This is a genomic window from Ignavibacteria bacterium, assembly GCA_013177855.1.
Classification (GTDB): Bacteria; Bacteroidota; Ignavibacteria; order Ch128b; family Ch128b; genus Ch128b.
In genome coordinates, this window is record JABLYA010000003.1 from 1 (window position 1) to 57671 (window position 57671).

The following is a 57671-nucleotide window of genomic DNA, read 5'->3' on the forward strand; positions in this document are numbered from 1 at the left end:
TTAAAAAAAAAGAAGTATTAAAAATATAACCGCCTGGCACACGGCGGTATATAAATAGTGTGCTTAAGTTATTCATGTTATTCATAGCTGACCCCCTCTTGTAGGGATTACACGAGGGTGGTCTTAAAAATATAACTCCTAACCTGCGGAGTATAAACAAAAAGGTTGCTACTGCTGACCTTCGGCGTAGCGTAAAAAAAGAAGGGATGGTTGCAAGACACACAACCTAAAAGAAAAGGTGTCCAGTGGTGCTATATAGAAATATATAGCCATAACCGTGAGGATTCTAGATTACTCACCACTGAAATTGAGGGAAAGACTTGCTTTCTAGGCACGTTATAATCCAGCCAAGTGTGACCCGCACCGTCAAAGAGCTGGTACGTTATGGGGTGAAGCTACACAGGGAGGTAGCAGGGTTTTTATTTTGACGGAACACAACCGTTCAAGAGGTTTGCAGATACATACTACAATCCAGTTACAAAAAAACTGGAGAAAAAGAAGGAAATTAAAAAATACTTCAAAAAAGTAAAGAAAGTACCAATGGATATAAAATTGACATTGGTACACCCAACACCCGAAATAAAGGAGTTGTTTGGGGAAAAAATATTAAAAAGATTTATAGAAGAAGTTATAATATAAACCCTACACAGTTTAGAGGAGTTCTCGTGTAGGGATGTAACATAACCTCTATTTTTTAATAATATAAAATATCAATGTAAAATCTTTAAAAACAAAATAAATGACAGAAAAAAGAATCATTGAATGTCTTGAAGAACGCATGATATTCCACATTTACAGGTACCAGGAGGACGGGTACCCTACATATGTTATCTCCCCGAAAGGGGAGAATATGTATGAGCTCTGGACTTACCCAGATCTCTTCACTGAATACATAGGCGTAAGCCAGGATTTCATTAGGATATTAGAAAAATTTAAAAAAGAAGGCTTCTTAATTAAGGCCTTCTAAATGCATACCCCCATAAGGGCAGGGGGGAAATCCATGAGGGTGCGCCCAAGAACCTCATAATAAAAAACTTAATAAAAACCTTTAAAAAACTTAATAAATATGAATAACACTAACACTATTTTAAAGGTTAAGCGTATTGTAGACGCTTTAACCTTAGAATTATACACTCCATTGAAAAAGGGAGTGTATATAGTAGAACCTTTCTCTACTGAGGCTGTAGTAGAGGAAGATGGAGGACTTCTAAGTAGAAAATTCTTAGAGGTCTATGATAATAAATACGGCCTAGATCTAAACACAAAAACTCAGATTAGATTAGATCTATCTAAGATAATACTGGAAAATGAAGACAAGATTCTCACAAAATGGATGAGAATTTTTGTTGACGGAAAATGGACGGTAAAAAACCTCCGTGTACTAAAAGTACACAATGAAGGTAGCTTGCTATGGGATAATCCTTTTTATGGGGCAATATCCTCATATGAGGATATCCATGAATGGATTGAGTTAGAAGACGGAAAATTCCTCAGAAAATCCTGGGGAAAATATGAGCCCAACCTATTAGTCATTTCTCCTATCCCATATATGGATTGGGAGAGTGTTGAAGGGGTAACCTTTAACCTGCCATTAAAGAAGGTTGAAATTCTTAGAGGGAGATTCTTTACCTCTAAGAAAGGAAGTAAAGTATTTGAAATTTTATCAGGGGATGCTCCTCACCTCCTGATAAAGGATTCGTGGGGGGGAGCATTTGAGAAGTCCAGAGGTGGAGTACTCCCTACCGATGGACTATACTACAGACAAGCCTCTTCCAATGGAGGGGGCCAAGGGAATGACTATGCAGTTGTTCCCAAAGAATGGAAGAAAAAAGTATCTCTAGATGAATTCTAGGGACACTGTATAGAAGAGGAGCTGTACTAAAATGAGTGCAGCTTCTTCTTTTCTACTACTCTATTTTTACAAACACACACACATTTTTTAAAATTAAAATTTAAAAAATAAAAATAATAACCATATTAAGTAATTACCATGAATTTAACTGCTCTTATAAATTCTTAACAACAGAAGATAATATAGAAGTGTTAAAAATATTTAAAAACAAAAAATCTATACATACCTGTGTAATTAGAATAGGTAGTGGAAAAAATACTGACTATGATTGGTGGAATATACTCCACTTACCTACAATATTTGGTGAAACAACTTTTAATGAAAATGGTTGGATGGAGATTGTAATACTGGAATAAGATTATTACTTATCTCTAAAAAATAAAAAATAAGGTGGAAGCGAGCATACCTTAATCACTTGCAAACACAAAAACACAAAAAACCATGTATACTAGAACTGTAAACTACAACGGAGTAATCCGTAAAGAAGTAGTCTTTGAAGCCAAAGTGCTTTCAATCAATCCAAATCCCAGAGAAAACACAAATGGGAAGTTGTATTATGTTTGTACCCTTGAGTTTGAGGATGTAAACGGAAACCTCCAAAAAACTTTTGGGATAATTTATGACTCCAACATACAATACGGAGTAGAACCTGGAGAATTTAAGATGTGTACAGCCAGGCTGGACGAAAATGAGAATGTATACATACAGGTAAGTCATTTGCCTTATGTAGAAGCAAATCTCATCACTCCTGAAGCATTTGGAGATTTGCTGGAAGCTCCTCAACCTGTGGTACAAAAGAAAGCTCCTACCACAAGGGTTAAAAAGTAATTAATCAAAGAAATACCTTCATTTTTAAGTGAACAGCCACTTATGGAATAATTCCCGCAAGGTAAAACTTACGGAATGAAGGTATTTCATATTTAAAGCAAAACACAAAAAACAACCAAAAACCCAAACATTATGCAAATTATCATAGAAATGGTAGATGGTTCTACCAAAGTTATCAATAATAAATTAAAAAAATTAAAAGATGCTTTAGATTTAATTCCTGAGACAGGGGTAAAAAAGAGCATCATAAAGACAGATAAATGGGAATCTATTAAAGAATATCCCGTAAAGAAAATAATCACCACACGCAAAATGTCCAAGCAAGAAAGGCTTGACATGATAAAACTACATAAAAGGGGACTACTATAGTCCCCTTATATTAAATTTAGGTTTTAAACAAACTTAAAAAAGGGAAACAATGGAAGCAAAAATTAATTTACAAGAAAGAGCAAAAGAAGCATTAATACAAAATAACCTAATAGGTACAGTAGTATTACCCACAGGTTCTGGAAAAAGCAAGATTGTATTAGACTTGATAAAACAATTTGACATCAAAGATGTTTTAGTTGTAGTACCAAGAAAGTTATTAGTAAAAAACTGGGAAAAAGAGATTGAGAAATTTTATCCAGAATTAAAAGAAAGAATAGAAATAGACACAATTCAAAGCAAGTACAAATTAGAAATAAAGAAAGACTTGCTAATATTAGATGAAATACACAAAATAGGGGAGAAATACAGTTTAATTCTATCCAACAATTGTAAGAAGATAGGATTAACTGGAACTCCAGATGAAGAGAATGAATTTAAAAAAGAAGTGTTGTATAAAGAAGTACCTATAATTTTCAGGGAAGAGACAAAAAACATAGAGAAGAAAGTTATAAATAAAACAAATGTAATTGTTTTAAAGTACGATTTAACAGATACACCTTTTAAGATAAAAAACATAAACACTACAGAAAAAAAACAATATCAATATTTAGAAAATTATATTGAAGAGATAAAGAAGGAGATCAAAAACAATTACAAAAACGAAGTCTATAGTAGAATAGATAAGACTATAGAAACGTTTAGTAATGGTATACTAAAATTACCTGATGAAGAGATAAACTACATAAAGAATTTAAAGGCATTAGATTTAGATACTCTATTAGCAGTAATAAACAATGCTTTAAACGATCAAACCATAAGTAAATCTCTTCAATACAGATTAAGAGCTATAAAAGGGGTAAATATAAGCTCTTTAGGGATAAAAGCTATAAATTTGCTAAAAAATCCAACAATAGACACAAACACCAAAATATTATTAGGAAAATACATTTGGGCAATAAAGAAAAGAAAGGAAATGTTGTGGATGTTAACAAGTTCAAAAGTTATAGCCAATTACCTAAAGAGAAAGTTATTAGAATCCCAAAACAATAGAGTTTTATTATTCAGCGAGTTAACGTCAAAAGCTAACGAACTATCTCCATACAGAGTACATTCAAAAGTAGGAGATAATATTAAAAAATCAAAAGAGATAAACAATGAGTTGATAGAAAAATTCAATAATGGCGAAATAAGAGAAATAGCTTCATGTTTAAGCATGACTTTAGGCTTAAACTTAGTAGGAGCTAACAATGCCATTATAGAATCATATTCCAGCAGTAACGTAAACTTTGTGCAAAAGAAAGGAAGATTACATAGATTGTTAGTAAATGAAGAAGCCACAATTTATGTAATAGTACCTAAAAACACACAAGCTGAGGTATGGTTTGAAAAGATGATAGCAGGCATTCCATATAAAGAGATATACATCAACAATGAAAATTATAAAGAAAAGATTGATGAATTAGTGGGTATAGCACCCACAGTTCTGTAGTAAGTTTTAAGACCAAAGGTAGAGAGGGTAAAAGCTCTCTACCTTTTTAAAATTGAGCATTATGGACTTTTTAAGGTTAAAGATAGATACATTAAAAAGAAAAAGAGCTTTAGAGCGATTAAATGATATGTATAAAAAAGGGTATAGAGATGCTTTAAATGATTTAGAAGAAGAATTAAAATATTTAGAACAAGACATATTAAACATATCAATATTAAGATATAGATTATTTGAGATAGATGGAGATTTATATAGATTTGGTGAGACTATAGATGACAAAAGAATATTAGTAATAAAATTAGGAGAGCCAATGGTATATAAAATAGTAGAGATATGATAAAAACCTACAAAGTAAATTTAAAACACTTTAAAGAGACCACATTAGATGAGATACATGAAAAAATAAGCAAGATGTCATTTGTATCAATAGATACTGAGACAGAAGGATTTTTCGATTTTAAGAATAAGATAATTTTATTACAGATAGGTAATAAAGATTATCAATTTGTAATAAACTATAAGAATTTAGATTTTTCAGAGATAAACATTATAAAAGATATATTAAAAGAAAAAGTTTTAATTTTTCATAATTCAAAATTTGATTTAAAGTTTTTGTATAATGAAAAATTTGATATAAGATATAACAACATAATAGACACTTTCATATTAGAATCTTTATTAATAGCTGGTGATGAGAATAAGTATAAATTAAGTTTAAAGGAGGTAGCAAAAAAATATTTAGATATAGATTTAGACAAGACAATAAGGGGTAAAATTCACAAAGGAATAGACAAAAGTGTAATAGAATATGCTGCTAATGACATAAAACATTTAGAAGACATAGCTAAAGCTCAATTAAAAATCATAAGAAAGTACAACATGCATGAATTAAGCAAATTAGAATGTAAGTTATCAGGAGTTTTAGCTAAAATGGAATTAAATGGTATAAAACTAGACACAAACAAATGGTTATCTATTTATGATGAAACTTCAAAAAAAGTAAAAGAATTAGAAGATAAGTTAGATGAAGTATTATTAAAGCAAAAATTAAAAGAATTAGATATTTATAAAGCAGTTCAATTAGATTTATTTGATAATAATAGAAATACAATAGTCAACTGGTCATCGAATCCAATAAAATTAGACATATTAAATAAATTAGGATTAAAAGTATCAAATGTAAGCAATAGTACATTAGTAAAGATAAAAAACGAACATGAAATAATTCCATTATTATTAGAGTACAATAAACAAAAGAAAATAGCGACAACATACGGTTTAAATTTCATAAGTTACATTAATCCTATAACAAATAGAGTACATACAAATTTTTGGCAAATATTATCAACAGGTAGGATGAGTAGTAGTGATCCATCTTTATTAAATATACCTACACATGGTGAATTAGCTACTAAAATAAAAAACAGTTTTATAGCTGAGGAAGGGTATACATTAATAGACACGGACTATTCTTCAATGGAATTAAGGATATTAGCTGATTTATCAAAAGATCCACTATGGTTAGATATTTATAAAAAAGATTTAGATTTACATTCCATTTTATGTAGTGAAACCTTTGGTATACCAATAGAAAATGTAAAGGATCCATATCCAAACAAACCAGAATTTAATTATAGACATATTCAAAAAACATTAAATTTTGGGTTAGCTTATGGAATGTCAAAGTACAAACTATCTGAGATATTAGATATAAGTGTAGAAGAAGCTGAAGAGATTATAAATAAGTTTTTCAGTAAAGTACCAAAAGTAAAAGAATTCATAGAAAAATCTGGTGAATTTGGTAAGATACATGGATATTCAAAAACACCTCCACCATATAATAGGAGAAGGTTTTTTGATAATTTTTATAATCAGATAGAAGATGTTTCAAAGTTATCAGAGATTGAGAGAGCATCTAAGAATCATCCAATTCAAGGAGCTAATGCTGATATAACAAAGACAGCATTAATAATGATACAAGAAGAGATAGATAAGAAAGATTTACCAATGAAACTATTATTATCTATTCATGATGCTACATTAGTAGAAGCAAAAGACGAATATTTAGATGAATGTATAGAGATAGTACAAAGAAATATGATAGTTTCTGCTAAGATGGTATTAAAAAATGTAGAGCCAAAAGTAGAAACAGTTACTGGAAAATACTGGAAACATTAACTAAAATAAACTACTATGGAAATAACAATTCCTTTAGAAAAAAAATTAAAGTATAATTTAGATTTAGAGCACTTAGTATTGTTATCTATATTAGTAGATAATAATAAACTAAATTTAAAATTGTTTGACAATTATTTAACTTACCATTATAATAGGGCAAAATACATAAATTTAGTAATGGATTTAGAAAGTTTAAATTTAGTGAAGATTATAGGAGACTTATATGATGATGATTTAAATCCATTATTAAGCTCGATCTTAGTAAGAGCAGAAGGTTTAAAAATATTTCAAGATCAATTAGAAGCTACAAAGATTGAAGAATTAGCTAAAGAGTTAAGAGATTTATTTCCAAGTGGAATAAAATCTGGAGGTTATTATGTTAAAGGAAATTTAAAAGATATAAAATATAAGTTAGTTAAATTTATAAAGAAATATCCAAAGTACGATAAAGATATAATAATAAAGGCCACAAAAAATTATATAGATAGGAAAAGAGCTGAAAATTGGAATATGATAAAAACCATAGAAAATTTCATATTAAAAGATAATACGTCTGTTTTAGCTTCAGAATGTGAAAATTTATTAGAAAACGGGGATGAACCTGATGATTTATGGATGAGAAACATAGTTTAATCTTTGACAGTGTTTATAGAAATTTAGTTACAAACAAAAAACTAAAAGAGGAAGGCAAAGATTTAGTAATACCATGTCCATTCAGTAGATTAAGTAAAGAATGGCCAGGTATTCAACAGGGCAAATATTACTTAATAAGTAGTACACAAAAAGTAGGTAAAACACAAATAACAGATTTTGTATTTGTGTTTAATCCTATAAATTTTGTACTAGATAATGAAACCAACATAAAGTTAAAAATATTTGACTTCAATTTAGAAATGAATAAAGAAGCCAAATATAAACAATTGATGGTACATAGGTATTATTTAAAAACGGGAAACATTTTAAATGTAAGACAATTAGAAAGTATTTACAAAGATTACATTTTACCTGATAAAGTATTAAGATTTATAGAAAAAGAAAGAGATTGGTTTGAAAAATTTGAAAACATAGTAGAGTATATTGATGACATAAGAAATGTTTTTGGTATTTACAAAAGAATAAAAAACTTTTTTGAATCCAATGGTAGATATGAATATAAGACTATTACAATAACAGAAGACAATAAAACTAAAGAAATAAAAGTAATAGATAGATATATACCTAATGATCCAAATTTATTTGTGATCATCAAAGTAGATAATATTAATTTAATAACACCAGAAAGGGGGAGTACGTTATATGAAGACATAGGCAAATTCAGTAGTGAATACATGGTACATGCAAGAAACAGATGGAATGCTATTCCAGTAATAATCCAACAACAAGCCTTACAAAAAGAAGGTAATGATTCAATAAGAATGGGAAGAACTAGACCTTCAGCAGATGGATTAGCTGATAATAAATCCACATCAAAAGATTGTGATGTATTTATGGGAATTTATTCTCCATATAGAGTTGGAGAAAGGTCTTATTTAAATTATGATATAACAAAGTTAAAGGATCACTATAGGAATTTTTATATTGATTTTGATAGAAATGGTAATTCATGTGAAACAAGTTTGTATTTTCATGGAGCTGTTAATTATTTTAGAGAGCTTCCAAGTGCAAGTAAGTTAACTCCAGAAATGTATAATAATATTCACAATTTAGCAAAACCCAAACAAAACTTTTAAAAACAAAAACTATGAGAACTATTAAAGTTAAAACTCAAGAAGTAAGACAAGTGCTTACAGTTAACACAACAGCTATGACTGTTGAAGAATTAAAGAAAGAGTTAGAAAGTCAGTTCAATTTAAATTTAAACAATGCAGGATTTATAGATTACGAAACAGAGACGATGTTTGTAACTAATAACAGTAGATTGCCAAACAAAGATTGTATTTTATTGGTAGTACCTTTGAAGACAAGTTTAGGAGCGAAGAGTTTTAAACTAAAATGTGTAGAAAATAAGAATGGTGTACAAATCAAATACAGTATAGAAGAAGACACTTTAGATGATGCTTATGCCAAACTAAAATCAACAATGTATGAATCATCACAAATAAAAGAAAACACAAATGATTATGTAATGACTGTGACTGTAAAAGACTTAGAAGATAAAGTGAATAAAATAATGGATGAATTAAAAAATAACGTCACTACTACAGTAAACACATATTCAGATTGTGATAGTAATCAACCTAATGAACCTAGTTACAGCAAAGCTGATTATAATGAGGATGTTGATGATCTTGAAGATGATATTGATGATGATGATGATTCTTATTTATGATCGTGATGATTATGAATATAATCCAGACCATAAATTAAATATAGATTAAATATAGGTTAAATAGTAAAGGAGGGATGTAATTAATCCCTCCTTTTTTGTTTATTTTAAAAAATAATTAGCTATGAACATTAAAATATTAAAAGAAAACAAAGAGGATCTTTATGTAAAAACTATATTTTTTAAAACTGACGATATAATAAGAGGATTAGTTGATAAAAGTTTATTTAAAGATGCAGATTCAGATGAATACATAAATAATTTCATTAATAATAATGAATTTACTACTACATTAAAAAATATTATTAGTGATTTATTTATGGATGAATTTGATAAAACTATATCCAATATAAATAGAGATACTAAATCTATACAATTTCTAAAATTAATAACAACATTAAATGCGTTTAAAAAGATTATGTATTTATGCATTAAAAATGTAGTAGATTATGACTTTAATATAATAATAAATTTAGAAGAATATTTAATTAAACAAAATAGTGATGAAGATATTACATTATATGATGAAGAATTTAAAGAATTAGAATCAAGGTATAATACTTTATTTCCTATCCCTATATTAGGGGGTAACTTATGGTTAAGTTTATTGGATGATATTTCACATTATATAAGACACAAGAATTTAATATTTAATTCATTAATTAAAAGCGATAAATTAGTAATACAAGAATTAAAAAAAGTTTTAGATTCTAAATTAGGAAAAGAAGCTTTAGTTTTTGCATCTGAAGATGAAAAAGTTTTAATTTATAAAATAGATACTTTAACTATAGTAGATGTAGATTCAAATAGTATAGATTTAAATAAATTCAATGATTTTAAAGATTTAAATTCTATAAAAGAAGGTAATTTTATTAGAATAAAGGATATATATATATTAGTATACACAGATATATTTAGCAATTTATATTATGACATTAAAGCGAGAGAAACAAATAAATTTAGTTCAGTAGAAATTGTATTCTTTAAAAATAATAAAGGTATTGAATTATTTACTGGTTTAGAGTCACATACCTATATACACCCTCACATGTCTAATTGTGTTTATAAAGTATTTAATAATCTAAGTGGATTTTGTTTAAATAAGTATAACTATATAAAAAATTTAAATATCTTCATAAATAACATAGATGAATTAAAACGAAGGATGCATACTATACTAAACTTTTTACATGTAGAAAGTTATTCAGGAGGACAATATATAAAAACAGAAAATCAGATAAATGAATATAAAAATTCAATCAAAAAGAAAATTGAAGAGAATTTAAATCAGATCTTAAATGATGGTAATTTCAGTTCTATACAAGATATCTATTCAAATAATGAAACACTTATAATAGATTATCTTTTAAATAACATATCTGAAATTGATGAAAATTTGCTTAATATTTTAAATGACAAGTATAACCTTATTTTAAAATCTATAGCAAATTATACAAATGAACTAATATCTATATCAACTTATATAGATATTAATAAAAATGTAAATGAATTAAAATCTAATTTAAATTTATTATACTATTTTTTAATATATATTTTATATAAGCATAAATTAATACCGTTAAATTTAAAATGGATTCCAAATAAAGATGATAACCCAGATAATTTAACTTATTTTAATGAAACAGTTTTAATAAATAATGTATATGATGCACATAATGATAAGTATATAGATTTAGAACAATTAATTAATACAGCAAATGCTATTATAGAAGAGGAATCCAATAAAATGGGTCAAGATTTTATAAATACGGTAAAAAATGAAGTACTTAATGAAATTATTACTCCAGTAATTACCAGTATGAACACATTTATATATAATTTAATATGGAGGTATATAATAAATAATTCAATAAAAAGTATAGATAATGAGATAGAGGTTGATTTTGACAGTTATAAAAGTAAGTTTTGGGCTAAACCAGTAAATTGGTCAAAAGCTATAGATGTATTAAACTCTATAATGGATGAAAGCTATATTACTTCTTTAAGTGACTTTCTAAGTTACAATGATTACATATGTAATAAATCTAATGCTGAAAACGTAAGCTTATTTTTATTAGAATCATTACATTCTTATGCTTACAAAAATAGATATTTTATAAGTTTAAAAAAGCAAAATATTTCTAACAAAGAATTTATTAAATTTAATCCAAAAGAACAATTATTAAAAGCTATTTTACAAGAAAAATTATTAAACATTAAAATTTAAAACTATGAAAAAGCCAGTAATTAAACTAAACAAAAAAGTAGTAAATAAAATTTACATGTTAAACACCGAGTTTCATAATGTAGAATGGTGTGGGATTGTGATTTATAAAATAACAAATGAAAAAAGTATAAATCCATTTAATAACATTACAATAGACGTAATTGACATATATCCAACAAGTAAAGGAACATCAGTTACAGTAAATAGAGATGATACTGTATTACCAAAAGTGTATAAAATTTTTGGTATGGAATGCCTTATAGGTACTATTCATAGTCATAATAATATGGATAGTTTCTTTTCAGAAACTGATGTAAATGATATAAAAACAAATGTTGGTTTATATAGTCAATACTTAAGTATTGTAGTAAATAATAAAATGGATATAAAAGCTAAAATAGCTTTCAATACTATAAAAAGAATAAAAATTAAAGAGTTTATAAAGGATTTAAACGGTAAAATACATAAACAATACAAAAATGAATTAAAAAAGGATGCACATATTATTGATTTAGAAGTAAAAATGGAAACTACACCCGTAGAAGATTGGTTTATCAATGCTATAAATGAAATCAAAACTAAAAGCAATAAAAAAGAAAAAGCATATAAATATAATTATAAAGACTTTTATGATAGAACACAAAAAGAAGAAGATAAGGTAAATCCTGCAAATGATTCAACATTTTCAGAGTATTTTAAAACTATAGATCCATATTTTGATAATAACAGTTATGATTATCCATATCACAATTATGATTTTGATAATGATTTGTGAACTACCCACCCACGCCAGAGGCGATGGGTTGGGCTTCAGGAGTCATCACTCCAACTAATGTTGGCAGTTCGTCCTGATTTTTTAGTCTGTGTTCCCCAGACAAATTAAGAGCAAATGATTTTATGTTACAAGCAGCTAAAATTTCTCTATCGTGTGTAGTTCCACAAGACTTACAAGTCCACTTTCTGTCGGATAGTTTTAAGCCCTTGTTGATTACTCCACAAGAGCAAGTCTTGGAAGATGGTGCAAATTGTCCTATACGTAGGATGTTTTTACCATACCATTCGGCTTTATATTCTAACATAGAGACAAAAGTTGACCAACTTACATCACTAATAGATTGTGCTAAGTTGTGGTTTTTAACCATATTTTTAACTGCTAAAGTTTCAAGTGCTATCGTTTGGTTCTCACGAATTAGTTTAGTTGAAACTTTGTGTAAAAAATCCTTACGTTGGTTAGTCACTTTTTCGTGTAGTAATGCTAACTTTTGTTTAGTACGCTTACCTTTGTGTTTTGAATATTTACGTTGTATATATTTTAATTTACTTTGTGCTTTACGAAGGAATTTAGGATTTTCAAAAACCTCACCTTCTGATGTAACTGCGAAGTCTTTAATTCCTAAGTCGATGCCAATAGTCGTACTTTCGGTTATTGGTGCTTTAGTTGGTATTTCTTCTTTAGTGTCACAAAGTATAGAAACAAAGTATTTACCAGTAGGTGTAACACTTATGGTTGCACTCTTAATTGTACCCTTAATAGGTCGATGTAAAGACATCTTAATACCCTCTTTGAACTTAGGTATTATTAATAAGTTATTCTCAACTTTTACATTCTGTGGAATTGAAAAAGATTGCTTACCTTTATGTTTTGATTTGAACTTAGGAAAACCAGCACCCTTAAAAAACTTCTTAAAGGCAATGTCCATATTATGTATAGCTTGCTGTAAACTTTGTGAGTTTACTTCTTTGAGCCAAGGAAGTTCTTTTTTAAGTTCTGGTAATTGTTTAATTAAATCAAAAGCAGAATAGTTATGTTTAGAACCTAAATATGCAGTTGTTTTTGTTTCTAAGGCTAAATTATACACAAAACGACTACTACCAATATGTTTGGCAATAAGTTCTTTTTGTGGCTCTGTTGGATACAGACGATATTTAAACGCTCGAAACATTAATGCAAATTTATACAAATTTATTGAATTGTCAAAATATTATTTAACATTTCAAAATGTAAGCGTAAAGGAGTGTCGCTTACATCCCATCCACGTAACTTTGTTTTAATGTGTTCACTATTTTAGTACAAATTTCTAATAATTCTTCTTGTGTACACGCTCTTTTAAACCAATTTGCTCTACTTGTTACCCATTGCACATTAGACAACTCATCTTTACCTTTTCTATATTTAGGCAAAATATGGTCAAGTTCTATATCATCATTGAAAGAAATATTATCACCTGTTAAAGCACATTTATAATTTTGTTTTTCAATTAATGATTTTAACTCTTTCCAATATTTAGAAGAACCTAATCGTGTATGAGATATTTTCATTAGATAATGTTTCTCGCAGTAGTTTTTGTTGTTTAGTGTTTCTTTTCCACATTGACAACACAAACTTTTTTCTTTCCATTCGTTGTATTTTTTCTTTCTGTTTTCTGCACGTCTTCTATTACAAGAATTACATCTTAATCCAGTTGCAGGATTAGAACACTCAATACAAAGCCCTTTTGATTTTTGTTCTTCTTGCCACTTACGAACACGCTCTATGTTTTTTACATCTTTTATACTGCAAATATACAATAAAATAATTAAACCACAAAATATATTTTTATAGATGTACGCTAAAACGATGGATGGGTTTTGTGCTCCATATTATAAAAATAATAAACTATGGAATTAAAATTAGAAGATATAAACAAAAATTTCAGAGGTTTAGCTTATTATAACAGTAATAAAATGGAAAATATCCTAATAGGTGGATGTGGTGGTATAGGTAGTAATACAGCATTTAATATTTCAAGAAGTATTAACTGTAATTTATTTTTGGTAGATTTTGATACAGTAGAACCACATAACATAGGATCACAATTTTATACATTAAATAGTGTAGGTAAAACTAAAACTGAAGAACTAAGTTCAATATTAAAAGATTTTACCTTATCACAAATAATTCCTATCACTACTGATATTAAATTTCTACTTACAGTACCACCAATAGTTATAGCTGCTTTTGATAATATTAAAGCTAGAAGAATATTATTTAAAAAGTGGAGGGAAGTAAAAGATAGAGAAATATTTATAGATGGAAGATTACAAGCTACTTATTATGAAATGTACTGTGTAATGCCAGAACAGGAAGATTTCTATGAAGAAACACTATATGATGATTCAAAAGATGCAAAAATAGCTTGTACAGTAAAACAAACAAGTCATTTTGGACAATTATTAGGAGCTAGAATTACACAAGCTTTAACTAATTACCTAACCAATAAAAATTTAGGTATTGATATTAATAAAATTCCTTTTTGTGTAAAAGAATATGGAGATTTATTTAAAATTGATGTTACATGGAAACCTACCAAATAGTAAATTACAAATTAGAAAACTTAAATAAGTATAAAGAACTGCATTCAGAATTTATGAATAATTTACATTTATCACTTGATAAACATTTTATATTTTCACACAATAAGGTATATTTTCTTATGTCTTTATTAATTACAGTATTACACTTAAAAATAAAAAAAGATGATTACATAAAAAAACTTTTGGTAAGAATTAATCTTCAAGAAGATATATCATATAAAAGTATACCATCAAATTTAATTAATCAAGTATTAAGAGTAAACTTTAAAGATAAAAATGATATTGTAATAGCTATAAACGATGTAATAGTTTGTAATATTTTCAGTCCGATAATACCAATTTACTCAATTATTAATGCATATTTATATAATGTTAAAAATAAAAATATAGATATGAATACTAATTTAAATAATTTAGTATTTGGTATAAAGTATATATTAAACTATTACAATGACAGATACAACAATGAAGTAAAAGAACTAAAAACACAGTCATCTGTAGAAATAGCTATAAATAGTCTTAATAAAGAGATTATTAGTAATAGACCATTAATATCTATGTTTTATGCAATTAAAAAATATGTAAATAATAACACAAGTAAAAATATAATAGTAAATGCTACACTTTATGATGTAATAGGTATATTTAATTATATACCAGATAAAGGCACCAATGTTATTTACATAGATATTGATGATAAAATATTAATAAATGAACCTATTTTTAAACAATACATAGCTTACAATAATTTACATATAGATGATGACACAATTGAACTAATGAAAACTTTATTAGTAAAACTTTCACCTAAAAAGCTTACCTTTGTGAACAAAATAAACAAAGCCCAATTTATTAAAGTTAAACCAAAAAACTAAAACTTATGATTTTACCAACAACAAAAGTCCCTCCTAAAATGAAAAGCCCAAGGAGGTTATTTATTTATGCTGCTCCAAAAGTAGGTAAAACTACTGCTGTATCTTTATTAGAAAATAATCTAATATTAGATTTTGAAGGAGGTACAAACTTTATTGAAGCTTTAAAGGTAGAGATTGAATCTCTAAACGACCTTAAAAAAGTATTAGAGGAAGTAAAAAAACAAAAAATAAACTATAAATATGTAACAGTAGACACAGTAACTAAGCTTGAGGAACTATTGATTCCAATGGCAACAAAACTTTACAAAGAATCTCCAGTTGGAATAAATTATACAGGAGATAATGTATTGACTTTACCAAGAGGAGCTGGTTATCTTTATCTAAGAAAAGCTTTTGATATTATTACATCAGCTATAGAATCTACATTTGAAAGAATTATATATGTAGGACATATAAAAGATAAATTCTTAGAAAAAGATGATAAAGAGATAGCTGCTGTAGATATTAACTTAACAGGAAAGTTAAAAGCAAAAGCTTGTGCTGATAGTGATGCTATAGGATTTCTCTATAGAGAAGATAAAAAAGTTATGATCAGCTTTATACCTTCTAACGATCTATCTTATAATAGTGTTATATGTGGAGCAAGACAACCACATTTAGCTAATAAAAGTTTTCCATTAGTAGAAATGGATGAAACTGGGAATTTAATAAGTCATTGGGATAAAATTTTTATTGATTAACTTAAAAATTAAAATTTATGATTACAATTGGAAATGAAAGTTCAAAAATTTACACAGGTTTAGCAGAGTGCAAAGTTGTAACTATTAACCCAACTAAACAAGAATTAAAAGAATTAGGAATTAATTACACTAATGACCCAGAATATCTATCTGCATCTCCAGATGGTAATAAACTCCTTAGATTAGATATTTGGTTGAAAATCTTAAAAACTGGAACACTTACCAAATTATCTATATTTTTGGAAGATGTTACTGCAACATCAAGTAATGAAAAGATTCAATTTATTGATAAAAGGGGAAATGCTATCTATGTAAGTAAAAGAGAAGAATTATCTAATTATGAATGGATAGATTTAAAATCAGCTAGGCCTGCTATTAAGGGTGAAACTAAATTGATTAATTTCCTAAAATCTTGGCTTAAAGTGCCAAAAGATGGAGTAGCTACTATAGATAATATGGATAGTCTTCTAAGAGGTAATGTTAGTGAATTGAAAAAATATGTGGAATTAGCTAAAGACTATAAGATTGTAGTATTGTTAACAGTTAAAAACGGATATCAATCTGTATGGACAGACATGTTTGGTAAATCTGTAGCTAGTGCTCCATTGTTTATTAAAGCTTTGGAAAAATCTGTTAATAAACCAGAATTCCAAAATTCATTTGAATTCAAAGAATTTACTGGTGTACAATATGAAACTAATATGAATGAATCAGAAGCTTCTGAAGATGATGCTAATGAAGAAGATAGCTTAGAAAACATCTGGTAATATGTTTAATACAAAAGCTTTAGAAAGTTATATACTTTCTTTAACAGATGAAGAAACATTGTTTAGAAAGTATATTCCACAATTTAAAGCAATAAATAAGAAGTTTAAAGCAGTTGGGAGAGAGGAATCTCTCCCTTCTGCTGTTATAACTTCATATAACAACAGATTATACTATAAAGATTTTGGAAGTAGTTTAAAAGCTATGGATGTATTTTCTTTTTTAAAATTTTTCTTCAATTTAGATTATGTAGATATATTAAATGAAGTAAATGATTATGAGCCAAAATATGTGCAAAGTAAAAATAAAATAAGTATATATGAAGAAACAAAATCTAATATAGTATTTAAATTACGTCCATTTAAAATTAAAGATAAACACTATTGGGAAGAATATAAAGTAATAACAAAAGAAGTATTAAGAAAATATAATGTATATCCAGTAGAATATGCAGATATAATAAAAGAGAGAGAAACATTTAGAATAATGCCAAAATTATTGTATGTATATGTATTGAATGATTTAAGATTAAAGTTTTATAACCCATTAAATAAAAGATATAAGTTTTTTGGCAATTCTAATAAGTATAGTATTCAAGGATATGATAATATTCCTACTATTGGAGAGTTATTAATAATTACAAAAAGTTTAAAGGATGTAATGGTATTAAATCAATTAGGCTATAATAGTATAGCTCCTAATTCAGAAACAGTTTTATTACCAGAAATGGTAATGAAAGATTTAAATATAAGATTTAAAAACATATTAGTATTATTCGATAATGATCAAACAGGAGTAAAAAATGCAGAACTGTATAAATGTATATATAACATAAAATATTTTACAATACCAGACTATAAATATAAAGATATATCAGACTATATAAAATTTAATACGGTAGATAGTACAAAAAGATTATTAGAAGACCTAATAAAAACTACTCTATATGCCTAATAGAGAGCTAATAACAGAAGCAATTAATATTACTAATAAAAACAATCTTATATTTTTACCGTATAATGTACCATCATTAAAGAACAGTAAGATTGTTACTAATAATGGAGTATTTCCATCAAGGACTGTATCAAAATATTTAAAAAGTTTAAATATACAAAGCTATTCTTCTAAAAATAAATATGTCAAAATAAAAAATAATTCTGAAGACATATTTTATAACACTATAAAACCATTTTTTAAATTACAACATTTAACAGAACCTCCTTACATATATGGGTTTCACTTTGTAAGGAATTCTAAACATAAGTTTGACTTTATTAATGCTTGTCAAATATTAGCAGATTTATTTGTTGCTTACGATTTAATAAAAGATGATGATATGGATAATTTTATTCCAATACCATTAATTATAAATGGTAATTACTACTCTTACTCAAAAACTAAACCAGGTGTTTACATATACTTGTTTGTATGAGTTACTGTTCAATAGCAACAATAATAGACATTTTAAATGGAGAAATAGTAATAACTCCATTAAATGCAAGAGATCTAAGACTGACTATTGTTAACCCTTATATAGATGAAATTTATGTAGATGATGAATTAGTTAAAGTAATAACTAATTCTTTCACTATAGAAAAAAATTCTATATTAAATGTTTGGTTAACAGATTCTATACAATCAAAATATGTAGTAAAATATATACATAAACAAAGTGTTCTATCTAATCAAAATAGAACGTATTTAATTAACACTGTTGATGTTAATGAAAGTGTTATATTCATATTGCCTAATATGAATTTGAATATAAAAAAATTAAAATTAAGTAGTTTGTTCTATAATATGTATATAGTTAATGATGACTACATTGGTTTAATGTATAGAGTTATAAATAATGAAGAGTATTTAGAATTAGAAAATTATTTAAAAAGTTGTGATAATTTTTATAATATCTATAACTACAATAAGTTTTTCGATTTATTTCTATTTAAAGCTACAGATGAATTAAAAGTATGTATAGATTTTTACTTAAATGGTAAATATTCTAAATTGTATGACATTTGGAAAAATAATATAGTTGAAATTTATTACTATATACAAAATATATTCAAATTTGAGTATGACATAGATTATATACATAGAGTATTAGAAAAAGATATTGGATTAAAAAAAGCATTAGAAAACTTTTTCAATATAAAACTTAACGAGAATATAGATTTGCATAAGATACCAGATACAAATAAAGAAGTTATTAACTTAAACTTAATTAAAAATGAATGATCTATTATTAAATAAACATATTATAACAAAAGAAGAGTATGACAATTTAGTAGTACCTTCATATAGTTTATTAAAAGAATTGGAGAAACATCCTATAAATCTTAGATTAGCATTAGAAGGGCATGCAAAACCAGAAACTGATTCAATGCTATTGGGAAATGTGTTTGATGCTATAATAAGTTACAACATGGATAAATACCTTGTATATGAAGGTACACTCCCAAAAAACAAAATGCTGGATGTAGCTAATAAATATATAGAAATGAAAAAAACAGACTTTACAACTGGTGAATCAGATGATGAATTATGTTTATTAGCAAGAAGTGTTGTAGGTTATAATGAAAATTTAAAACCAGAAACTTTTATAAGAAAATTTAATGAGGAATGTAAAGCCTATGTAGATACAGCATTAAGGAATAAAAATAAAGTAATTATACATAAAAACTTATATGAAACAGCTAATAATTTAGTTAAATTATTACATTTAGATTATTCTTATCGTCAACTTGAATATAATGCTACAAGAATTTTAAGACAAATTCATCTTGTAGCTAATATAAAAATTGCATCTGAAGTAAAATCTATGAGTAAAAACAAAACTAATAATTATAAAGAGAATTATAAGGAAAGTTACAAAGAATATACTGTTAAAGGAACTCCAGATGTTGTATTTATTGATGACATAAGAAAGACTGTTACTATTATAGACTATAAAACAACTCAAGGAAGACAATTTGAAAGCAATTACATCAATTATAGATATTTTATACAAGAAGTTTTGTATATAGAAATTCTAAAAAGTATCTTCCCTGATTATGAAGTTACCTTCTTTTTTATTGTTTTAGATACTAACTTTGTTTATCCAATAGAATGGTTTGCTAGTTCTTTAAGTGTTAAATACATAGCAATGTATGGTGGAACCTCCTCAATTATTTCTTTAGGAACTCATATCTATGATTTAAATACTAAAGGTATTTATAGGTTAATTGAGGATTTCTATTGGCATGTTAATAACTCAATGTTTGATCATCCCACTGATTATTATTTAAGAAATTTTAACCTAATTTAAATTAAATAGTTATGAAAAATTTAGATTTATTAAACAAAATAAATAATGAAATAAAAGATACTTTTGATTTAGATCTAAAGAAAATTAAGAAAGTATCTTATACTAAAAATGATTACTACTACTATTGTTGTTTAAAAAGCTTTATAATTTTAGCTAAAAAAACAACATACCTACAAGAGAAATATCCAAATTTTTAAATTTGGCTAATAATACTGTTAATTATCACTATAATACTAGAACTCTATTACCAAGAGAAGTTAAAAACTATCTAAAATTGATTAAACCTTTTAGATATGAAAAATAATATTTAACAAAATTTAAATGATATGCATATTAATAATCCAAATTATGAAAATAAAAACACAGATGTAACAATAAAATCAATTTTATTATTTAAAAATGGAGATGAAGAATTAGAGCTAATCAATGTTCTTCATATTGAAAAAAAGATGAAATTAGAAAATGTTAACAACTTTCAGGAAAAATTACAAAAGTTTTATACAAAGAAATTTAAAATTCCTGTATTAGTACTGTTAATTTATATATAATCTTTGTTGGGGATACTACTATTTAGTGGGTTGTGAATTGATTACATTTTGTATTCTTGTGCGTGGTATCCCCATTTAATAATAATCGTAATGACAATGATACAAAATTATATTCAGCAAGATTGGAGTTATGTTTTATCTCCTGTAATGAATTCTAATTACTTTATAACTTTAGGAAAAACAATAAAACAGGAAAGAACTAAAAAAGTTATATATCCAGAAACTAACGATAAAGTATTTAGATGCTTTAAAGAAACATCTTTTAATGGTTTAAAAGTTGTAATATTAGGACAAGATCCCTATCATGATGGAAGTGCTACAGGTTTAGCATTTGCTAATGAAACTAAACCATTAAGTCCTTCATTAAGAACTATACTTAATGAAGTATACGATGATATTTATGGTAATGTTGGGCCTTATCCAGATAGTTCATTAATTCATTGGGCTAATCAAGGAGTGTTATTGTTGAATTCTGCTTTAACTGTAGAGAAAGGAAATCCATTAAGTCATGTAAATTTATGGTCAAAATTTACAGAAGAAGTTTTAAGTATTATAAATAATAATACCACTGGAATAGTATTTCTTTGTTGGGGAGCTTATGCTAAAAATATAATTAATAAAACAATTAATCCATCTTTGCATTATATTTTATATGCTGGACACCCTTCTCCACTAAACAGAGCTAATCCATTTAAAGGATGTAAGCATTTTAGTAAAACAAATAATATACTTTATGGAATGAATGGAGTAACTATAAAATGGTAATTAAAAACATAAAACTATGGAAAGATTTGGTGAATTTGTAGACATGATGATAAAAGGATTTTTGCTGGTAACAGCATTGTATTCATTAGGATTTATTACAGTGGTTATCTTTAGTGGAATAGTAAAGTTTTTAAATTATTTTAAAATCAAAAAATATTAAAACTATGACTATGTTTTTAGAAGATACAGATAATATATATGTATTAGTAAGATGGCCAGATGTACAAGATTACATGGATTATGATTGGTTTGTTGAAGAAGCTGTATTACATCCAGAAATTTCATCTGTTTATTTTATTCCTATAAATAGAATTCATAATACAACTAAATTATTTGATAATCCATTTTTTACTAAAGAATCTTTTAACGATAATTTTGATGACATATGAAAGGAAAAATGATTATTGATGAAAATGATTTATCCATAAAAATAGTAGAAAACAACTATATAAAATTGAAATATTTAATGATTTTACTTTTTGGATTATTTATTTTAAATCTAACTATATTATTTATTATTCAAAGCAAGAGTATAATATATATAGAATCGGAAAAACAAGTGATAGTAACATCAAGAATAGACTTTTCTGAAGAAAAGCTTATAAAATACATTAATAAATTAAAGATAAGATTTCCAAATATAGTCTATGCTCAAGCTATTTTAGAAACTAATGGATTTAAAAGTAAAATATTTAACGAAAATCATAATCTTTTTGGAATGAAGATGCCTATTAGCAGACCTACCCTAGTGGTAGGTACTGCTAATGGACATAATGTTTATAATAATTGGAGAGAATCAGTTATAGATTATGCTTTATTCCAAACTACTTATGCTAAAAATATTCAAACAGAAGAAGAATATCTGCAATTCTTAGAAGCATATGCTGAAAATACTTTATATGTTACTAAAGTTAGTAAAATACTTAAAGACATAAAACAATGATAATATTTAGTAATATTGCACAAAGATATATTTTTATTTGATTAATTTAATAAATTAAAAACTGTTAACTATGAAAATAATATTAGAAGATATTGTTTATACCGATGAAAAAGATTTCGCTTTTAACTACTTAAAAGATGTAATAGTTTTATCTGAATTTATGCCTACAATTTATTCTGGTTATCCTAAGAATAAAGCTATTAGACAAGATATTATAAAGAACATTGGTTTAGATCATGTATATGTAAAAAAGCTATGGGCGTCAATACCAAATTTAACAAGATTTAAGCTTACTAGTGAATATAATCAAGCTTATCCACTAATAGAAAGATTATTAGTAAAATATAGATTAAACTTTTCAAATCTGTTTGAACCATTTTATTATGATAAAATTAATGAAGTTAGGAAAAAAGTAGCTAGTATCCTTAATGAATACTATAAAAAACATGTACATAAAGTAAGTACATATAATAGGAGTAAACTTGAAAAAGAAATTTAAATATTAAAATCCATATCAAAATGGAAAATTACATAGAATATATCCAAATAATTGGATTAATCATTATTATAGTATTTTTAACGATCCCCATAATAAAACTAATTAAATTTGATGATGATGCTAAATACTTAGAAATGATTAAAGATTATAAGAAAATTAGTCAATCTATAAATAATTGTACTTCATTAAAAGAATTGGAATCTATAATAACTTCAGTACAATCCTTCAATATTAAGTATAGTTTAAATCCTACACTTAATTTTTACTGTGAAGTTTTAACAATGTTGTATTTTAGTAAAGCAAAAGAATTAGTAAATAGTGATAAAAAGAATAGATCTTGATATCAACAAAAAAGAATTTGCAAATATGCAAAAATGTTGTCAACAACACAATGCTTTATGGGATGCAATGGTAATGAAAAATGTTATGAATTATTATCAAAGCCTTAACATGTCATAAATAAACAAATAATAATATTTGAAAAATATGAAACCAATTGTTCATAAATTATGTGAGTTTTTAATAACAAAAAAAATTTATCCAGATAGATTTTCCTTTAAAAGGACAAGAGCTGGAAAAATACAAAAACAACATGGGGCTTTTAGTTGGACTATGAATTGTCTTGAACCTGCATTTTTTGAAATAAAATCACCCCATACTGTAAAAGAAATATTAGAAAACAAAGATAAAGTTTATTTTGTTGAGACAGCCGTAACTATACAAGTACTTATAAATTATACGGATGAAGATATAGTTGAAAATTATAAACCTTATAAAGCAGTTTATAAAGATAGAAACCACAAATCTTAAACTTTAAATTAAATTATGAAACTTAATTAATAAACTTTAAAATTTAAAACTATGCACAATATTAACATAGAAGATGGTAAAGAAGCTTTCTTTTCATTAAAAGTACCAGCATGGCATAAATTAGGTACTGTAGTTAATGAAGCTAAAACTAGCGATGAAGTTATAGAAATCGCTAATATGAATTATAAAGTAATTTTAATCCCTAATTATGTTAAATTACCTAATGATTTTTATATAAAATCTGGTAGCTATTCAACTGTTAGACTTGAACCAAGAGCAGTAGTACTTGGAAATTCATTATCTAATAAATATACCGTATTAGAAAACAAAGAAGCTTTTAACTTTTTGGATTCTTTAGTTAATCAAAGAAATGATATTATTTATGAAACTGCTGGAGTTTTAGGAGATGGACAAATTTCATTTATAACAGTTAAACTACCTTCATATATTAGAATTAATAACAGTGATGATATTATAGAAGATTACCTAATTTTTATAAATAGTTTTGATGGTAGCATGCCTGTAACTATGTTTTTTAGCCCAATAAGAGTTGTATGTAACAATACTTTGAATCTAGCTTTGAGTTCATTTAAAAGAAATTATATTACTATAAGACATACCAAAAATATAAAAGATAAATTAAGTGAAGGTAGAAATTTACTAAATTTGTCTTTAGCTTATTCAAAAACACTTCAAGAAATATTAGATAAATTTGCTAAAACTCCATTAAGTGACACTAAGGCTAATGAAATTATAACTAAAGTGTTTATTAAAAATGATGCTTTAGATGATAATATCGAAGAATTACCTACTAGAACACAAAATATTTTAAATCAAATTAATGAAGCTATCTATGTTGGCCCTGGTCAAGATAAATGGAGAGGTACAGCTCTTCATTTATATAATGGTATTACTACATACTTTCAAAATACTAAAAAGTATAAAAGTTATGATAGAAAAATGAAAGGTATATTATGGGGAGATGAATATAAAAAATCCCAAAAAGTTGTAAATGAATTATTAAAACTTGTATAAATAACAAATAATGTTTTGGGTAAGCATAATATTTTTTATGCTTACCCTATTTTATTTAAAATTTAAAAACTATGATCACAATAAATATACCTGCAAACTGGACAGAAACTGAGCAAATCTTAAATCAGTTAACAGGAGTAAGATTAGGAATACCTACTACAGTGTTAGCACCTAAAGGATGGTTATTTAGAGTACCAAGTCCTACTGGATCAGCACTTGATATAAGTAATAAGGAAAAATTTATTGAAAGGTTTAGACATAAAATTGAAGGTAAGCATACTATGACAGGAAAAAACGCTTCTGCTGATGCAACAATACGTGTAATTGAAGATTTCACAACAGCAGATGGAAAACTAAATGTAACTAAAGAAAAAGTAGACAAGATAGTTGATGAACTAAATTCTATTAGCAAATCAAAAGTAAAGGGTGTTAATATTTATTCTAAATCGAATGATATTTTAGGTAGAAGATTAACAAATCCTAATTGGGGTGCTAAAGATTTGATGGATGTTGAAAGACCATATAAAGCTAATCAAGCAAAAGTAACGGCCCCGCATCTTTCTCCAGAAGAAGCTTTAAGATATGATATGAATTTAATGTATAAATTACAAGTTAAAAAGTTTAGACGTAATCCAGAATTAATCGATGAAATAAATGAAAGAGGTGGATTACAATTTATACTAAATAGTGAGCATATCGTAGGTGTTAAAGGTAGTAGATGGGAAGGTAAAGGATTAAATAGTAATTTTATCAAAGTACTTGCCGCATCTTATACTACTGTAGCAAAAGAATTAAATAAGTTTGTAGAATCACCTCAATCAAATACTATCACTTTGAAAATATCTGGTAATGATATACAAACATTAAAAAACCGTGGTTATACTCAAGAACAAATAAATGAGTTTGTATATAATTTATTAAAAGCAATAATGTCATCACCTAAACTTCAAGTTAAAATAGGTTTAATAATATATGATGAAGGAACAGGTGTTGATGAAGCTGTAACCAAAGCTGCTACTAGATTAGGAATACCCGTTACTAAAGAAATTAAAAACAAAAAATTAAATATGTTGGAAGGAGGATAAGTCGTGGCTTGTTTAAGAGCAAGGATGGAATAATCATCAATGCAGATATTAATGGTAGTGGAAACATAATGCGAAAGGCAATCCCAAACTGCTTTGATGCAAATGGGATAGAGGGCTTTGTAGTAAGTCCAGTAAGATTAAATCCAAAAGGATTTAATCCTTACAAACAAGTTTCATAGTGCTATAAAATACTATGAAATTTGATACTATAAAGATAATTTAGGTAATGAATACATAAGAAAAATATCACAAGGCAAAAATATGTCAAGTACCGCTAATCACAGCACCGACAATGACGACAATATGTTATTATTTGTTGGGGTTTCTCGAATCAAAGCGGAAGGAACGAGAAACTCCTATTGGGTGAAAAACATAAACTATAACAAAAATTGGACTTTAGAAAAAAGGGAATTCGGCGAGCCTATAAAAATATATGGCTGGTTTGAAGAAGTTTCATTTGGGGAAAAGAAAGGTAAGTTAAAAGTAGTAGTTCCACAGTTATCCGATGAAGATGGTAATGATTGTCGAATTATTGGTTATTTTGACGATGAAGTTACTTGTATGAGTATCATTCTACAAGAAAATCATCCTGATTATGGAGGGATATTTATTTAGCTCTACTAATAACTAAAAAACAAAAATGCGTTGTGAATTGATTACATTTTGTATTTTTATGCCTGGCTTTACAGCTATATATTGCTACAGCAAAAAAGATATATGGGAAAAATATTTAAAATAAAACAAATACAAACACATTAAAAATAATTAAACTATGCCAACATTTAATAATGTAAAAATAGAAATAATTCAAAACATAGATGTTGATTTTGAAGTATACTGCAATACTTGTGGAAAAGGACTTTGTAGTGAAAGCTATACAAAGGTAAATAATAATAATGGATACTTACAATTATTTGTGAATGCTTGTCCATATTGTATAGAAGAAATAAATATGGAGATTAAAAAACTTTTACAAGAAAAAAATGAAGAGATTGAAATACTTCAAACTGAAATAGATAAGTTACAAAATGAAATTTATGAATTAAGACAACAAATAAAATAACCATGAACACAACAGTTATAATTATAATATTTATCTTTGCTTTTATGTCTATAATATTATTTATTATGTTATGGACATTGATTAAAAGTTTACATCGTTTAAATAAAAAAGATAAATCTAATTATTTTAATACTATTTATAAATGCCCCGTATGTATGGGAAGTGGATTAGTTCCTAATGGATTTTATTTAAACGCTTTCAATAATACCACATCACAAGTTACTTCAGAAAAATGTAGAACTTGTAATGGTAGTGGAATAATTAGTAAATATTAATTTTTAACATTAAAGTTATGAAAGAACAAACAAATAAACTTAATGAGCATTATCTTCCTTTACTTGATTATTTTTATCTTGAATATGGTTTAAAACTGACCCAAGAAGAAATGGATAGAATAATTAAGTTAGCTATTAAAGTTCAAAATAGTATTGATTTAATTACACATAAAAATAAAAACATGATTAATTGGAATTATTCTTCAAAACTACCTCCATTATATGGAGAAAACATTTAAATCGAATTAAATATGATAGGCAAAAAGTATTTAATCATTGATGAAAGTACACTAGAAGCCGTAGAAAAACGGTTAATTAGTATTAAATCTATAATAGTATTGTTTGTGTCAATATTTATAATTAATCTTACTTTACTATTTATAGTATCTTCAAGAGAAGTAATATACGTAAGTGGTGAAAAATCTATTACAATAGTATCCCATGATAGATTTTCAAAAGAAGAGTTAAAAGCTTATATTGATAAACTTAATATTATATTTCCTGATATTGTCTATAAGCAAGCTATATTAGAAACTAACAATTTTCAAAGTAGTATATTCATTGAAAATAATAACTTGTTTGGAATGAAGATAGCTATAAATAGACCTACTACAAGTATTGGAGTAAATAAAGATCATGCTGTTTATGAGAATTGGAGACAGTCTGTTATAGATTATGCTTTGTTTCAAACAAGTTATGCAAGGAATATTACTAACGAAGAAGATTATTATAACTTTTTGAAAAATTATGCTGAAGACAGTTTATACGTTTACAAACTAAAACAAATAAAATCTAAATAAAGTTACAGAGTAAAAATTTTACTATATTTGTAGCCATAATTTATTTTATAGTGTGGGCTATAACTGTGGGTTTTTGGTCACGATTTTAAATAGGCCTGTAGGGATACACGCCTATTTTATCTTTATTATTAACCTTTTAAAACTTATATACAATGTACAAAAAACCATCTGATATTAAAAAAACAATAGTAATAGAAGAAACAGATTTAACTAAAACACAAATTAATTATTCATTTTATGAAGATTTTAACGTACTTGTAATTACAAAACAATTTGTAGTTAAAGATTCTGATATTATTATGGGAAGTGAAAGTATGAGTTTACCTTTAAATGTGATTAAAGAAATTTATAGCGATTTCTTTGTATTTCTTGAATAATAAAAAGCTGCCTCAAAAATTGGGGCAGCTTTTTCTTTAATGAAAAAAAATTTGTGGCTTCGTTCAGATTGTATTGTTAAAACATAATCTTATATTATTTATTCTTCATTCTTCATCATCATCTTCTTCTTTTTCTATAAAAGCTTTCCAATCATCATCAAAATCTCTAACTAAAGCTTCTAAACTTCTTAAAGGAGCTACAAGTTGTATCCAATATTTTCTAGGTCTTGCAGCTTCTTTTAATTTATCATTATCAAAAGTTTCTCCAATTAACTCTTTAGCTGAATGAGTTATAGCTTGATATAAAGTAATAACAGGAGCTAAAGTAGCTGTAGGACTTTTTAAAATATTATATAATTCAAATGGGTTAACAAACATCATTAATTCAGCATAAGCCCTATTAACAACTCTTAAAGCAAATTTATTGTTATATTTATCTTCGTCATCTCCACCACCTAATTTTAACATTAACAACAATGCTATTACTCCTAATGTAATAGATAACCCACTTTTTGTAGCATTAATGTTTTCTCTATATAAATCTATAAATTCATCTAAACTTATCTTTTGAGCTAACTCTGGATCTCTAGATACTAACTCAATATATTTCATTTTAGCTGAATCTTCTATACCCATAAATAATACAAATCTTAACTTATTACTTTCATCTCTCATAAATCCAAATAATTTATGAAAGAAAGTTCTATATCTACCCAATTCAAATTTTTCAAGATTAGGATTGTATCTTAAATTTCCATAACGTTCATCAACTAAACGTGGTATAAAGTTTCTAAATAAGAACAAAGCTCGAATAAAAGCATTATTTCTATATTTTATAAAATCATTCTGATCATAGTTACCAATTATATTTTTAGTTATTTGCTTAACCAATTCTCTAAAAGCTATAATAGTGTCTTCACTAAGTTCTTCATGTCCTTCTATTACAAATTTTCCATTTTTGATAGTACCTAAATCGTAAACACTTTTAATACTTTTTCTCTTCTCTTCAAGTTCTTTATCTATTTTTTTACGTTCTTCTTTAGATAAAGAATAATAATTTTTAGGTCTAAGAGATTTTAAATATGTAGATATTAAAACTATTTTACCAGATTCATCAAACATGCTATTTTGTAATACAGCTAATAATATATTATCTTGCATTAATTCATCTGGTTTTCTCAACATAAAATATAGCGGATCAAGACTTAAATTTCTAGTAAGTATAGTTGATTTTATCTTTCTATTTTTCTTTTCTATTCTTTGGTCTAATCTACTATTAAATAATGTTATAAATCCTCTAGCTTTTAAACCTTCTGTATTATGTGTTAAGGATCCACCTGTTAATGCCCAAAATCCCTTTTTTAATTGTTTTCTTGTGAAAAAGATATTTCTACTAGCTTGTACATTTAATCCAACAACATTGGATACTGTAGCAGCTATAGCAGGGAATATATTTAATCCTAATAACATAACAGATGCAGCTTTATTCATAGTATTTATAACACCAGCTGCTCTAGGTACTTCTTCTTTAATATTATAGACATAGTAATTTATCATATCTTCCAATAAATCTGTAATCTGCCTATTAGCTTTTTCACTTTCAATAGGTTGACCAGTCATTGGATTTATTTTAACTTTTCCAGTAAATTTAGATACTTCGATTGTTGGTTGATTCTTTGCTATATCTAATAAAGCTAAAGCATTACTCTCAATAGCAGCCATTTCTCTATGATAAAATGAAGTTTCACCAAAAAGTTGTAGTACAAATCCTAAATCATAAGATTTCAATTTTGGATCTAGTTGCCTTACAAAAAAGATAGGAATTTGTTTTTTAGTTCCATTTTGTGAATCTGTAATATCAGATATTAACATATCATTTTCATTAAATAATAGGCTTTTAGCTCTATCTCCAGCTATTTCAATATACGATTTATTAGGAGTACCTAATTTCTCAATTATATTTTTTTCAACATTAGGGATAAAGTTTTCTTTATATCCAAAATCAGGTAACCAACTAGATAATTCTTTAGTAGTTTTAGTAAAAAACTCATAAAATCTTAACAACCCTTCATTACCAGGTTTATTTAATTCAATCCATTCTTGAGAATGCCATTGTTTTTCTACTTCTGGTTTTATCTTTAAGTGAAATGTAGTTAATGGATTTCTTTGTTTTTCCTCATATTCTTTTATTTTTTGAGCTTTAATCTTTTCATTTAATATTGGATCTTTGTGATATAAAACTTTTTCTATATTTTTTTTAAATCTATTTATATCGTCTTCAACAGCTTTTTGGTCTATATACATATTAGCATTTATCCACTTAATATCACCTGTCTCTTTAGCTTTTTTTAAGCTATTCCAAAAATCTTTTGAATACTTACTAATTAACGTACCTGTATTTTTATTTATTATCATATCATAGGCTTGTTGTAAAGATAATCCTTTAGATCCAGCCCATACTTTTAATGCATTTACTTCATTTAAAATACTTTCTCTTAATTTATTAGAGTCTGTTTCTACTTTGTATAATGCTTTTTTTACTAGTTCATGAAATATTCTTATAACAGGGACGTTCATTTGGCTAATAGACCTAAAAGTTCTTTCTAAAAATCCCAATGCTTTTTGAGGTTTATTAAAATCGGTTATGTTTAATTCTTCAGCTTGTTGTTCTATTCTTTGCTTTTTTATATTTTTTATTCTATCAGATAATTGAGAAGCTTCAGATAAAACCTCATTTATAATTAATCTATCATCTTCAGATAGTTCTTTACTATTATTGGATATAAATATAAATACATCTTTATAAATATCTATAATTTCTTCAATCTCATTTAATGTGTCAAATGTTAATTCTTTATTAGAATTTAATGTATCATATATATTTTGTATATCCTTAATTGCCAGATTTGCAGTTATAGTTACATTTCTTCTTATATATAATTGAATAATAGCATCTTTTAAAGCTTTTAAACGTTCATAATATTTTTCTCTTTCTGCTACATCGGTTGGTTTTTTCCTATTTATAAGGTCAAAAAATTTAAGGTTAAGTTCTTCAATTTTTCTATCTATAATTTCACTACCAGTTTTTTCTCCAGCTACAGGTAGTTGTCCTACAACATGGAGATCTGTTACAGTTCCTGATTTTTCAGTAGAGACATTTATTCTTACAAGTCTAGTTCTTTTTATACCTCTAACAGGTGGAATGTTATATAAAGCGTTACCTTTAGTTAAAATATTTTTATATAATGCTACTTGTACAGAATTTTTATAAAAAGCATTTAATCCTATACTAGACAAATCTGCTCCAGAGCTAATAGTCTTAAAGTCATATATACTAGCAGTTCCATCACTATGAATAACTAACATATCAATAGTACCAGCTAACCCTTTTTTATTATTACCTTTATCATCTTTATAAACAAAATTCGGATCATATACAGATACTTCACTTAATATAACAGCTCCTGGATCTTCCTCTTTTATTTTATTTATCATAGCTGTTAAATAATTTTTTAACTTAAGGTACTGTTGAGCTTCTTCTTTACTTAAACTTTTGTATAAAGCTGTTTCTGATGTATCATTATTAACAATAGATTTAATAATATCATTAGCCCAACTATGTACTTTATTTCCCCTTTTTTGAGCTTGTTCTATTAATTCTTTTTCTTTAATAGATAAATTATCTTGGTATTTTCTTGATTTATCTAGTACACTACTTGGAGTACCAGTAACTTTTATTTCTGAATTACCTTTTCTAATCTTATAAAAATGTTCACCATTTTCATTTACACTTTCTATATTATTTTGAAATTTATTAATACCATCTACAATAGAACTCTGTGTAGACATATTTTCTTTTTGGAGCATTTCATAGGTATCTTCTGGAAAGACTAAATTATATTTTTTTGTCTTATTAGATAATATATCATTTGCAAGAGATTTATATAAATTATCTTTTACAAATTTATTATGGCTATATATTAAATTAGAAAATCCAGATAATCCTATAACATCCAAAGCTTTGTTTATTAAAGATTTTATATATGTTAAAACATTGTGTAATATAGAATTATTTTTAGATTCTTTATTAGTTTTTTGTTCTACAAAAACTTCTACTATATTCTTAGCTAAGAATTTAGCAACAGCTTCTTCTTGTATTCTTTCTATATCTGGAGAACCATCTTCTTTTACGTAAACATTTTTATATTCTTCATATACAGATTCATATACACCATTTTTTAATACTATAGAAACTAATTTATCATATAAGATTGGATTATTAGGTTTTAACATTCTAATAAAAAAGTGAGAAGCTTCTTCAGGTAGAGTAGTTAAATCAGCTCTTCCTTTAACAACTTCTATAACTTTATTAATAAAATTAGCTTTTGCTATAAAATCTCCACCTGGGATCTCTTCTATAGATACTCCTATATTCAATAAAAACTCAGTGATTTTAGCATCTAATTCTTGTATTGGAGCTGTAGCATTTTTAGCATTTTCTTGTTGCTTCATTTCTTGCTTAAATGGATTAAACATTTTTCCATTTTTAGTAAGATAATATCCACTACCATTAGATGTTTGTTTTACATCATAATTTAATCCAGCTTTTTTTATATCATTTTTTAAATTTTCTACTATAATATATTTACTAAAAAATCCAGTTTCAGACATATTATATCTTATAGCTATGTCTTTTATTGAAGGTTTATTAGCTTCCTTAAATCTATTTGCTGCATTTATAATATAATCCATTGGAGGAAATTCAAAAGTATTATTATTTTCCATCCATGCTCCAATTATAGATTTAAGTACTGGTACAGGTAATCCTGTAGCTTTTTGAAATTCCATAAATTCTGGTGAGTTTATATTTACACAAAAGCTCATAATTAGATAATTTTAACAGTTATTAAAGTTTTTTCTCTCACTTAAAGTCATTTTACTCCAATACTTAGCTATTGTTTCATCAACTAAAGTATCTAATCTTGTTGTATCTGTCATTTCAGATATAGGTGTAGTATCCATTAATATATCTCTCATTTGATCAATAAATTGCATAGCACGTTTTGGATTTAACATAGAAAGAACTGTAGGTACTACTATAGTTAAACCCTTATTTGGATTATTAATTATTGTCTTTGCTATTTCCTCCTTAGAAGGATTAATTAATAATATACCAGTAGTTTTCTCATCGTTAGCTTTGTCTAATACTTTACCAGATTTAAGAAATGATTCTTTTTCTATAAATACTACACAAATATTTCCTTCTTCTAAAGCTTGTATTAATACTTTATTTGAATTAGGTAAAAGTTTAGTTTTAAATGCTGCATCTAAATCTTTACTTATAAATCTTCTATATAAAACATTATCAGTAATTAAGTTAATTCTACCAGGAGCAAAATTATTTAATATTTCAAGTGTATTATCTTGTTCTAATACAGGCATATTTATAGTTACACTTCTAGGAGCTTCTAATATAGAACCTTTTCTAACCCTTTCTATATCACTAATAAGTTCTTTAATAAATGGGTCTTCAAGCATTTTCTTTTTATAATTATTAAAAGCTTCTTCCTCATTATAAGGTTTATCTACTCTAGTAATATAAGTGTTTTCTGTTACTGGAATATTATTTGGGTTATGTATAAATGTATTATTATCATTTGAAGACATCTTTCTAGATTGTTTTGCTCTTCCTATATCTTCATTTAAATTAGTAGCTTTAATTTCATTTATATTATTACTAGACAAATTTAAAAGTTTAAACATTTGTATTGGTAATATATCTCTAATATAATCTAATGCCGTTGATTCAGGCATATTTTCATTAAAACGCATTAACATTTTTTCTGTAGATTTGTCAATAGTTTTAAAATTATCATCTATTTTAGGTTTGTCACTATCAATTTTCTCAAGTATTCTAGATGGTTTATCATGAAATTCAAGAGCATTTTGAACACCAGAACTATTTACTAATAAATATAAAGATTCACCCTTATTATTTCTATCTACTTTTATATACAAATCATTTACATAATATGTTTTATCGTCAGTTTCAATTCTTCTTACAACTTTAAAACTATGTAGTTTTGCTTTGTTTCCACTTAATACAATAAGTTTTCCATCTTCATAAACTCCTTCTACATTATAATCATTTAAATTTAGTTTAGGAACTATATTATTATTATATTGTGCATATTTAAATATAGCACTTTGTAAAGAACTTATTATAAACGATTCTATGTTTTTAAATTCTTGTGATACTCCATATCTGGAATCAATACCATATAATAATTTACTCATATCTTCTGAATAAACTTCAGGGTTTATCAACCTCAATAAGTTATTACTTCTATTACTATATCCAGTAGTAGCAGCAATAACTTTTAATAATTCATTATACACATTTGGATAATAAACACGTAATTCTTCAAAAGCTTGATATAACAGTTTTATAGTATATTCATCAAACTGCTTTTGTCTTAATGCTATACTATCTACACCATTTTTATCTATACTGAATACTAAATTATTGTTAAATATTGGATTATCCAATGCTTCAAAAAACCTTTTAAGTTTACGAACGGTATTATTTTGATTTTCTGATGAAATCAGCTTATATATTTCATCTTTTGTAAATACCCTATAAACACCAGTACTTTTATGTACTATAGACATTTGGAAAATTAATGATAATGCGCCTTCCCTAATTTTATCTAAATCCTTTGGTTTAGGATAAACTCCAGCATTTTTTAAAGAGTGTACTAAATATTTCTGTATATCAATACAATAAAAGGTTATTGTTGAAAACAGCTGATTAAATAATTTTGATGATTGAAAAGTTATTTCATCAAATGGTTCCAATAAATCTATTGAAAACCCACTTAAAGATTGATTAGTTGAAAATTCGTAAGAACTACTTAAAGAATAAATATTAGCTTTATCACTTGATGAATACTTATTTAATGTTATTAACTCACTTCCTAATTTTCTGTATGCAATAAAATCTGCTAATATTTGAATTTGCATTTTATTCCATTTATCAGGATCCATTTGTTTAGTTAATCCTAAATTTAAATCTTCTACAGTTAAAGTTCTTCCATTAGCATTTACTTTCTTTAAGTATTTATAAGGATCTTCATTATTTTTTAGCTCAACTCCAAATTCCTTAAGAATTTGAATCAAAATTTCACGTTCTGATTTATATAATCCAGTATCTTTTTTTCTACTATGATAATATTCATAATAAAAATCATAATCAAAATAATCATCTGGATTATTAGTTCTTCTAGGCGTTAAATTAGATTTATCTGTATATTTAATTATTAAAGAGCTTGAAGACATTTTTAAATAAGTAAATCTTTCTATAATATCTTGTGTAAAAAACCTTGATACGAAATCTCTTGGTGCTCCAACCAATATTAACCCTAATCTAGATGTGTTTGTAATTTCATTGCTATTTAATTTAAAAATAAATGGATCTTTTGCTATATCAACGTTAGCACTAATATACATACCGATATGAGTAGATATTACATGACCAGAAGCATCAAATTTTTTCCCAAATCTTATCACAGATTCTATAGTATCGTCATAGTCTTTATGTTTAGTTACAGTACTTTTACCATGAAATGGACAATTTATAACTACATCTTTTATTACTATATTAACAGGTTTAAACGATAATCCAGTGTGTAATACTGAATATGAAGCAGATATACTTACATTTCTTTTACCTGATTTAAAAGTTAACCCTTGTTGAAGTTCTTCTATAAATGATAATAGTTTAACAGGGTCATTTTCACTACTTAATCTATAATTTTCAAGATCTTTATCTGTCATATCTGAAGGAGGCATTTTACCTTCTTTCTTCATGTAATATTGAATATTAGCTTCCTTTTTAAGATAAGCAGCAGACAGAGGTAGTATCATAGAAGGTGTGTTATGGTCTAACAATATACTATGTTGTATTTCAAGTAGTTTGTTCTCCATTTCTTTTAAATTACCATCAACTTTACCTTCTATATATTCTACTTTTACTATATTTATATTATTTAAATAATGTCTAATTATATCATAAGCTAGTAATTCACCTTTACTCAAATATTCATTATTTTCTTTTTTAGTTTCTACAAGTTCTACAAAATTCTGTAATTGTTCCAAAATTTCTTCAGGATCTTTACTATTTATATTTAACCTAAAGTCATATATATTAGCTAAACTTAATTGATTATTAACATCAGTTTCAATCGTTTTAACATTGTTTAAAGCTTTTGAATCATACTTATATTTTACATTTGGTCTAAATACATATAATTTATCAATATCAAAGTCTGAGTCATTTTGTGCAATTACTTCATAAGGTATTACTACAGTATCTCCAAATTCTGCTGGTAAAAATCCTTTGATTTTAATTGGTAACATAGAATTTAGCCCTTGTGTAGGAATACGATATCCAATTATATTTAATAATCTTGGATCTATCTTATCTAAGTCATCAGCAGTAGTAATTCCAAGTTTTTTAGCCATGTAATTAGGCAAATAAACTTCAGCAGCTAAAATTTTACCATTTTCATTACGTATAAAATTTAGATTTTTGCTAATTTCATTTAAAGTTTTTACATCTTTATCATTTAATTTTTCTTTTGAAAATATTTGAGACCTATTTTGGTTTATATCTGGATTACTTATATAAGCATTTGGAACTTGTACATAAGCTGTACCTTGTTTTTCTATTCTTAAACTAGATTTTCTAAATTTAGAATATAATATATTTTCAATTAATGAAACTACAGGTAATGAATCTATAGATAATTTAAGCCTATTTATAGTAATTTTATTACCATTTTTATCTAATCTTTCTATAGTTTCAACTTGAATTTGGTCTAATACCGTAGATGGTACATTCATTTCAAACAACGACTTCTTTAATTCATTTATAAATTTATTGTAATCTGATACAACAAATTCAACATCAGAATAAAGATTATCTGATATAATTACTCCAGAACCATCATCATCTAATTCATGACTAAAATATTTTTTTAAATCTGTTATAGGTTCATTAGTTCTTGCATCTATTGCAGTTAAACCTATAGAATTTAAAAATGAATTAAAATTTTTATAAATTATATTAGAGTACGTATTTTTATAATCTAAATAATGATTGAAAATTTTAGATCTTTTTCTTAATTCTTGAATACCATTTTCTGATGTTAATAATTGTTTAAATTCTTCTTCTGTACCATCAAAATCAGTAGGAATACCTCCATCAAAAAGATTATCAAATATTTTTACACGTATTTGTCTTCCATCTACAACTTTATCTTCTGCAAAGTTATGTGTATCTACTTGAATTTTAAATGTATTTAATCTAGCGGAAAATCCATCCATATGTATTATTGGAACGTTATAATGTTCTACCCCATTTTCATCTGTATACACATTAGGAGTATCATCAAATATATTAATTTCAAGTTCATCTGTTATTTTACTTTTAATACTAGTTTCATCAAATACTAAATGGATACCACTTTCTTCCATTGATTTAGCTAAAACAGTTAATGCAGAATTTTCTCCTATAGTTGGTATTATAGGAAATAGTGCATGTTTTGCAAAATAAACAGTGTTCTTTGTTATAGGTGTAACAGTTACAAATCTTTCATTTGATTCACTGTCGTATGTTTGTTCTATATTATTAACTTTTGAACCATAACCTTGAGTTTTTAAAACTGGAAATACTTTAAGTATTTCTCTTGGATCTATTTTTTCTCCAGCTTTTACCTTATTATACAAACTTTCTTGACTATCAAAATCCCATTCTCCAGCTCTAATAAGTAATTCTCTATACATGTCTAATGTAATATATCCAATACCGTCTGTAGTTTGTATATCTTTATATTTAGATAACAAATAATTTATTTCTTCATCTATTTCTTTTTTACTTAGATTAGATCCTTTATAAAGTTCTCTAGCTATTGCAGCAAATTGTTGTATAGTATCATCTTCTACACTATACATTTTAGTTTTTATAATACCTATGTTAAGGTCTGTATTTGTAACTTGTACACTATTTACAACATTATATAATTCAGTAAGAATTTTTTTTGTATTATCATTATTAACAACTTTTATACTGTCTTGAATTTTATTAAGGAGAATAATTTTATTTTTCTCACTTAACCTAAATATTAAATCAAATCTAGCTCTTGGATTATTAGATTTTATAGAATCTCTTATAATTGTGTCAATATGATTATTTGTATTGTTTTCTGAAGATTGAATAAAATCGTCTACTTCAGTTGATTGTATAAAAGCTTTACCTGTTGCTACTGGGCCACTAGTACGTTTAAACAATTGTGAGAATTGTGAAAAGTCTCCCAAAAACAACATGTGCATTTCAAGTCTTGTATGGAAAAAATCATATATAAAACTTTTTAAAAAGTCATCATCAAAATTATCTATATGCTCTTTTAAAATATTATATTTAGAATTTGTAAGATTTAAATAATCTAGATACTCTTTTAATTCTTCTAATTCTTTATTTATAAAGTTCTTGTCAAATGAATCTTTTAATTCTGTACTTAATGTCATTAATTCATTTTCTATATTTTTTAGATCAGATTCATTTAACTCTTTTTTAGATCCTTTATGTTTAGAAATAATTTGTTTTACAACTTGGAATAATGTAGGATCTAATATATTAGGTGTAATTTTGAAATTATTATTTGAGGCTTCAAATAAAATTAATTGTACAATAGTATAGCTTCTAGAGTCAAAAGAACTATAAGGTAAATTTATTAAAATAGGTTCTAATGATTTGTCAGAAGGCCTTCTTAATACTATATAAGACGTCTTAGATCCGGCTTTTTTAGATTCATGATATAACAATAAATATTTAAACACTAAATCTTGAGGACTTAAATCAAACGTTTTTATTCCTTCAGGAGTAGTAATGTTTAATACCACTCCTTCTGAAAAACCAATATCTATATCAGAAGCCATTCCATCTAATATGATTTGTGCCCAACTTGAATATGGAGCAGCTTTTACAATAGCTGGAAAGTGTTTTTCTAAAAACATCCTTCTTTCTGTAGCATCAGCAATTTTAGAAGCTTGTTTTGCTACATTAACAAATGTAGAATAATAGTTATTTGAACTAACTTCAAAAACTGGTTTTCCTTCAGGATTTAAATGCATGTATTCGACAAAATCCAAAGTATCATCTGCAACATAATTTATTAATCTTGACAATCTTGAATTAATAATATTTGCTGAGAATGGATCACTCATAATACGCTTTTGTTCAACATTGTATTTTAATATTGCTTCTATTACAGCAATTAATTCACGCATTCTATCTTTATCTTTTAAGATAGAATCTCTTATAAATATATGTAATCCTAATTTTCTTAGTTTATTTTCTACACTTTCCCTAATTTTTGGGTCATTTATATTGTTAACATCAGAAAATGCAATTTTTAATCCTTCAGGATGGTCTTTAGTATCAAAATGATTATATTTTTCAGCTTTTTTCTTATTCTCACTTATTTCAGCATGATATTCTGAAGTGATATATCCATTTATTAAATCATTTCTTAGTTTTCTAGCTATTGTAAATTGGTCTGAATTTATAACTCTACTACCATTATTATTTATAATAATTCGTACAAATCTGAATTTTTTACTACTAAAAGTTTGTGCAAATAAAGATATGAACTGAACTTTATCTTTATCATTTAAAGATTCTATATAATCTAATAATTGCTTGTATTTAGGACTTTTAGCAGCTAACATTTGTAACTTATGTTTTATTCCATAAACTCCTTCCCATGTAGTAGTACCATTTAGTTCATTAACTAAAGTTTTATATACTTCAGCAAATGGTATATATCTTTCAGTACCTATACTAGTATGCATATCAGATTTTTCTAATAATCCTGATAATATTAGTTTAATACCTTTGTTAATTTTACTAAGGTGGGACTTAGACAAGCTATCATCAAATTTATCAATTTCTCCTATTTCATCATATGTAAAAGTTTCTATGAGTTCTTCCTGAGAATTATCTCTATTAATTTCATTACCAAATTCATCTACTTCTATAGCTTGTACTTCTATTATATCATCTACTTTTTCAGTATCATCATATTTAATAGAAGTACTAAATTGGGACAATTTAGCTTTACCACTAGTTTTAGCTGTATTTACTGCATATATAGTATCTAAAACTAATTTATTTGTAAACTCTACAGAAAATCCACTTTGCTGTAATGATAATGCGACTTCATTCATGAAGTCTTCAATATTATTTAAAACTTTTTCTCTTATAGAAAAATCTATAGTTCTATCGTTTAAAACCGAGAATAAAGCAATTATTAATCTTTTATTTATAGTTTTTGGATCTATAAAACTACCGTCTTTTATAAATGAATGAATAAAACGACCTTGAACAGTTTGTACAAGTTCATACACTTGAACAGTATTTAAATCTGCTATTCTTGTTTTAACATTTACAGATTTACTAAGATTAATATGTTTAAATTTTCCAGAATCTATAGCTTCATATAAGTCTTTAATTTTGTTAGCATTATTAATATTAGTAAAGAAATCAACAATTTTTTTGATGAAATCAAGTATTTTTTCAAATAAGGACTTCTTTACATTATTATTATCTGTATATAAATCTGATTTACCAGTAAGTTTCCACAATCTAAAATCTTCAGCTAATATTTCTTCAGCTGTATCATCATCTATATCTTTCCCAAATTTTTCTCTTACTGTATTTAATAACGTCTTTTTTTCATTAGTATTTAAAGCAGAATTAAATACTACATGGAAAGCTTCATGAAAAGCTGTACCTATTTCTGCATCTTCCCAAATTTTAACTATACCATTTACATATACACCAAAAGCTTTTCCTTTTGATGTTTCTATCAATCTATTCACAACTTCTAATGGTACATTAGGTAAATTTTGCTTAAACCATTCTCTAACTTTTTCTATATTTTCTCTTTCATAATTAGTATCTTGTTTAGTATTTAATCTATTTTTACCATTAGGTTCTCCAGGATTTGGATATTCTCCTGTTTCTTCAAAACCTAATGTAGTTTCATTATATAAGTCAATAAATAAATCATTTGGATCTTTTACATCCTCTTCAGATGTATTTTTTTTAGGCGATTGACTAAAAGGTCTAAATCCAGTTGGAGTATTACTTGAATTACTAGAAGTATTAGCTAAACCAGTTCCTAACCTTCTAAATCCAGTAGGTAAACCTGAATTTTTATCACCAGATTCAGTATTTGATTTTTTAGTAGATTCTTCAGCAGATTCTTTAGTTTTACTATCTTTAAAATCTGATTTTTTATACTTAGTATCTTGATGTAATATATTTCCTTCGTTATCTATTACATCACCTACTATTAAGTTTATTTGTCCAAAAGTTGGCCCCTTCTTACCACCATATAATGCGATATCAGTAGTTATTATTGGGTTTTCTACTGATTTAGATGATTTAGCAAGTAAATACTTTGCATAACTATTGTAAATATTAAATTTTAAGTTTCCTTTTTCATCTAATGTATATTCTGTAAATTTACCAGATAATGCAATAAGGTCTTTGTTTACATTAAACGTTTTAGTAGTTTCTAACCATCTTACTAATGTAGTAAATCCTTCTTCAGTATTGAATTCATTAAAAGTCATAGTGTTTTTCCCATACACTATAACCTTTTTTTTACTATCTACATAAAATTGTGTATGTTTATAAGAGTTACCATTTCCTATACCATAATGTATAATTCTTGTAATTAAGCTAGTTTTTTCAGTACCTTCAGTAGATTCTTTTGGTAAGATAGGAATATCATTTAATTCATTTTTATTTTCAAGTGTAACTTTTCTTAATAATCTTGCTACAGTTAAAGCTTCATTATGGGTTATTTTTCTTGTGATCAAAGGTATAACTTTGTATTTACCATTAGGAGCTTTTACCACAGTTACTACATGTCCTAATATTGCAAAGTCACAAGATACTGTTACTACTTTACCGTCTATATTAAATATAGCTACAGGTAATTTATCTGATAAAGTTACTACACTTAAAGGTATATCTAAAATATTACCTTCAAAAGCATCTTCTAATGGAACACCTCTACGTCTAAATCCACCAGATTCGCTATATTCAGGTTTAACAAATAATATATGTCCACTCGAGGAATTAGTAATACTAGAATATATAGGCTTAGATGGATCTTGAGTTAAACTTTTTATTATAGCTGCTCTTTTCTTTTTATGTTCATTCATTACAGCTTCTTTAAACTCTTCACTTCCAGCTAATCCTTGATTAGCATAACTTGGAGTATGTAAACTAGTATATACTGGCTTTCCTACTATACTTACATTACCTGCATCATCTACTAAAACATCATTACCATTTTCATCTACTATAACAACTCTTATAGTAACAGTATCTTCATCAATTACATTTAAGTTTTCATCTAAACCACTTTTTGCAATTTCATCTGAATCACCTTCAAAATACTTTACATTATCTTTATTATATATTACATATTTAACTTTAAATCTTTTTGTAAATTCCTCTAATCCTAATAATTCTAATTGTTTATTTATAAAATTATAATATCTTCTTTGGCTAGGTTCAGAGTTAAATATAGGAAGACCATTTGCATCTACATCATCTACTATAACTTTTTTATTATTTTTTTCAATTACTTTATATAAAATATCTACACCAGCTAAACTAGATAATGTATCTATTTTATCCTCATATTCATGATGTTCTCTAGTAGTTTCTGTTGGATCTAAAGTATTTGGATCTTTTTCATATAAATCATTTAATCCTTTGTTTAAAAATTTAAACCTATCCCAATTTACTCCAATTGGTTTATTTTCAGAATTATATAACATCGGAGGTACAAATCCATTACCTATAGCTCCACTATCTTCATAAATAATATAAGCTTTAGGTAATTTTTTAACAGCATAATATTCGCCATTTAATTTAATAATTTCATAATGATTTTCTCCAAAAGCATTTGCAGTTTTTCCATAGAAATCAGATTGTGCTATTTCTACAGAAGTAAAATTACTTATAGTAGATTTAGATGAAGTAGACAAAGATTCTACATCATCAGCTGTTAAAGTACCTTCTTTTATTTTTTTCTCAAATTCATTTTTATCTATTACAGGAGTTAATTTTATAGCATTAATAGGTTTTGCATCTTTATATACGAAGATTACTTTTTCTTTTTCTTCGTATTTTCCTGTTTTTTTATTTTTTACTTTATACTTTACTTTTACAGGTTTCTTCAAAGAATATTTTACATAAGCTTGTCTTCCATTTATTTCTATTATTGGATAAGTATGGGAATTACCTTTAGAATCAACTTCTTTGTAAGCTTTACTTCCTGTAGAATTATTTAATTTATCTAATATATATTTAATTTGATTTTTATCTTTTTCTATATGTACTATATTCTTAGGCTCATCCATAAAATGAATTTCAATTTCTTTTGGATGAGTTTTTAGATAATCTGCTCTATCTTCAGGTAAAAGCTCAGATTGAAAACTAACAAGAGTTAAAAATTCACGTCCATCTTCTGTAGTGTATATAGCTAAGTCTCCATCAAATTTTACTTCTACATTAGTTTTTTCTACAACTGTTACAGTTTTATCATCTAAGCCATCTATTTCATTATAATACAATTTTATAGGTATAGCTAACCCATCATTGTTTATTTCAAAATAAACGTTATAATCTTCATTATTTTGGTTACGATAAGTTACTACTAAATATCTTGTATTAGTTTTTCTGTTTAAAATAATATCTCCAATTGCAAAATATTCTCCAGTTTCTCTATCTATTCTTCCAACTTGTGGGATTGGTAAATCAACTGCTTGTTCAACTTTTGAGTATTTTCCATCTGAAAAATCACCTATACTTTCTCTATATAATATCGCTTTTAAAGTTTGTACTTTTATTTTGTATTTTGATAAAAATTCTTCAGTTTCTTTTTCAGCTTCTTCCTCTGCTTTTTCTTTTTGCTTAGTTTCTTCTAAGCTTAATTCTTTTAATTTATCATCTCTTAAAGCCTTTATAGTAGTTTCTACTTTATTTACATTTCGTTCAATATATTCTATTTTTGGGTCATTAAAAGATTTTTCTAAGAAGATTCTTGTATTTTCTACTTCATCATTTATTCTTTTAATAGCTTCTTCATTAGCTTTTTCTAAAGCATTTAAATGTTTTTCATATAAATCAGGATCTTTATCACTTAGTTTTTCTATACCTTCTAAAGCTTTATTATAATGAGTTTCCTGTGCAGTAGTTAAATCCTCATTAATTTGATTTACAATACCACCTATAATTTCTGTAACAAATACATTTCTATTAAAATCATAATTATCTACATAATCATTAGTGAGAGCTACTATTTTTTGTTTTATTTTATTTATGCTATTTTTAGTAGCCTCTATAATGACATCTATAGCTTTTAATTCAGCTTCTTTTAATTTCTTTAATCTATCAATTTCTTTATAAGAACTAGCATTTTTTATTTTTAGATCGTATGATTTTTCAATATCTGATCTAACACTTTTTAAATGTTTAAGCTTATTTTCATATAGATTTTGAACAATTTTTGATAGTTTATCAGGAAATTTAAAATATAGAGATTTTATTTCTTTTAATAAACTCTTACGTTTATCTTCTAATTCCTTATCTAATTCTTTCTTTTTCTGCTCTATATTTTCTTCAATAGCTTTATGCTTTTCTGATAATACTTCTTTTAAGTGTTTAGCTTTTATATCAGAAACTTGATCATTATCTTTAAATGTATCTGTAGTTAAATCTATTTCTTCTACTGCATTACTATTTTCATTAGCTACAAATACTAATTCATTATTATCTGTTTTATATACTTTACCTTCTACTAAATCTCCATTAGCATTTTTAAATTCATATTTTAAATATACAGATCTTTTTATAGTAGCTCTTACAGGTTCGTATTCTGGAGTATTAGGTACATTAGCTAAAGCTTCTTCTATAGCTTTATCTAAAGCTTCATCAATTTCTTTATATTTTTGATCAGCTACATCTCTAGCTAAAATATGTTTATGGAAAACCTCATATCTTGCTTTTCTAGAAGCTAGTACTGCAAAGTCTCTACCCTTTCTAGTAGCAAAAAACTTTAACATATCTATAGCGTAAAGCCTAGAATTTTCAAGTCTTTGTAAATCTTTTATTAAAGAATTTACTCTTTCTACATTTATTTTATCTTTTTGAACATTAGCTTTTTGTATTTGACCATATATATCTTCATATATATTTAAAATATCTCTTACCTCTTTTTCAAAGGCATCAAAATCTTCTTCTGTACCTATAGTAAACTGTCTATTAAATTCAAATAAATGTTTATCATCCGATTTAGTCTTTTCATCTAATTCTTTTTCTGTATATCTTTCACCTCTTTTTTCTTCTATTTTCTTTTTAGTATTATAATAAGCTCTCATTTCATCTTTAAAATCTTCTTCTAAAGATGTTTTGATAGCTTTTAAACTATTTAAAGAATTAATAGCTCTTTGTTTAGCTTCTTCTTTAGAAGAGCTTACTACTTTTAAACTAGATACAGTAGAAGATATATTATTAGTTAAAGTATTAACCTCATTTTCAATATTTTTTTCTTTAGTTTTTAAATGTGCATCAACAGTATTTAGTTTTAAAGTATCTATTTTTTCTAGTACATTACTAAATTTTTCTGTAAATGCCTTTGAATCTAAATTATCAGAATTTAAACTTTCTAATTCATTTTGTATTTCTTGTAAAGATTTTTCAAATTCATCTATAACTTCTATTAAATCTTCTGGTAACTCATCTCTGGAAATATCTAAGATGAATGATATAGTTTTAAATTTATCTAAAGCTTCTTGTACTTTAGCTTTTTGTGCATTTACAGGATTAGAGTCAAACTCATCTCCCAAAAACAAACTAAGTTGTTGTGGTTCTTTTTCATCTTTGCTTTTAGAATCAAATTCTTTATTTACTTCACTTAATTTATCTAATTCAGTGATTACACCATCATATGCATTCTTTAAACTATTCTTTAATTCTACAATGGATGTATTTAATTCTGAGATAAGTTGCTGCTTTTTAACTTTAAATTCTTCTAATTCTTTTCTTCTATTATCTAATTCTTTTAATAATTTATTACGTTTTTCTATAACATTAGCAGAAAGTTCTTCTTCTACAGAACTTAATTCTTTTCTTAATTCTTTTAGTTTAGTATTATTATTAATAACAGCGTTAACATCTTTTTTACCTGTTAACCTTTTATTTTCTAACTCTAATTCAAGTATTTGCCTTTTTAAAGTTAATTTTTTTATGTTTAATTCATTGTTAAGAGCTACAACTTCAGGGGATACTTCTCCTTTATCTCTTTCTATTAAATCTATTTGAGCTTTAACATCCTCTATAGTTTTATCTATTTCTTTTATTTGTTCTTCCATCAATTTTTTCTTAGCACTTAATCTACGAATCCTTTCTTTATCTACAGGATGCATAGATCTTTTTAGTAAGAACAATAAAGAAGCTCCATCTATAATTTTATTAGAATGCTCATCTATAGCTTGTAATATCTCATCTTGTCTTTGGTCTATAATATCTCCATACGACAATAAGAAAGCTAACTGCTCTTTATAATCTTCTACATCAGGGTCATAGTATTCAAATTGATTTGTATCTTCAATTTTATTTACAGTTCTTATAGCTTTTCTAATAGCTTTAATTCTATTTTCAAGTCTATTTATACTTTCTTGTTTAGCCTTCTCTTTTTCTTCAGTACTTAAATTATTATCTTGAATATCAAATAATTTAAAGTATGAATCAGCATCCATTTCTTTTAATGACTCTACATAATCATCTACAGTTTGTCCTAATCCAGCTAATTCCCTAGCACGTACAAAAGAAAACAAATCTTGATCTTGAGCATCTAAGAATGCTTTTTTATCATTTTCTATTAAACCATCTAAAGCTTTTTGATTAGTATGTAAAGATTCTACTGTATTTTGAATTAGTAACCTTGTGCTAAGTGGAAAACTATTACCCTTTTCATTAAAGTAATTTACAAATCTTTCTACGTTTGAATATAGTTCTTTTCTTTCTTTAAAAGCACCATAAGATCCACCTACCCACAAGTCTGCTCTTTTACCTGTTTGAGCATCTATACCTAATTTACCAGGTAAAAGTCCTTTACCTGGCATACCTATTAATCCCATAAAAAATCCCATCCATGCTTCAGTAGAAGCATTTGGATCTGTTAAATTATATAAAATACTCTTTGACATTGAATCTACTAAACTAGCAGATCTAGTTACATTGTCAGGATCGTATTTTTTAAGATAATAATCTTTAAGAGCTTCATCATAAAATCCCTGTAAAAATTCTTCTGTTCCTTCACTTAATGGATTTTTTATAAAGGTCTTAATATTATCTAAATGTTTAAATACACCTTTTGGAGGGGTGAATTTTAATTTAACAGTTTCATCTAAAGCAGCTCCTCTTATTTCTTTACCTAAAACTTTTCTTTTAAAAAATCCAGGTAAATTTAAAGTTTTTGTAGATTCTTCAATAGCTTCTTCTTTAACTTTATTTTCTGCAAGTGTTTCTCCAGTTTCTAAAGCTTCATCTACTCCTTTTTTTATTTTTTCTTTATTAGTTTTTGATAAAAATTTACCTGCTGTAGACTTTTCTAATTTTACTAAACTTTTAGGTAATAAACTATTAGCAAATCTTAACCCAAAAATAGATGGAAATTGTATAAGGTTAGAAATTCCAACAGTAGCCATATTTAAAGCAAATATGCCATAGCCAGCTGTTAAAGCTTTATCTTCAAAATTTAAAACATCTTTTAATACTGCTGCATTTTCCCTTTTTTGTAAAGCTTGTTTAGCTTTTAAATATTCTGCCATTTCTACATCAGTAGTTTTTGGCATGTTTTCTACAGCTTCGTAATCAGTCCTAAATTTGTTTCTAAATTCTTCTCTTCTATTGTTAGCATAAGTTTGTTTTAAATCTGTATAAAAATGATTAGCTTGTAATATAGATTCAAAACCAGCACCTGTTGCTAATTTTCTAGCATTACCTAATGCTCTATCTATAGTTCTAGTACTTGCTAATTTATCAGCATATTTACTTATGGATAATACATCATCTGCTTTAGTAGCAGCTTTTCTAGTTTTATCAATAACCCTCACTAATTTTGAAGTTTTGTTAATAGCTTCAGCTGCAACTTCAGCTTTTTTAAAAGCACTTAAAAATCTTGACCCTTGAGCTAATATTCTAGCACTATTAGCTGCTAAAGCTGTTACTCCAATACCTGTTGATGCAGTTAAAGCTGCCGCAGCTGCTTCAGTAATAACTGCTCCTGCTATAAAAGCTGCTGCATCTGTTGATAAATCAAAAAGCATTAAAGGATGACTAAGAGCTTTACCAAAAAACCCCTTTTCTTTAAAATCTAAAGATTTATATACAGGTAGTGTTTTATCTATATATTTGTTTGCATTATCTAAAGCTTGCATTAATGAGTTATCCAAAAATTTACTAGCATCCCAATTATATAAAGCTGAACCAACTCCATAAATCAAACCTGTAAGACCACCTACTACATTTGTTCCTGTTTTAAGTGTAAGTTTAGTCATAGATGATCCATATGCTGATAATGCATCTTGTTTTTCTGAACGTCTATGCTCTAACATTTCTGGACTTTGTAATCCAGACATTAATTCAGCGCTAGACATTTTTGAATCAAATCTAGATGGTCTATATACATCTGGGTATATACCTGAAAATGATCTATCATCTATATAATCTGCATTTAATTGAGATATAATTCTACTTGTTTTATATGCATCAGAAAATGCATTATATGGAACTAGTTCATAAGTTCTAGCAGTTTTTTGTATTAATTTTTTTTGTTCATTAGTATATGGATCTACTATAATATTGTTATCTGGTGTTAAATTGCTTGTATTTACTGTAGTTTCATCTATTGTTGGAGTGTTAGGAGTATTACCAGAAACAATAGCATTGTTTTGTTCTTGCAATAAAGTTCTTAATTTGTTAATATCCATAGCTAATTAAATTATCATTTATTTAAATTATGAGCTTTTGAAATTTCACCTATACCTAATATTAAATCATGTTGTACTTGTTCCAAAGGTTTAGAATATGAATTTACTACATTACCATCTCCATCTACATATTCTACTAAACCAAAATATCTACCTCTATCTGAATAAATAGAATATTTTGCATTAAGTAGTATATCCTTATAAACGTTATTATCCTTATCAATGTATGGTATATTACTAACAGTTCCTATTAAAGTAGGATCTTTTTTATCTGCTACTTTATACTTTTCTGTATGTATTTTATATAACATTTTTGCTAGAGGTAATGTTTCATTATCATAAGCACCAGTTGGATTACCATATTCATCAAAAGCATTTATTTCTATTACATCTGAAAGCTCTGAACCAGTGCTATTTTTTTTATCATATGTAATCAATAAATTACCATTAGTAGAAATAGATACTCCTTTTATATTGGATGCATTTAACTTACTTGTAACATTACTAGAAATTCCATTTATATTAAATCCAATTAATCTAGGTAAATTATTATTATTTAATACCATATTAACCATACCAGTGCTAGCTTCTTTATCTTTAAAATCTACTTGTGTAGAAAATTTACCAAGAGCTGCATCAAAAGTTTCTTTTGCTGCTTGTTTTAATCCATCAATATCTAATACAGGTCTTTTATTTTTATCAAGATACATGTATTGTGAATACAATTTTTTAAATTCAGGATAAGCCATTAATTTTTTACCAGCATCTTTATCAGTATTATTAATCCAATTTTCTACTAAGTTATATATTGTATTATATTTTCCAGCAGTATTTTTATCTAATCCAGCTATATCTTCTTTACCGTATGGTTTATGTTCCCTAGTAGATAATAAAGCATCCTTAGGTATAATTGTAAGGCCTGATCCACTAGACCATCCTGGATTAGCTAAATAATTTTCTCTAAGTTCTTCTCCACGTACAAGATTTGTTGTAGTCCATTGAGATAATTCTTTATGTAAATAATTATATAATGGCCCTTGTTTTAAATCTTCTTTTGTAGGATTAGTTATACCAAGAGAAGCTGCTACAGCTCTTACATAAGGATCAGCTGGACTTAGTAATGTTGAAAATCCTTCATTAGCCATTTTATCTGCTTCTGCTTGAGCTTCTTCTAGAGTTAAACCTTTTAAAGTCTTAGTACCATATTTATAAAATTTACCACCTTCTACTGGTGTTAATCCCAAACTTTTTTCTCTAATTCTATTTAATTGTTCTTTATATTGTTCTTGTAATAATTTAAAGTAAGTATCTGCATTAGCAGCTATTAGATCTAATTCTTCAGGAGCTACAAATTCTCCATTATCTTTCATTAATTTTTTATCAGCTACAGAATTTCCTCTATAATAAGCTCCCCATTGTCTTTTTAAATTCTCTTCTTCTTTAACTCCTTCTACATGTTTTTTATTTAATAATTTCCATTTATTAACATATCTATTAGCATTTACCATAGCATTTGCTATATTAGCTAAATCTGGAAATGTTAAATCTAAAGATTTATTTAATTCTTCTTTAGCTCTATTAATTACTTTATCTCTAGTTTCTTTATCTCTATATTCTTGACCAGTTAAATCATCTACATACATAGCAGCTGATTGATAACTTTTATCTCTGTTTTCAGCTGCTTTGTTTATTAAGTTTGAGAAAAATTCTACAGGTATCTTAGGAGTTATATCTACTATCTCATTCTCTGGAGCTTTATAATATCTACCCATAGTTGAATGATTTAACGTGATTTTTTAGATTTTTTTAATTTAAAGGATTTTTTTAATTTTCCTCCAAATCTTTTTTTAGGATTGTCAGATTCATTACTGGAAGTATTAGTTTGATTATCAGTAGTACTTACAGTATTTTCTTCTGGATTAAAACTAAGCTTCCTTAAATTTTCCCATGTAATATTACCTTCTTTATCCCAATTTAATTGATAGCCACTTACTAATGCTTGATTAATTAAAGCATTAAATTGTTGTGATAAATCGGTTTTTACAGTAGAAGCTTTTAATCCAGCTTTTCCTAGATCTGACAATGCTTTATCTCTTATACTACGCATAGCATCTCTTTCCATTGCATTAGCTTCTGCTTCTTTAATTTGTATCTCAGCATTCTGAGTGTTAGCAGTATTATAAATAGAAGCATTTCTGTTTATTTCATTTTGAAAAGATTGAGCTGTTTTAGATCCTAAATCATTTTGTAATGATGTAGTAACTCCAGCCATATAATTTAACATAGCACTTGGATTATTAGCTACCATTTGACCAGATTTTATAGCTTGTGCTTTTGCTATATTTGTTTGATTTTCTAGTAATTTTCTTTCAACAGAATAGTCTTCATATTTAGGAGTTACTCTATCATATTTTACATTTTCTTTTTTATTTAAAACATATGGAATTAAGGATGTTAGTCCTTGAATACCATATCCTAAATATGCTTCTTTACTTAAAGTATCTAAATAATCTTTATAAGAAGATTTTCCAGCTGTTTCTCCTTTAGAAGAAGGTGTTTCAGTTGATTCTTCTTTAGTATCAGTTGGAGGATTTCCAGTATAATATTTAGGTAATTTATCTACCTTTTTTTTTAAAAGTGCAGCTCCCATAGCAGCTTTTTCTATTGGAGGATTTTGCTGCATTTGTAATAATTGATTTACATCTTGAGGTTGCTCTTGTGGAGCTACAGCACCTTCATCAGATGCTGTTGGTTGTTCTTGAGTAGGTTCCTCAGGATTACTTGGTTGCTCCTGCATATTTTGATCCTGCATATTTTGCTGTTGCTGCATTTGCTGTTGTTGCATTTGTTGTTGCTGCTGTTGCTCTAGTTGAGCTTGTTCCTTAGCTTTTTCAACGAATTCAGTTATTTTATCTTTAGCTATATTTGACTTAAGTTCTTCCTGCAACTGATATAAAGCCTTTAATTCTAAAGTTAAACTTTTTTTAGCTATAGGATCATTTTTATCTAAATCCTTACCTAATCTAACTTTATATTTATTTACTATTCTTTTAGATTCTTCAGCAAAAGTTCTTTTTTTATTTGGGATTAATATTCTATCTGAGAATACATATCCTCTTTTATTAAAGATAAATGAAGTTTCTCCTTGCTCTACACTAGCTACAGGATCTACTATATTAGTATTTCCCAAATAATCTACTGGAATCCCACCATAAGGGTTCTCTTCATGAGTACCACCTTTATTATATTCTTTAAACATACCACCCCCTGCTTTTTTTTCTCTTGCATTTGAAGTATTATTTATAGCAGATTTAGCTGATTCTATCCCATTAGATACTACATTACCTAATACATTACCTAATGCAGGCATTGCAATAGAACTGCCAATACTAGCTATAGTACCAATAATATTAAGGAGGTTTGATTTACCTCCTTTAACATTCATGTCATTTTCTTCATAATAAGCCATATGCAAATATATTTTAATTTTATTAAATAAATCTTATATAGATAGATACAAATTTTATTAAATTAAACCATAGGAACACTATAAATTATTTTTATAGGGTCTAATCTTACTAATTCTTCTTTATTTTGAAATATTATGTTAGCTTTTAAATAATAATCTACAAATCTTTGTCTACTCACAGTATCTAATCTAGGTATTATAAACCTATATGTTCTAAACCTTCTAATAAAATTAGAATCTGTTAAGATTACATTCTTACTGCTTATCTGAGAATTACTTAAAACAATGCTATATGGAATAGCATTATTATTAGAATTTATATTAAATTCAATATTAGTATATACCCTCTTTAGATCAGCACTCCCTTCAATTACTTCTACACTAAACGGATATTTAATACCATAATATTCAGTAAATTTACCATTAGATCTTACATACACTTTATTACTGTTATAACTTCCAACTGTAGCTAAATCTAATTTATTTGAATTTATATATAAAAATGGAGTAAATGAATGTGTTGATTCAAAAGCGTTTAATAATGTATTAAATGAGATATTAAATATATAATAGGTAAAATAAATTCTATTTTCTTTAGATGAGTAATAAGCATGCACTTGTTGGCTTTTATCATTAGGAAAGTTTTTAAAATAACTTCTAACGTTTAAGCTATCAGACAATATTCTTAATCCTCCTTGTAAACCAAAAGTATTTACAGTTTTATTTACACCATCATACCAATAAATAGTATTATCTAATAATACAATAGAACTTTTATGAATACATCCAGAAATTGTACTTATGTAATCATATCCTAAAAATTTATCAGACATCCCTAAATATAACTCTGATACTTCTCCTTTTAATAATTGTTTTTCATTATAATCAACAATTGCTATAGCTTTATCTTGAAAAGCTAATACTTTATTATTTAATAAAATAAGTTTATTTAAATCTCCATATATAGTAGATAATTCTATAAAATTATTAGGTAGAAATTTAAGCCAATTGTCTACAATTTCTCCACTATATGATTTTTCACTGGCTAATATTTTTGTAATATGTTCAATGTTTTCAACATATATTAAAGGTTTACTAAATCCTTTTATTAAAGTATTTTCTTGGTGATAAACATTATTATATGTATAAGCTTTTTTAAATCCAGATGGATATTCACCAGCATTATATTCATCAGTGTTATTAAACAAAGCTTTACCTTCATCTGGAGTATTTTGTAATTTCCATATATGCTGTTTATTGTCTGTTTTTGTAAAACAATTATCTCCACGAAGCTCTGTATTTATACTAGTATAAACTGGAAAAATTAAACTATTACTATGATATCTAGTATACCCAGATAAATTATATTCTTCTCCATTACCACTAATAGTATACCCATCATGATAATCAAACATTTGAACAAAAGTATCTCCTTGTAATGAATTTATATTGGTAACAGTACTATCTATAAATATGGTTTCACTACATGGATGATATATATTTAATGTCTTTGCTTCATAAGTTACACCACCATATCTTGAATAATCTTTGTTTTTGTATACATAAGCATACTTGTAATCAAAACTCAAAGTGTGATTATCTTTTAAACTAAAAAAAGCACCAATACCAGATTTAGTATAGGAGTATTTATACGTATCAGGATACATATAAGATTTATTAGAAAATCCTGTAGTATCATTTTGTAAATAAAAGGTATCTATAGTAGTGTCTTTAGATATATAAACATCTTCTATTTCTTTATTGTAATAATTAGTATTGGAGACTTCTAATTCAACTACTTTTTTATGATTTGTGTTTATAATTGCCCAACCAGATAAAGATAGATTATTCACTGGATAATAAACAGAATCATTATCTATATATCCAACTAAATTTTTGTTAAAATATGATAGTTTACCAATTAATATTACTCTATCAGTATTATTAATAGTTACATCTTTAAAACATATTTCTGGGGATCTAAACTTTAAATACTTTTTATTATTATAATATGCAGATGGTAATGTAGTTTCACTAGTAACAAAATTTGGTAGTGATGCATTTATATTAGTAGTTTCTGTATATTTATTTTTAACTACATCATAATCAGAATCTGTAACTTTTACTAATTGTGAAACTACTCCAAAAGCTTTAACACTTTTATCTATATCTTTTCTTTGAACTCTAACTATTCTATAAGAAAATCCTTTTAATTGTTCTGGAACTTTTACTTCAAAAGTGATATAAGGTATTAAAGCTTTAACTATATTATATTGAGAATCATATTTAAATAAATATTTTTTACTATTTATTATCATTGGTAACTCATACACATCTGGAAATTTTACATCAGCTATCCACTTTACAAAACTTCTTTTACCTTTTTTATTTATAAATTCAATACCAAATCTATAATACTCACCCCACATATATCCTACATTATATGCTGATTCATAGGAAGAAGCATATGTAGAATAATCTATTGTATTGTTAGGTTTTGTATTTTGTATTACATGATAATATGTGGCTTCATTAGCAGAAGAATCTATTAAAATTTCTTTAGTCTTTATTTCAAAAGAAATATTTTTTCCAGTACCTCCAAATAAATTACTATTCTTTTTATATTTACATTGATAATCATAATATATACCATCTGTTACAATACAATCATTATCATAGCTTATAGTATCAAAATCTGAATCTGTGTTTATAGTATGTAATTCATTTTCATTAATAATGAAATTATTAGTACCACTTATAAATCTATAAGCTCTTGCATCATAGTATTCTCCTAAATATTCATCTACATCAAATAATTCATCTTTTATATTACCTACAATTAAAGAATTATCTTTAGTAGTTAATGTTTTTGGCTCAAATAAAGACCCTCCATAAGATACAAATTCTTCTGGAGTCATAGTACCTAATGATACATTACCATAGTCAATGAAATAAAAATTATCGTATGTATAAATTGGAGCATCTTGTACTAAATGAATATCTGGTACATCTTTTAATTCATAACTAACTCTATAAATCTTAATGTGTGTAAACTTTTTATCTATTTTACTAATCTTTAACTCTACACCTTTATTACTTACTTTATCAAAATCTCCACCTTTAAAATTACCTATAAATCCATTAATAGAACTACTTGTTATATTTATAAGTGGTGTTGGTTTTGATAATAATGTTTCAGCATTACCATAGCTATATAATTGATAAGCATACTGTACCTTACCATTTTTTAATTGACCATCATTTATAATACGTACAAACTCTATATCATACAAATTAACATTTGGAGATAATTCAGTTAAATCTTCTTCTAATCCAAAAAGATCTGAATCAAATACGTTTATGTGTCTAAATTTATCGGCTATAAAGTAAATTTTACCAAATTTGGGATTCCAATATTTAGTTGTATATTCTGTTATTGGTACATTTCTTTTAAAATTTAATCTACCTACGTATATTAGGTGTGTAGTGGTAACTAATTTATTATTTACTAATCCAATAATGTTGTTATTATTATCAAAATCTAGTTTCCATAATTGTCCATATAAATCGTAATTAGGATGAGCTGTTAATAATATTAAACTTTTATATATCTCTATAGCTCCTACTATTATAGGAGTAGCCTTCGTTGGGTATAAATAAACTATATTGCAGTTAGAACTATTTGTAATTACTAAATCTTCATAATTTATAATTCTTATAGAATCATAAATTTTATATACTTTTAACTTTCCACTTTGTATAATTGATTTTATAGTGGAATTATTTATAATATTGTTGTATAAAGTATCTAAAGCTTTATCAGGATCACTACCAGAATATGCAGATACATAGTTAGAGAATAAAATTCCTGCATTAGCTTTTACATTAGTTATTTCATAACTAATAGCTACTTCTGGTATTTCAAATAATAATTTATTACCATAGTCATTTACAATACTACCAGAAGTAGAAGATTCAGTAATTACACGAATATTTAATGCATTATTATAACTATTATCATCCCTTAAAGTAGGAGATACATCTGTATTTATACCTTTGTAAAAGTTTAATACTTTTTCCATAAATTATTGATTAGTAAAATAACCTCTATATATGGTTTTATCTGCTAAATACTTATAATTATAATCCCCATAATTTCCTTTTGATATTAGTTTAGTTGTAATATTTTTTATAGCTTCAGCAGTTGCATAATCAGGAATAACCATAGATACAAACGCTCCTCCAGCATAAAATGAATATAACCTTGATAAATAATCGTATGTTAATTGATCTATTTTTCCTTCTAATAAACTTCTAAAAGCTAATCTTTCAATAATATAATATTGTACAGCTTTTATATAACGATCATTGTCTGGAATTAAAGGTTTACCTTCACAATCTATTGGATATGCTTTATAAGCTACTTCTATCAATACATCTGTAACAGATAAAAATAGATAAGAATTGTTTACTGTATAAGTGAGTTCAGTTGGTTCATACTTTGATTTTTTACTTATATGAAAAACATCTGTGGTTTTTCTAAAAGATAAA

43 protein-coding genes and 1 pseudogene (1 of these 44 running past the window's edge) are annotated in these 57671 nt (G+C 26.2%); 36 read left to right on the top strand and 8 right to left on the bottom strand.

The window, feature by feature from the left end:
- Positions 1–739 precede the first annotated feature (739 nt).
- The 12 genes from HPY57_12600 to HPY57_12655 all read left to right on the top strand — a co-directional run bounded on the left by HPY57_12600 (position 740) and on the right by HPY57_12655 (position 12044).
- Positions 740–967 (top strand): hypothetical protein, encoded by a 228-nt coding sequence (locus tag HPY57_12600; GenBank protein NPV12618.1) that lies wholly within the window; start codon positions 740–742, stop codon positions 965–967.
- A 99-nt stretch (positions 968–1066) separates the two neighbouring features.
- On the top strand, positions 1067–1852 hold the full coding sequence (locus HPY57_12605; protein ID NPV12619.1) for a hypothetical protein: 786 nt from the start codon (positions 1067–1069) through the stop codon (positions 1850–1852).
- A 441-nt stretch (positions 1853–2293) separates the two neighbouring features.
- On the top strand, positions 2294–2680 hold the full coding sequence (locus tag HPY57_12610) for a hypothetical protein (protein ID NPV12620.1): 387 nt from the start codon (positions 2294–2296) through the stop codon (positions 2678–2680).
- Positions 2681–2812: 132 nt separating this feature from the next.
- On the top strand, positions 2813–3049 hold the full coding sequence (locus tag HPY57_12615) for a hypothetical protein (GenBank protein NPV12621.1): 237 nt from the start codon (positions 2813–2815) through the stop codon (positions 3047–3049).
- 49 nt (positions 3050–3098) lie between these two features.
- On the top strand, positions 3099–4538 hold the full coding sequence (locus tag HPY57_12620; protein NPV12622.1) for a DEAD/DEAH box helicase family protein: 1440 nt from the start codon (positions 3099–3101) through the stop codon (positions 4536–4538).
- Between the two features lie 61 nt (positions 4539–4599).
- Positions 4600–4875: a hypothetical protein gene (locus HPY57_12625; GenBank protein ID NPV12623.1), complete on the top strand. Its 276-nt coding sequence runs from the start codon at positions 4600–4602 to the stop codon at positions 4873–4875.
- The gene (locus tag HPY57_12630) at positions 4872–6716 is read left to right on the top strand and encodes a hypothetical protein (protein ID NPV12624.1); all 1845 of its coding nucleotides are present in this window, start codon (positions 4872–4874) and stop codon (positions 6714–6716) included. Before HPY57_12625 ends, HPY57_12630 begins: the two co-directional genes overlap by 4 nt.
- Before the next feature lie 15 nt (positions 6717–6731).
- Complete coding sequence (locus HPY57_12635) at positions 6732–7349, top strand: hypothetical protein (GenBank protein NPV12625.1); 618 nt, start codon at positions 6732–6734, stop codon at positions 7347–7349.
- Positions 7328–8446, top strand: coding sequence for a hypothetical protein (locus tag HPY57_12640; protein NPV12626.1), 1119 nt, complete (start codon positions 7328–7330; stop codon positions 8444–8446). The genes HPY57_12635 and HPY57_12640 overlap by 22 nt, the downstream gene beginning before the upstream one ends.
- Before the next feature lie 11 nt (positions 8447–8457).
- Positions 8458–9045: a hypothetical protein gene (locus HPY57_12645; GenBank protein ID NPV12627.1), complete on the top strand. Its 588-nt coding sequence runs from the start codon at positions 8458–8460 to the stop codon at positions 9043–9045.
- A 121-nt stretch (positions 9046–9166) separates the two neighbouring features.
- Entirely contained in the window at positions 9167–11269 is a 2103-nt protein-coding gene (locus tag HPY57_12650; GenBank protein ID NPV12628.1) for a hypothetical protein, read from the top strand.
- A 4-nt stretch (positions 11270–11273) separates the two neighbouring features.
- Positions 11274–12044: a hypothetical protein gene (locus HPY57_12655; GenBank protein NPV12629.1), complete on the top strand. Its 771-nt coding sequence runs from the start codon at positions 11274–11276 to the stop codon at positions 12042–12044.
- Between the two features lie 106 nt (positions 12045–12150).
- Here the strand turns inward: HPY57_12655 and tnpB are convergent.
- Positions 12151–13212 (bottom strand): annotated as a pseudogene (tnpB, locus tag HPY57_12660) (IS200/IS605 family element transposase accessory protein TnpB).
- Between the two features lie 79 nt (positions 13213–13291).
- On the bottom strand, positions 13292–13837 hold the full coding sequence (locus HPY57_12665) for a hypothetical protein (protein NPV12630.1): 546 nt from the start codon (positions 13835–13837) through the stop codon (positions 13292–13294).
- Between the two features lie 90 nt (positions 13838–13927).
- Between HPY57_12665 and HPY57_12670 the strand changes: the two genes are divergently transcribed.
- The 24 genes from HPY57_12670 to HPY57_12785 all read left to right on the top strand — a co-directional run bounded on the left by HPY57_12670 (position 13928) and on the right by HPY57_12785 (position 28510).
- A complete protein-coding gene (locus HPY57_12670; protein NPV12631.1) occupies positions 13928–14623 on the top strand; it encodes a hypothetical protein in 696 nt (231 codons plus the stop codon).
- Positions 14624–14742: 119 nt separating this feature from the next.
- Positions 14743–15498, top strand: a complete 756-nt coding sequence (locus tag HPY57_12675; protein ID NPV12632.1) for a hypothetical protein — start codon at positions 14743–14745, stop codon at positions 15496–15498.
- A gap of 5 nt (positions 15499–15503) precedes the next feature.
- Positions 15504–16238, top strand: coding sequence for an AAA family ATPase (locus HPY57_12680; GenBank protein NPV12633.1), 735 nt, complete (start codon positions 15504–15506; stop codon positions 16236–16238).
- Positions 16239–16255: 17 nt separating this feature from the next.
- The gene (locus HPY57_12685; protein NPV12634.1) at positions 16256–17005 is read left to right on the top strand and encodes a hypothetical protein; all 750 of its coding nucleotides are present in this window, start codon (positions 16256–16258) and stop codon (positions 17003–17005) included.
- Between the two features lies 1 nt (position 17006).
- Complete coding sequence (locus HPY57_12690; GenBank protein ID NPV12635.1) at positions 17007–17957, top strand: toprim domain-containing protein; 951 nt, start codon at positions 17007–17009, stop codon at positions 17955–17957.
- Complete coding sequence (locus tag HPY57_12695; GenBank protein ID NPV12636.1) at positions 17950–18435, top strand: hypothetical protein; 486 nt, start codon at positions 17950–17952, stop codon at positions 18433–18435. The genes HPY57_12690 and HPY57_12695 overlap by 8 nt, the downstream gene beginning before the upstream one ends.
- The gene (locus HPY57_12700) at positions 18432–19241 is read left to right on the top strand and encodes a hypothetical protein (GenBank protein ID NPV12637.1); all 810 of its coding nucleotides are present in this window, start codon (positions 18432–18434) and stop codon (positions 19239–19241) included. The genes HPY57_12695 and HPY57_12700 overlap by 4 nt, the downstream gene beginning before the upstream one ends.
- Entirely contained in the window at positions 19234–20310 is a 1077-nt protein-coding gene (locus tag HPY57_12705; GenBank protein ID NPV12638.1) for a hypothetical protein, read from the top strand. Before HPY57_12700 ends, HPY57_12705 begins: the two co-directional genes overlap by 8 nt.
- An 11-nt stretch (positions 20311–20321) precedes the next feature.
- On the top strand, positions 20322–20507 hold the full coding sequence (locus HPY57_12710) for a hypothetical protein (GenBank protein ID NPV12639.1): 186 nt from the start codon (positions 20322–20324) through the stop codon (positions 20505–20507).
- A 129-nt stretch (positions 20508–20636) separates the two neighbouring features.
- Positions 20637–20858 (top strand): hypothetical protein, encoded by a 222-nt coding sequence (locus HPY57_12715; protein ID NPV12640.1) that lies wholly within the window; start codon positions 20637–20639, stop codon positions 20856–20858.
- A gap of 90 nt (positions 20859–20948) precedes the next feature.
- Complete coding sequence (locus HPY57_12720; GenBank protein ID NPV12641.1) at positions 20949–21623, top strand: uracil-DNA glycosylase; 675 nt, start codon at positions 20949–20951, stop codon at positions 21621–21623.
- 170 nt (positions 21624–21793) lie between these two features.
- The gene (locus HPY57_12725; protein ID NPV12642.1) at positions 21794–22012 is read left to right on the top strand and encodes a hypothetical protein; all 219 of its coding nucleotides are present in this window, start codon (positions 21794–21796) and stop codon (positions 22010–22012) included.
- Positions 22009–22566 carry a glucosaminidase domain-containing protein gene (locus HPY57_12730; protein ID NPV12643.1) on the top strand — a complete coding sequence of 186 codons (558 nt, stop codon included), beginning with the start codon at positions 22009–22011 and terminating at the stop codon, positions 22564–22566. The genes HPY57_12725 and HPY57_12730 overlap by 4 nt, the downstream gene beginning before the upstream one ends.
- A gap of 70 nt (positions 22567–22636) precedes the next feature.
- Positions 22637–23065 (top strand): hypothetical protein, encoded by a 429-nt coding sequence (locus HPY57_12735; GenBank protein NPV12644.1) that lies wholly within the window; start codon positions 22637–22639, stop codon positions 23063–23065.
- A gap of 20 nt (positions 23066–23085) precedes the next feature.
- Positions 23086–23406: a hypothetical protein gene (locus HPY57_12740; GenBank protein NPV12645.1), complete on the top strand. Its 321-nt coding sequence runs from the start codon at positions 23086–23088 to the stop codon at positions 23404–23406.
- Positions 23407–23551: 145 nt separating this feature from the next.
- Positions 23552–23875 carry a hypothetical protein gene (locus HPY57_12745; protein ID NPV12646.1) on the top strand — a complete coding sequence of 108 codons (324 nt, stop codon included), beginning with the start codon at positions 23552–23554 and terminating at the stop codon, positions 23873–23875.
- A 51-nt stretch (positions 23876–23926) separates the two neighbouring features.
- Positions 23927–24910: a DUF945 domain-containing protein gene (locus tag HPY57_12750; protein ID NPV12647.1), complete on the top strand. Its 984-nt coding sequence runs from the start codon at positions 23927–23929 to the stop codon at positions 24908–24910.
- 71 nt (positions 24911–24981) lie between these two features.
- A complete protein-coding gene (locus HPY57_12755) occupies positions 24982–25995 on the top strand; it encodes a hypothetical protein (protein ID NPV12648.1) in 1014 nt (337 codons plus the stop codon).
- Between the two features lie 8 nt (positions 25996–26003).
- A complete protein-coding gene (locus HPY57_12760) occupies positions 26004–26174 on the top strand; it encodes a hypothetical protein (GenBank protein NPV12649.1) in 171 nt (56 codons plus the stop codon).
- Positions 26175–26256: 82 nt separating this feature from the next.
- Positions 26257–26610: a hypothetical protein gene (locus tag HPY57_12765; GenBank protein NPV12650.1), complete on the top strand. Its 354-nt coding sequence runs from the start codon at positions 26257–26259 to the stop codon at positions 26608–26610.
- 157 nt (positions 26611–26767) lie between these two features.
- A complete protein-coding gene (locus HPY57_12770; protein NPV12651.1) occupies positions 26768–27058 on the top strand; it encodes a hypothetical protein in 291 nt (96 codons plus the stop codon).
- 292 nt (positions 27059–27350) lie between these two features.
- A complete protein-coding gene (locus HPY57_12775; GenBank protein NPV12652.1) occupies positions 27351–27572 on the top strand; it encodes a hypothetical protein in 222 nt (73 codons plus the stop codon).
- Positions 27573–27671: 99 nt separating this feature from the next.
- On the top strand, positions 27672–28133 hold the full coding sequence (locus tag HPY57_12780) for a hypothetical protein (protein NPV12653.1): 462 nt from the start codon (positions 27672–27674) through the stop codon (positions 28131–28133).
- A 152-nt stretch (positions 28134–28285) separates the two neighbouring features.
- The gene (locus HPY57_12785) at positions 28286–28510 is read left to right on the top strand and encodes a hypothetical protein (GenBank protein ID NPV12654.1); all 225 of its coding nucleotides are present in this window, start codon (positions 28286–28288) and stop codon (positions 28508–28510) included.
- A gap of 105 nt (positions 28511–28615) precedes the next feature.
- Here HPY57_12785 and HPY57_12790 read toward each other — a convergent pair whose 3' ends face one another.
- From HPY57_12790 to HPY57_12815, 6 genes are all read right to left on the bottom strand, one after another.
- Positions 28616–33358, bottom strand: a complete 4743-nt coding sequence (locus tag HPY57_12790) for a hypothetical protein (GenBank protein NPV12655.1) — start codon at positions 33356–33358, stop codon at positions 28616–28618.
- A gap of 48 nt (positions 33359–33406) precedes the next feature.
- Positions 33407–49651 carry a hypothetical protein gene (locus tag HPY57_12795; protein ID NPV12656.1) on the bottom strand — a complete coding sequence of 5415 codons (16245 nt, stop codon included), beginning with the start codon at positions 49649–49651 and terminating at the stop codon, positions 33407–33409.
- A 14-nt stretch (positions 49652–49665) separates the two neighbouring features.
- Positions 49666–51423 carry a hypothetical protein gene (locus tag HPY57_12800; GenBank protein NPV12657.1) on the bottom strand — a complete coding sequence of 586 codons (1758 nt, stop codon included), beginning with the start codon at positions 51421–51423 and terminating at the stop codon, positions 49666–49668.
- 11 nt (positions 51424–51434) lie between these two features.
- Entirely contained in the window at positions 51435–53120 is a 1686-nt protein-coding gene (locus tag HPY57_12805; protein NPV12658.1) for a hypothetical protein, read from the bottom strand.
- Between the two features lie 62 nt (positions 53121–53182).
- Positions 53183–57202 carry a hypothetical protein gene (locus HPY57_12810; GenBank protein ID NPV12659.1) on the bottom strand — a complete coding sequence of 1340 codons (4020 nt, stop codon included), beginning with the start codon at positions 57200–57202 and terminating at the stop codon, positions 53183–53185.
- A gap of 3 nt (positions 57203–57205) precedes the next feature.
- Positions 57206–57671, bottom strand: the 3' portion of a protein-coding gene (locus HPY57_12815) for a hypothetical protein (GenBank protein NPV12660.1). 263 nt of this gene lie beyond the right edge of the window; 466 of the gene's 729 nt are visible here — the last part of the coding sequence; the start codon falls outside the window, past its right edge — the gene reads right to left on this strand; its stop codon occupies positions 57206–57208.

Bases quoted from the DNA above. Each gene is read 5' to 3' on its own strand.
- HPY57_12790 (NPV12655.1), bottom strand. From the start codon at position 33,358: ATGGAATTTCAAAAAGCTACAGGATTACCTGTACCAGTACTTAAATCT.
- HPY57_12650 (NPV12628.1), top strand. From the start codon at position 9,167: ATGAACATTAAAATATTAAAAGAAAACAAAGAGGATCTTTATGTAAAA.
- HPY57_12810 (NPV12659.1), bottom strand. From the start codon at position 57,202: ATGGAAAAAGTATTAAACTTTTACAAAGGTATAAATACAGATGTATCT.
- HPY57_12615 (NPV12621.1), top strand. From the start codon at position 2,813: ATGCAAATTATCATAGAAATGGTAGATGGTTCTACCAAAGTTATCAAT.
- HPY57_12785 (NPV12654.1), top strand. From the start codon at position 28,286: ATGTACAAAAAACCATCTGATATTAAAAAAACAATAGTAATAGAAGAA.
- HPY57_12770 (NPV12651.1), top strand. From the start codon at position 26,768: ATGCCAACATTTAATAATGTAAAAATAGAAATAATTCAAAACATAGAT.
- HPY57_12635 (NPV12625.1), top strand. From the start codon at position 6,732: ATGGAAATAACAATTCCTTTAGAAAAAAAATTAAAGTATAATTTAGAT.
- HPY57_12705 (NPV12638.1), top strand. From the start codon at position 19,234: ATGAATGATCTATTATTAAATAAACATATTATAACAAAAGAAGAGTAT.
- HPY57_12725 (NPV12642.1), top strand. From the start codon at position 21,794: ATGTTTTTAGAAGATACAGATAATATATATGTATTAGTAAGATGGCCA.
- HPY57_12730 (NPV12643.1), top strand. From the start codon at position 22,009: ATGAAAGGAAAAATGATTATTGATGAAAATGATTTATCCATAAAAATA.
- HPY57_12640 (NPV12626.1), top strand. From the start codon at position 7,328: ATGGATGAGAAACATAGTTTAATCTTTGACAGTGTTTATAGAAATTTA.
- HPY57_12755 (NPV12648.1), top strand. From the start codon at position 24,982: ATGATCACAATAAATATACCTGCAAACTGGACAGAAACTGAGCAAATC.
- HPY57_12795 (NPV12656.1), bottom strand. From the start codon at position 49,651: ATGGATATTAACAAATTAAGAACTTTATTGCAAGAACAAAACAATGCT.
- HPY57_12765 (NPV12650.1), top strand. From the start codon at position 26,257: ATGTCAAGTACCGCTAATCACAGCACCGACAATGACGACAATATGTTA.
- HPY57_12745 (NPV12646.1), top strand. From the start codon at position 23,552: ATGAAACCAATTGTTCATAAATTATGTGAGTTTTTAATAACAAAAAAA.
- HPY57_12715 (NPV12640.1), top strand. From the start codon at position 20,637: ATGCATATTAATAATCCAAATTATGAAAATAAAAACACAGATGTAACA.
- HPY57_12700 (NPV12637.1), top strand. From the start codon at position 18,432: ATGAGTTACTGTTCAATAGCAACAATAATAGACATTTTAAATGGAGAA.
- HPY57_12685 (NPV12634.1), top strand. From the start codon at position 16,256: ATGATTACAATTGGAAATGAAAGTTCAAAAATTTACACAGGTTTAGCA.
- HPY57_12625 (NPV12623.1), top strand. From the start codon at position 4,600: ATGGACTTTTTAAGGTTAAAGATAGATACATTAAAAAGAAAAAGAGCT.
- HPY57_12680 (NPV12633.1), top strand. From the start codon at position 15,504: ATGATTTTACCAACAACAAAAGTCCCTCCTAAAATGAAAAGCCCAAGG.
- HPY57_12805 (NPV12658.1), bottom strand. From the start codon at position 53,120: ATGGCTTATTATGAAGAAAATGACATGAATGTTAAAGGAGGTAAATCA.
- HPY57_12720 (NPV12641.1), top strand. From the start codon at position 20,949: ATGACAATGATACAAAATTATATTCAGCAAGATTGGAGTTATGTTTTA.
- HPY57_12690 (NPV12635.1), top strand. From the start codon at position 17,007: ATGTTTAATACAAAAGCTTTAGAAAGTTATATACTTTCTTTAACAGAT.
- HPY57_12710 (NPV12639.1), top strand. From the start codon at position 20,322: ATGAAAAATTTAGATTTATTAAACAAAATAAATAATGAAATAAAAGAT.
- HPY57_12670 (NPV12631.1), top strand. From the start codon at position 13,928: ATGGAATTAAAATTAGAAGATATAAACAAAAATTTCAGAGGTTTAGCT.
- HPY57_12605 (NPV12619.1), top strand. From the start codon at position 1,067: ATGAATAACACTAACACTATTTTAAAGGTTAAGCGTATTGTAGACGCT.
- HPY57_12630 (NPV12624.1), top strand. From the start codon at position 4,872: ATGATAAAAACCTACAAAGTAAATTTAAAACACTTTAAAGAGACCACA.
- HPY57_12620 (NPV12622.1), top strand. From the start codon at position 3,099: ATGGAAGCAAAAATTAATTTACAAGAAAGAGCAAAAGAAGCATTAATA.
- HPY57_12610 (NPV12620.1), top strand. From the start codon at position 2,294: ATGTATACTAGAACTGTAAACTACAACGGAGTAATCCGTAAAGAAGTA.
- HPY57_12695 (NPV12636.1), top strand. From the start codon at position 17,950: ATGCCTAATAGAGAGCTAATAACAGAAGCAATTAATATTACTAATAAA.
- HPY57_12655 (NPV12629.1), top strand. From the start codon at position 11,274: ATGAAAAAGCCAGTAATTAAACTAAACAAAAAAGTAGTAAATAAAATT.
- HPY57_12775 (NPV12652.1), top strand. From the start codon at position 27,351: ATGAAAGAACAAACAAATAAACTTAATGAGCATTATCTTCCTTTACTT.
- HPY57_12675 (NPV12632.1), top strand. From the start codon at position 14,743: ATGTCTTTATTAATTACAGTATTACACTTAAAAATAAAAAAAGATGAT.
- HPY57_12735 (NPV12644.1), top strand. From the start codon at position 22,637: ATGAAAATAATATTAGAAGATATTGTTTATACCGATGAAAAAGATTTC.
- HPY57_12800 (NPV12657.1), bottom strand. From the start codon at position 51,423: ATGGGTAGATATTATAAAGCTCCAGAGAATGAGATAGTAGATATAACT.
- HPY57_12645 (NPV12627.1), top strand. From the start codon at position 8,458: ATGAGAACTATTAAAGTTAAAACTCAAGAAGTAAGACAAGTGCTTACA.
- HPY57_12600 (NPV12618.1), top strand. From the start codon at position 740: ATGACAGAAAAAAGAATCATTGAATGTCTTGAAGAACGCATGATATTC.
- HPY57_12740 (NPV12645.1), top strand. From the start codon at position 23,086: ATGGAAAATTACATAGAATATATCCAAATAATTGGATTAATCATTATT.
- HPY57_12750 (NPV12647.1), top strand. From the start codon at position 23,927: ATGCACAATATTAACATAGAAGATGGTAAAGAAGCTTTCTTTTCATTA.